This window comes from Rhizobium sp. BR 362 (assembly GCF_036528765.1).
In the GTDB taxonomy this organism is placed as follows: domain Bacteria; phylum Pseudomonadota; class Alphaproteobacteria; order Rhizobiales; family Rhizobiaceae; genus Rhizobium.
The window spans coordinates 1-57671 of record NZ_JARWGH010000020.1 but is presented as its reverse complement, the minus strand read 5'-3'; the positions used below and the strand labels follow the sequence as shown (position 1 = coordinate 57671).

Sequence of the window (57671 nt, the reverse complement as noted above, 5' to 3'; positions counted from 1 at the left end):
CGACGAGACGCTGATCGAATAGTGCTCCTTGGCCTGCTCCAGCTTGATCTTGGCACCGGGGGCGAGCGTGCCTGCAATGATGTCCTGCCGGATCTGCCGGAAGATGACATCGCTGATGGTCTCAGAAGATGCGGCCGTGTTCTTGAGCATCGGTTTCTCTGTCTTGGGCGGCTTTGCCATCGGCTGTTCGGCTATTTCGGCTGTTTTGACGGGGAGAAGAGCAGACCTTTGCCGAGCGCATGCTCCACGCCGCCCTGGATGTGGCGCTGCAGGACCTTCTTGGCCGTCTTGCTGTCGCGCTGCAAGGCTGCTTCCAGAAGCTGCCTGTGCTCCTGTTCGGCCACACCGCCCCGATAGGAAAGCGCCACCATCTGGTAGCGCAGATACTTGTCGAATACGGCCGAATGCGTCTCCATCAGCAGCCGCGAGCCGCAGGCGGCGATCAGCGCTTGATGGAATTCCCAGTCATAACGCTTCCAGTCTTCGGCTTGGCTGGTGTCGCCCGATGCCATGACCTTTTCCATGCGTGCGAGCTTGTAATGGGCAGCGACGAGCTGCGCCTCCCATTCCACGTCGCCCTGTTCGAAGGACTGCTCCAGCGCATGTTCTTCCAAGAGCAGCCGCAGCGCGGCGATCTCGCGCAGATCCGCAACGGAAACCCCGGCGACCTCAAACCCTCGCTGCCCCTCGGCAACAACGAGGCCTTCAGAGGTCAAGCGGTTGAGAATTTCCCTTAGCGTGCTGATGCTGGTCTCGTAGGCGGCCTTTAGATTATCGAGTTTCAACTTCTGGCCCGGAGCAAGCCGGCCAAAGATAATGTCCCCGCGGATCCGCCGGTAACTGCTTTCTGCAATAGTTTCGATCGGAAGTTCGATAGCGCAAGTCCTCAGAGATTTTCGGTTTTGTCATATACATATAATCCGCCCTTTTTCAATCGAACGCATGACGTTTCTGAGGTCTGAATTTTTCCCGAAGGCTTGACGCGTACTTCGCTTCGGATGTTGCCTCCGAGGCTGTGAGGCTCATCTCCTCACGCGATGCGCGGTCCAAACGGAAGGGTGCATCCTGGCCGAGTCAACTTTGAACATGCCGTGTTCGCCGGCATGGACATTTTATAGTCTGACATTGCCGCATCTGTGCTCAACTGACCGGGCCGAATAGTGGAGGCGAGATAGTGACCCCTTTACTTTAGCCGCAGCGCCGCAGCTCCGGCCGCGATAGTCAGAATGAAGTCGTCGAGCTCCCGTTCCAGGTTTTCGATCGGCAGACCGACGAACCGTCCCTCGAGGCTGATGCTGACGACGCCATGAACCGCGCCGAACAGGGTCCTCGCGCGGATGGCACGTGCCGTCTCCGACATTGCCGGCTGCAGTTCGGCCAGCGGCTCGGCAATGACACCCATCAGGAACATGTGCTCTTCAAGGTGCCATTCCGGGCTCGGGCGGTCGTCCGGCGGTCGATGGTCGAAGAGTGCTTTCCACAAATTGCGGTGAGCGACTGCGAAGCGCAGGTAGCCGCGTGCCAGATTGCGCAGGCGGTCCGACGGCGTGTGATCCTTGACCTCAGCCAGCGTCAACGATGCCTCGAGCGCCTTCAGCGTCGTGGAATTGACGTGAATGATGAGGTCATCGAGGTCGGCAAAAACAGTGTAAAGACCTCCAAGGGCGCAGCCCACATCCTGTGTGACGTCGCGCGCCCGCAGGTTGGAAAGTCCGTCGGCCGCTATGCGATCGCGCGCCGCCTCAATCAGGCGCAGCTTCAGATCCTCGCGCTTTTCCAGGGTTTTTCTCGCCATTAACCATACCAATCCAATTTTTTGAACATCGTTCAAAATTTTCTTGAACGATGTTCATGCTTCTGGCATACGTGGTTTTGTGAACGTCGTTCATAAACGGGAGACGATAAATGTTCAATTCAATTCTGACGCTCATCCGTGGTCGTGCCTATGATGCGGAACAAGCGTTCATCGATCGCAATGCGGTGCCTCTCTTGGCGCAGCAGATCCGCGATGCGGCAAGCGCCATTCAGTCGGCGCGGCGGGCGGTGGCGATCGCCGTTGCGCAAAATGAGCAGGAAAAGAGCCAGCACGCAGCGATCGTCGGCCGCATCGCGGATCTGGAAACCCGAGCGACTGCCGCGCTTTTGAAGGGGAGCGATGACCTTGCCCTAGAAGCGACTGAGGCAATCGCCCAGCTCGAAGCAGAGCGCGGTGCTTCCGAGAAGGCGCAGACGCAATTCACCCTGACGATCGGCAAGCTTAAAGCAACCGTGCGCACATCGGAAGCGCGACTGCAGGAGTTGCAGCGCGGCGAGCGACTGGCGCGTGCCACTGAGCAGACACAGAAGCTCGATGCCGCCTGTGACGGCAACTCCGGGCTGGCAACCCTGGACGAGGCTGAGCAAACGCTTGCCCGGCTTCAGGCCTATCAGGATCGCTACGAGATTGCGGCATCGGCCATGAAGGAAATGGACGCCGCGAACCGGCCGGAAATCGTCATTGCAAAACTTGCCAACGCCGGCTTCGGCGCGCCGCTTGGCCTTTCGGCCGACGACGTACTTGCCCGCCTTCGCGACCGCATAAATTCAGCCGCCTGAAACCGAACACACCAACCACACAAGAGAGGATACGATCATGAACGACAGCTTCCAAAAACATTCCCAGGCTTGGGTCAGCTTTTCCTACATCTCCTTCGCCGCCGCGGCTTTCATGCTCCTCGTCGGCCTCTATATGATGCCGATCGATCTTTGGGGCAAAGGCTATCTCGCCATGGGCATCCTGATGCTGGTGCAGACGGCAGTTAACGTCACCAAGACGATCCGCGACAATACCGAAGCCGACAGGCTGATCCGCAAGGTCGAGGACGCCCGCACGGAAAAGCTCCTGGTTAAGTTCAATCGTGACGGTCAGGACTAAGCTTTATTAACGACGCCACAGAGTTGTATCCGCGCTCAACCTTTGCGTAACTACTCTGTGGCGTCTTGTTGGCTGAACGAGGGATACGCCATGCAAAAGCATCTGATGAGATCGAGGAAGTTCGCGCCGCTGTTCTGGACGCAATTCCTCACCGCTTTCAACGATAATTTTCTCAAACAGACACTGGTTTTCGTCATTCTCGCGCAGATGGCCACGGAGGGGGCTGCGCTGGTGACGCTTGCCGGCGGCATCTTCATCGTACCGTTCCTGCTGCTTTCAGCAATTGCCGGAGAACTTGCTGACAAATACGACAAAGCTGAGATGGCCGAGCTTCTGAAGCGATGCGAGCTTGGCGTGGCAGCAATCTCGGTGGTCGGCATCGCTTTCTCGTCCATCTGGATCCTGATGCTAGCCCTCTTCGGCTTCGGCGTCATTTCCTCGCTCTTCGGGCCGATCAAATACGGCATTCTGCCGGATCAGTTGGAAAGCCGCGATCTTCCTAAGGCGAAGAGGGCGGCACCTTCATCGCCATCCTCACCGGCACCATGGTTGCGGCGGTCGCCTTCCGCGAAGGCGAGAATGTCTGGATCTTCGGGCCGATGATGATGGGGCTTTCCATCCTCTGCTGGTTTGCTGCACGCATGATCCCTTCGACGGGTTCCAAGGCGCCGGATCTTGCCATTGATGTCAATGTCGTGCGCTCCAGCTACAGGCTCGTCAACGAGCTTCGTGCTGATAGCCGCATCTGGCGCGCCTCCCTGATGAACTGCTGGTTCTGGTTCGTCGGCGCCTTCATCATGTCGATGCTGCCGGTGATGGTGACCGACATTCTCGGTGGCTCGGAAATCGTCGTTCCCGCCTATCTCGCGATCTTCGCCATCTCCGTTGCCATGGGCTCGGCCATTGCCGGCTGGATGGCAGCCGGACGCATCGTGCTGCTTCCGGCGCCGATCGGCATGCTGATCGTCGCACTCTTCGGTCTCGATCTCGCCTGGAACCTGTGGGGTCTTCAGTCAACCTCGCATGCCGAAACCATTCTCGCCTTCTTTGAGGGACCGAAAACGATCCGCGTTGCTATCGATCTCGCCGGCATGGCGATCGGCGGTGCCTTCCTGGCCGTCCCCACGTTCGCGGCCATGCAGAGCTGGGCGCATGAGGATCGTCGCGCCCGCGTCATCGGCGCCGCCAATGTGCTGTCGGCTTTGTTCATCGCTGTCGGCCTGGCGCTCGTAGCCGTCCTGCAGGCCGTTGGCCTGTCGGTTCCGGTGATTATCCTCAGCATCTCCGTGCTCAACATCGCGATCGCCTGGCTCATGCTGAAAATGCTGCCGACCAATGCCTTCCGCGATCTCATCTCCATCATTTTCCGCGCCTTCATGCGGCTGGAAGTCGAGGGTTTGGAAAACATCCGCAAGGCCGGCTCGGCGCCGATCATCGCTCTTAACCACGTCAGCTTGCTCGACGGTGCGCTGGCGCTGGCTATCACCGAGGAAGAGCCGGTCTTTGCGATCGATTATGCATTTGCCAAAAAATGGTGGGTACGGCCGCTTTTGACGCTGTGCAAGTTCCTGCCGCTCGATCCGACCAAGCCGATGGCGACGCGCTCGCTCATCAAGGTGATCCAGGACGGCAGCCCGGTCGGCATCTTCCCAGAGGGTCGCCTGACCGTGACGGGCACGCTGATGAAGGTCTATGACGGCGCGGCTATGGTTGCCGACAAGACCGGCGCGACGATCGTGCCCGTTCGCATTGACGGACTGGAAAAGAGCTACGCCTCCTATTTGACGTCGAGCCATGTCCGCCGTCGTCTCTTCCCCAAGGTCAAGGTGACGATCCTCGAGCCGGTCACGCTCGATGTTCCGGCCGAGCTCAAGGGCAGAAAGCGCCGCATCGCAGCCGGTGCCGCTCTCTATCAGATCATGTCGACGCTGATGTTCCGCACCGCCGATACCGACAACACGGTGCTTGGCCGTGTCATCGAAAGTGCCCATGAATATGGCGGTAAGAAACTCGCCGTCGAGGACCCTATCGCCGGCAAGCTCTCCTATGCCAAACTCTTGACCGGTGCTGCGGTGCTCGGCGCGAAGTTCAAGAGGATGTTCCCGCAAGAAAAGACGCTCGGCGTCATGCTGCCGAATGCAAACGGCACGGCCGCGACTGTCCTTGGCGTCATGTCGGCGGGCAAGGTTCCGGCCATGCTGAACTTCACGGCCGGTGCTGCCAACATCCTGTCCGCTTGCAAGACGGCCGAGGTCAAACATGTCTTGTCCTCCCGCGCTTTCATCGCGCAGGCCAAGCTCGGCCCGGTGGTCGAAGAGCTGGAAAAGCAGGTGACGTTCGTCTGGCTGGATGAACTGCGTACGCAGGTCACCTTCCTCAACAAGATCGTCGGCCTCATGCGCAAATATCGGCCGCTGGTCAAACGCAGCGCCGACGATCCGGCCGTGATCCTCTTCACCTCCGGTTCCGAGGGAACGCCGAAGGGCGTGGTGCTGACACACCGCAATATCCTGTCGAACGCAGCCCAGGCCGCTTCGCGCATCGACTTCCACCCAGGCGACAAGGTGTTCAACATCCTGCCGATGTTTCACTCTTTCGGCCTGACGGCGGGCACGATCCTGCCGCTGGTCTCGGGCGTGCCGGTGTTCTTCTATCCGTCGCCGCTGCACTACCGCATCGTGCCGGAGCTGATCTATGTCTCGAACGCAACCATCGTCTTCGGCACGGATACGTTCCTGAACGGCTATGCGCGCACCGCCCATCCTTATGACCTGAGATCGATCCGCTACATCTTCTCCGGTGCCGAACCGGTGAAGGCATCGACCCGCGAGGTCTACATGGAAAAATTCGGCCTGCGCATTCTAGAAGGCTACGGCGTCACCGAGGCGGCGCCGGTGATCTCGCTGAATACGCCGATGTATAATCGCACGGGAACGGTCGGCAAAATCATGCCGGGGATGGAATGGAAGCTCGAGCCGGTTCCCGGCATCGACGAGGGCGGCCGTCTTCTTATCCGGGGCGCCAACGTCATGGCCGGCTATCTGCGCGCCGACAATCCCGGCGTCCTCGAGCCGCTGCCGGAAGGCTGGCATGATACTGGCGACATCGTCACCATCGATGAGGATGGTTTCGTTAAGATCCAGGGCCGGGCCAAGCGTTTTGCCAAAATCGGCGGCGAAATGATCTCGCTTGCGGCGGTGGAGATCCTTGCTGCGCAGCTCTGGCCAGGCGCGCTCAGCGTCGTCTCGGCCGTGCCCGACCCGAAGAAGGGCGAGCGCCTGATACTGCTGACCGATGCACCGGATGCGGCGAGGGGCGATTTCCTGGCATTCGCCAAATCGAAGGGCGCCACGGAAATGATGGTTCCTGGCGAAGTCGTCATCGGCAAGGTTCCGGTCCTCGGCTCCGGCAAGATCGATTTCGTGACGGCGCGTACGATGGCAATGGAAGGCCTGTCGCAGGCGCAGGCGGCGTAAATTCCGTACCCGAACTGCAAAGCGGTCGGTGGTTCGAACCATCAACCGCTTTTTTTCTCGAAGCGGGATAAGCCTTTGATGATCAAGCCCGGCGAGGTCTTCCAGACCATGGGCGTCACGTTCCAGCAGACCAATAACGTCTTCACAGCGGCCGCGAAACTGCAATCTCGATGACGGGAGTCCCACATTCCCGACCAAGGGTTGCTCCGGGACTCCCGGCCGTTGCGTGGGGTCCATGCTTCGGCGCGTTGAATAGATCGTCCGCCGCCGGATTAAACCAGGGCAAACCTCTCACGTCAGAAATGCGAGATTAATATCCACGGAGGCGTGTGCCGTTTCAGATCGCGAGACGCAAAACCTCAGTAATCGAGGCATCCGTATCATGAACCAAGCGAATTCTTCGGCATGTAGCGCTCGGGCTTCAGTGATGCGACCGAAGCAGCACCATTGCCGGGGCTGCCAGAGCCGCGGCCGCGATCATCAGTGAAATCCCCACCTTTAGTGCCTTTATCCGGCGCGTCCTGACGCCGCTCCAATCATATGCCAACTTATCCCCCCAGGTGCTCCACAGCGTAACCTCACCTAGCGGCCTCCTGCCGCACGGCAAGGGGTGAAAACAGCCATCCCCCAAAAGGAGCTGCACCGAACGAAGAGGCCCCACCTCGTGGCAGGGAGGCAGGGCCAGGGAACCGGTGATGGCTCATGCTGCGCGAACAATTTGCCGGGTGAGCGTCTGGTTCGCGCGAGGTTTGCTACCATTCCAAGATGAAACCAAACTGAAGACAAGCCACGGCAATGGCTGCTCTTGGCCTGCCGTATTCCTCTGAAGAAAGAAAACATCATGAATCGAGCGAAATCTTCGCCTCGCTGTGCTCAACCTTATCCCCGTTGGATGTTGTGCAGGAACTGCTATCCGGGCATGATTGCTGCCTTCGTGCATTAAGGAAATCTGTCCCGATCGAGCGACGCCCGTCGGAAATGCTCGCGACGATCGTAAATGCCAGTGAGGATTTGAACGTGGAAATGGCTGCTGATTTATTTTGAAAATAGCACCGGGAGGAGGGCCCCAATGACGCTTATTCATCAGACGCTGTATCGCGAACGGCTGCGATCCGCAAAGGAGGCCGTCGCTCTGATCCCCTCGGGTGCGAAGGTCGCGATGCCGATAGCGGCTGGTCAGCCACCCGCCATTCTTGCCGCGTTGGCTGAGCGGGCTCGCGCAGGAAATGTCGACAATGTGCGGCTCCACTATCTCCTTTGTACCGGCGTTGCCGGCACCAGCGTCTTCGATTTCGACCTCTGCCACCGGATCATTCCGATAAGCTATTTTCACGGAGGCGTGGAGCGCGCGCTCGACAAGAGGCGATCGGCGGAGGCATTGCCCGCCGTCGACCTGGTGCCCTGCCATTTCAGCCAGGTGCCGCGCTCTCTGGTCGAGCATGTCGGGGTCGATACGCTGATTGCCACGGTCGCGCCGATGGATGCGGACGGCAATTTCAGCCTGGGTGCCAGTACCGACTATGCGCTGACGGTATCGCGGAAGCCGGGAATTCGGCTGATCCTCGAAGTCAATGCCAAGATGCCTTATGTGCGGGGCGATTGCATGATCCCCGTATCGAGCGTGACGGCGCTGGTCGAAAACGACGTCAGCCTGCCGATCCTGCCCGCCGCGCCGAGCAATGAAGTGGACGATGCCATCGGTGCGATCGTTGCGGGCCTGGTGGAAGACGGCGATTGCCTGCAAATGGGTATCGGCGCCCTGCCGGATGCGGTGTGCTCGCGGCTTTCGCACCACCGCAACCTTGGCATCCATACGGAAATGATGACGGTTGGCCTTGCCAATCTGGTCAAGGTGGGCGTGGTCGACAACAGCCGCAAGCAGACGCATCTCGGGCGGTCGATCTTCACCTTCGCGCTGGGAGATCAATCGCTTTACGACTTCCTGGACAACAATCCGGATATCGAAGCCTATCCCGTCGACTATGTGAACAATCCTTTCGTCATTTCTCAGAACGACCGGGCTGTGTCAGTCAACGCGACGCTGCAGATCGATCTGAACGGGGCGTGTAATTCGGAATTCATGAACGGCAGGCAGTTCAGCGCAACCGGCGGCCAGGTCGATTTCGTGCGTGGCGCCTATGCTTCGCGGGGAGGCCGGTCGATCATCGCCTGTCATTCGACCGCGGCAAAAGGCACGCTCTCGCGCATCGTTCCGGCGCTGACTGGGCCGGTGACGACATCGCGCAACGACACGCACATCGTCGCCACGGAATATGGATGGACGAACCTCAAGGGAAAGTCCGTGGCCGAGCGAGCAAGGGCACTCATTGCGCTCGCTCATCCCGATTTTCGCGAGGAGCTAGACCGGGCAGCCCACGGGGCCAAGCTTTATGCTAGGAGCGACTGATCTCAGCGAGAATCCGCCGTGGAACGCGCTCAATCAACTGCGGTCTGATTGCTCGCACGCATAGCTTGCCATTGCGGACATCATAGCCGGCTGGTCTTGCTTCCAACTTTACGCAAACTTTGGAAGCCCCTTGATCAGCTTGTCGAGCGTGATCGGATAATTGCGGACCCTGACGCCCGTTGCGTTGTAAATGGCATTGGCTATGGCGGCCGATACTCCGCAAATGCCGAGTTCCGCGATTCCTTTCGCTTTCATCGGCGACGACATTGGATCGGTTTCATCCATGAAAATGACCTCCTGGTGTGGAATGTCGGCATGAACCGCCACCTCGTAACCCGCGAGGTCGTGATTGACGAAGAAGCCACGGCGGGTATCCACGGCAAGCTCCTCTGAAAGCGCACTTCCCGCACCCATCGTCATCGCACCGATGACCTGGCTGCGGGCGGTGATCGGATTGAGAATGCGTCCGGCCGCGCAGACCGCCAGCATCCGATGAATCCTACTCTCGCCGGTAGCGACGTCGACTCCGACCTCGACGAAGTGCGCGCCGAAGGTCGATTGCTGATGCGTCGTAGAGAGATCGCCCCACTCGATGGTGTCCTCGCCGACAAGCCCGTCCTGACCTGCAGTCTCGGTCAGCGGAACCGACCTCTTGCCGGAACGAACCTCACCGTTCTCAAAAATGATATTCTCGGAATCGAAACCGAGCTTCTCCGCAATGGCTTCGCGCAACTTGACGCAGGCCGCATAGACACCGGACGTCGAACAGTTGCCGCCGAACTGACCGCCGGAGCCGGACGAAACGGGGAAGCGGGAGTCGCCGAGCCGCACGGCCACCTTATCAAGCGACAATCCGAGCATCTCCGCCGCCGTTTGAGCGATGATGGTATAGCTCCCCGTGCCAATATCCGTCATGTCGGTCTCGACTGTCAGGATGCCTTCTCGATCGAGGCGCACGCGCGCTCCGGACGGTATTAAAAGGTTGTTGCGTAAGGCGGCCGCGACCCCCATGCCGATCAGCCAAGTGCCTTCGCGGCGCGAGCCCGGTTTGCCTCTCCTATTCCACTCGAAACGCTCCGCCCCGAGCCTCAGGCAGCCGACAAGGTCGCGATGGGAAAATGGCCGCTGCGGCTTCTCCGGATCGACTTGCGTGTCGTTGATGACCCTGAACTCGACGGGATCAATGCCGAGCTTCTCGGCCATTTCGTCCACGGCAATTTCCAGCGCCATCAGACCCGGCGCCTCGCCCGGTGCGCGCATGGCATTGCCTTCCGCAAGGTCGAGCGTTGCCAGGCGCATCGCCGTCATCCGGTTGGCGCCTGCGTAGAGTAGCCGCGTTTGGTTTACGGCCGTCTCAAGTTTACCGCCCGGGAGATCACCATTCCAGCTTTCATGCGCGATCGCTACGATCTTGCCATTCCGCTCGGCTCCAATCCGGATGTGCTGGATCGTGGCTGGACGGTGGGTCGTATTGTTCATCATCATCGGCCGAGGCAAAGCTACCTTGACCGGACGCTTGGCTGCGCGTGCGCCGAAGGCGGCGAGGACGGCGTCGGCGCGCAGGAACAACTTTCCGCCGAAACCACCGCCAATGAACGGCGACATCAAATGGACCTTCTCCTTCTCGACGCCGAGCGTCGTGGCAAGATCCGAGCGCCACCAGTCGATCATCTGGCTCGAGGTCCACACGGTCAATTCGTCGCCGTCCCAGGCTGCGATGGAAGCATGCGGCTCCATCATCGCGTGGGATTGGTCGGGTGTTGTGTAGGTCTCGTCGACGGTCACGGGAGCGGCTTTGAAGGCGGCTTCAAAGTTTCCAGCAGCAGAGTCTGGAGGTTGCGACTCCTCTTCGGGCTTGACTGCTCTATCCATCGCCTCCCTGAGATCGAACGTGCCCTTCTCCTCGGCATAGTCGGCCTTGACCAGAGCTGCGGCCGCGCGGGCCTGCTCAAAGGTCTCGGCGACCACCACCGCGATCGCCTGATGGTAGTGCTGAACCTCGTCTCCGCCGAAAAGCTTGGCGGTGTTGAACTTGCCCTTCTTTCGCTCGCCGACATCCAGCGTGGTCACCACGGCAAGCACGCCCGGCGCCTTCTTGGCGGCCGAAATATCGATGGCCGTGATACGGCCTTTGGCGATGGCGGAGGCGACAGGATAGCCATAGGCGTATGGCAAATTCGGATCGTGCCATTCATAAGCATACATCGCCCGGCCGGTTGTCTTGAGTTGGCCGTCGATGCGGTGGACGGGTTGGCCGACGACCTTGAGTTGGTCGATCGGATTGGTCGTTGCTGGCGTATCGAACCGCATGGCTCACCCCCTGGCTTCGGTGATGACTGCGCCGAGCGTGCGTTCGACGAGATCGATCTTGAAACTGTTCTGCTCGGTAGGACGAGCGTCGGCGAGTAAGGCGCCGGCGGCAGCGCGGGCTCCTTTCGCCAGCTCGGCGTCTGCGGCCTCGACGCGCCAAGGCTTGTGGGCGATACCGCCAACGGCAAAGCGTCCGGTACCGTCTGGCTGAATGACGGCGCCGACGGAAACGAGCGCGAAGGCGTAAGAAGCGCGGTCGCGGACTTTGCGGTAGATGTGCCTGCCTCCGACCGGTGGCGGCAGGACGACCGCCGTAATGAACTCGCCATGTTCCAGAACGGTTTCAATATGCGGCGCATCGCCCGGCAGCCGGTGGAAGTCGGCGATCGGAAGTGACCGCCGGCTGCCGTTGGCTGTGACGGTCTCGACCATTGCATCGAGCGCCCGCATCGCAATTGCCATGTCACTCGGGTGGGTCGCGATACAGGACTTGCTGGTTCCGACAACGGCATGCTGACGGCTGAAGCCGCCGATTGCGGAACAGCCGCTGCCCGGCTGGCGCTTGTTGCACGGCTGATTGGTGTCGTAGAAATACGGACAGCGGGTGCGCTGCAGCAGGTTGCCGGCTGTTGTCGCCCTGTTGCGCAACTGGCCGGAGGCTCCCGCAACGAGGGCGCGCGAGAGAAGGCCGTAATCTCGGCGGACGATTTCGTGTGCGGCAAGATCGGTGTTGCGGACCAGAGCGCCGATGCGCAGCCCGCCTTCAGCAGTCGGTTCGATTTTGTCCAGTCCAAGATGGTTTACGTCGATGAGATGCGTCGGTGTTTCGATCTCAAGCTTCATCAGGTCGAGCAGGTTCGTGCCGCCCGCAATGAACTTGGCGTCCGGATTGGAGGCGGCGGCCTTAGCGGCCGCGGCGGCGGACGATGCACGTTCGTAGGTGAAGGCTCTCATGCTTTTATCCCCGCGACTTCCGAGATGGCGTCAAGAATGTTCGAATAGGCGCCGCAACGGCAGATGTTCCCGCTCATCCGCTCGCGGATTTCGGCCGGCGTGATCTTTGCCTGCGCGGCCAAATCGCTGGTGACGTGGCTCGGGATGTTCGCCTTGATCTCCTCGATCACCGCGACCGAGGAACAGATCTGGCCGGACGTGCAATAGCCGCACTGAAAGCCGTCATGCTGGACGAAGGCGGCTTGCATCGGGTGCAGGTTGCCGGGTTGTCCCAGACCTTCGATCGTCGTGATCTCGTCGCCTTCGTGCATCAAGGCAAGCGACAGGCACGAGTTGATGCGGCGGCCGTCGACGATAACGGTGCATGCGCCGCACTGGCCGTGATCGCAGCCTTTCTTGGTTCCGGTGAGATGGAGATGTTCGCGCAGCGCGTCGAGTAGGGTCGTTCTGTTGTCGATATTGAGGGTGCGGCTTTCACCGTTGACCTTGAACGACACTTCGGATCTGGGGGGACTTTCATTTGTCGTTGACTGTGCGGCCGTCCTATCAGCGCTCACGCCGGTGATTGCGATGGTGGCGGCCGATGAAATGAGCAAATCACGACGGGAAATTTCAAATGGAATCGGGCTCTGCATATCCAGCTCCGCTTCGTTGTTCGAGTGTATTGGAGGTGCGCGGCTTGGGATGAAAGCGCTTTACGGGGAGACATAGGGCCAAAGCGGCGCGCGAGTAGATGCGCTGTATCGCATACACTTATCGATCTGATTCATGAATGCGAAGGTGGCCCGCCTGACCTTATTCAGGGAGAATGGCCTTGGCTCTCCACTAGTAGATGGTGGCGGATCGGACGTGATCTGATGTTCGTGGTCTACCGTTTTAGGTTGATCAGATTGGTCTTCGGCGACCTGTCCGAAGAGCGCCTCTCGAAACACGATCCAACAGGATCGCGACCGCCACGATCGACAGTCCGGCTCGAAGGCCAAGACCCATCTCCATTCGGCTCAATCCTCTTGTGACTTCCGCGCCAAGTCCACCGACAAGGCCAGCCAAGACGACCATGGCGAGGCTGAGCAAAATGCGGTTCAAGCCCACGATCAGCGTCGGCATCGCCGAAGGAATTTCGATCTTGAAGTGGATCGACCGTGTCGGCGCACCATTCCACGGCCGCCTGCCGTTATCACAGCGACTGGTTTCGAGTTATTCGAGTTCAAGGGCTATGCTCCTCCTCCAGTTCGAAGAATGACCCGTCCGGCGCCTCAGCGGGTCGGGTCGTTCAGCAACGGTGCCAGCGCCTTCTGAAGCGCCTTGTCCTGTTCTGCCGTCAGTTTCGCGAGAGGCTTGCGCACGTTGCCCGTTCCGTAACCGCGGAGCTGGGCTGCGCGAAGGACCGACGGCGTGTAGTCCGTTCTCCAGATGAAGAGCAGAGAGGGCAGCATCCGCTTCCAAAGCTCCAGGGCTTCAGGGTGATTGCCGGCGGCGACGAGGTCGTAGAGCCGGACCGCCTCGTGAGGCATGTAGTTCGCTCCGCCCCAGATCACGCCCTTGGTTCCCGCCATCAGCGCGTAGACGGTGGTCGTATCGCAGCCGTTCAGAACTGACGCCGAGGTCGTCAGATACTCCTGGTGGACGGTGAGGTCGCCGGCGCTGTCCTTGATCCAGTTGAAATTTTTGAGCGCTGCGAGGCGCTCAAGGAGTTCGACTGAAACCGAGATGCCTGTGCTCTGCGGAATGTTGTATCCGATGATGTCGATGCCGATTGCGGCGTCGATTTCCTCGTAGAAGGCAAACAGCCCGTCGTCATCGGTCGGACCCTCGAAATAGGGCGGAAGGATCATCAGCGCGTCGGCGCCGATCGATTCTGCGTGCCGCGAACGACGGATCACCTCGTCCATGTTCAACGCGGAGGACTGGCAGATGACGTTGCAACGGCTGCCGATGCGTTTGGCGCCGATCTCGTAGAGTTCGTTGCACTCGTCCTCGGTAAGATACGGATGCTGCCCCGTTCCGGCACCGAGTACCAGTCCGTGGACACCCGCGTCGATATATTTGTCGATCAGTTCCTCGAAGACCTTGAAGTTTACCGACCCGTCATCGTTGAACGGGGTTTGCATCGCCAGATTGATGCCCTTTAGATCAGCCATTCTCGTCGTTCCTTTGCTAAACTTCTTTGCCTGCCTGCCGAAAGCGCCATCCGGTAACGAACCGTACGCCTGTCGAGGTGATGAGCTTCGGATAGGCGCGGCTCGGCGCGACGCGCCGTTTCAGAATTTCAATAATGGAGCATGATTGCCCGACCGCGAGTTCCGCGACTGCTTTTCCGAAGGAGGTTCCTCTGGAAACTCCGGTGCCGTTGCAGAAAGCCGCGCCATAGACATTCTCGGCAAGTTCACCGAAAACCATGCCGCCGTTCTGCGCCAGCGTCAGCAGCCCGCCCCAGCTCGCCGCAAATCCCATCGAAGAAAGCTCCGGCCAACGACGATCGAACGCGACCTGCTGCTGCGTCTTTGCGCTTTCGACATCCTTCAACGTGGTTTTGAAGCTGTCCGCATACGAATAGACATTTCTGAGGATGAGGCGGTTGTCGTTGGTGCGCCGCACTGTCCTGCCGAAGCTGTTGGCAGGGATCAACCCATAGGTACCACGATCACCGACCTTAGCCAGTTCCGCGGCAGTCAGCTCTCGGGTCATGCTGGCGAAGGTGTAGAGCGGGATCGCGCTGTTGGGATAAAAGCCGAACTCAGTCAGGTAGCCGGCGGCGCAGATAATGACCTTCTTGGTGTTGATGACGCCCGTCGGCGTTTGGAATGTATGGAACGGCTTGCCATAATCAGCGCCGATGATCGCCGTGTTCTCATGCACCGTCACGTTCTTCGGCAAGACGCATGCCGCGTTCTTCAGATATTTCGCCGGGTGGATCAGGATTGTTCCGGGGTGGTATAGCGCGCGGATGTAGTGCTTGCTTCCGGTCAGTGCCTGGATTTCATCCCTTTCGACGCAGTGGTAGCTCTGCCCCATCTTGTCGAGCGCATGGGAGAAGCTTACAAGGTCGGCCACCCCGTGTTCGGTCGCGGCGCTATGATATTTGCCCTGCGGGTCCCAATCGCAATCCACTCCGAGTTCCTCGACGGCCGAACGCAGGTAGGCGTTGCCGTCCAGATTGACCTCGAGTTCCTCACGATTTCCCCGGATATCCTCGACGAAGTCCTGCTTGCGGGGATTGTGCGCCAGGTCAATCGCAAAGCCCATGCAGCGGCCGGAGGCGTTGTTGCCGATGCGCCCCGCATCGACGAGGACGACCGAAGCGTCGGGGCGAAGCTCGGCGTAGCGGCGGGCGGCGTGCAGGCCCATCCATCCTGCGCCGATGACCAGGCATTCGCATGTGATATCGCCGTTTTGAGGTAGCAGGGGCAGCTCAGGTCCGGACGTCAGGTACCAGCCCGACACCGTCGGCTCGTCATGTGGGCGGGACACAACAATATGCTCCCGCGGCGCGTTTCGATGTGTCGAAGCCACGTTGTTCTCTTTCAGCTCTGGAAAATCTTGCGGGGCCTCCCCAGCATCCCGCCTTTAAGTCGGACATAAGCTAAACACGGAAAAGACCGGCTCTGTAGACGGAAAAGAAGTCACCTGATATGAATCTCATTCATGTCAAAGCTTCTCTGCTCCCGTCTCCGCACTCGCTGTTCGTCTTCGAAGCGGCGGCTCGACATTTGAATTTCGCAACCGCTTCAAGGGAGTTGAACGTCACCCAGCCGAGCGTTTCCCATTCGATAAAGTCTCTGGAGAAGCATTGCGGCGCTGTGCTCTTCGTAAGGGAGAACAGGGGCGTGCAGCTCACGGAGGCCGGACGGGTGCTTTACCATGGAGTGCGGGCAAGCTTTACGAGGATGGAGGACAGCTTCAGGGCGATCTCGCCCGAGGCAACGCAATATCTAACGCTGGCAGCATCGACTTCGGTGGCCGCGCATTGGCTGATGCCAAAGCTCTATCAACTCCAGCATGATCATCCGAACCTCAAGATCAAGGTGGTCACCACCGACCGTGACGTGGAGCCCGACTCCGAAATCGACATGACGATCTGGATTCGGGATCAAACATTTCAGCGGCCGAACACGTGGTTCATTTGCGACGAGGTGGTGTTTCCGGTGTGTTCCCCCGCCTATCTGTCGAACCAAGCACCCGTGAACGGCGTGGCGGACCTCTGCGAGCATTACCTGCTTCACTCCTTCGATCCCCACCGCAAGCGTCTCGGGTGGGGAGAATGGTTCGACCTCGTGGGAGCGGGAGCGGTGCAAGCGCTACCCAATATGGTGTTGAACGACTATCAGCTCGTCATGCAGGGAGCCCTCTCCGGATTGCTCTCGGATGGAATTTTTCAGCTCAGTTGCTGCTTCAAAACAAGCTTCTTGTGAAACCGTTGGACGCTTCGGTGCGGACGGGAGGGGCGTTCTTTCTCGTTGCCAATGAGCATAGGATGGAACGGGAAAAGCTCACCATACTCGTCGAGTGGTTTCTCTCCCAGACCACGGACCTTCGCTGAGAAATAGCCGCCACCAATGACTCGCGTTTGCTTGGCCGTTGGTCGGTTCCGCCTCAAGAGCAATCTTTAGATCGGATCATGAGCGTCGTCATCGTCCATAAGCGAGTCTTCGCATCATGGCGGCGACCTCCTAAATCCCTGAACCGTCGAGCTGCTCGGCGTCGTCGCCTTCCCAGGGTGCGGGCATTGCGGTGCGATTGAGGTTGGCCGAGGGCATCGGCATCCAGCACTTCAATTCCGGCTCTGCATATTCGATGATGTGCCCGGGCGAGGAATCCGAGGCGCGCCAGCCTTCTGCACCGAATTGATCGCCATTCGACCAATAGGCGAGATCAACTTCTGCCGGCCCCTGTTCGGATGCGCGAATCGTGACGAGGATCCGACTGCCGTCTTTGGGAGCGTTTGCCATGTGGCGCCAGCGGTCTGGCTCATCCATTGTTTTTCCTCCTGCCTTGCTGCTGCTCGTAAATGTCGCCTCGCCGTCAAAAACGGTCAACTCAAACTTTGCACAACACATCCCTGCGGCCGGATTTGCCCGCCGGTAAGCTGCTTGCAGCGCGAGGCGGCGCCAGATGCCGGAGGCGAAGAAGGCGGAAACCGCCCGCTCGGCAATCGCGAGGGATGACAAGGACAGCTCGTGCATCATATTTCTAGCTGAACAGCGGCGTCGCGCCGCCAAGCAGCTTTGACACAGATAGGGGAGCTGAGATGCACAAGTTCAACGTTGTCGTGACCTACGAAACCGAAGCTGATACTGCCGAGGAGGCCGCGCTGCTGATGTATCAGGAGCTGACGAACAAGCAGCCGCCTCTTCATTTTTCCGTAGTGGATGAGTCAAACTCTGCCACCAGCATAATTCTTGATCGAGAAAAGGCGGAGGAATTTGCCAGCATCGATCATACGGCGGACCCCGGCAACTGGTGACGTGACCGGCACATATGGCGGGCTGCAGCGATCGTTCATTCCCGCTTCGTCAGAGCTTGCTAAGCTGATCGGCATCACCGACGACATAGCTGAGACCGGATCACGACCTGCGGGGGCATGAAGGATCTTGTCGTTCCGGCCGACCCGATCATCGCCATGGTGGCGGTTTCGGTAGTCTCTTCTGTCGGGCGTTCTCCCGGTCTTTGCGAAAAAGGCTTGGGCTTGCTCGGTCTCTGGCGACGAATTCCATTTTACGGACATGACTAAGCATTTGAAATCGTTGCAGTGGGACTCCGGCAATTGGGGGAAAATGACAACTAATGACTTTTGAATTTTAGAACAAACTGATACTATCGTTGCGCGGATACTACACTACGAGGCTTAACATGCGGCGTGGCCTGATATCTGGTGTCTTTTTGGCATGGGCCGCGATCTGTGTATTGGCGGGCCTTGTTCTTGCCAATGAAGATGACATGACGACAGGTGAACGGCTCGCTGCGTTGTTGCGCGCCAGCCGGACGGTCGTGTCGGGTTATCAAAAGCTCATCAACGATGAATCCCTCGGGAAAAAGGATCTCACGGGTCAACGTGTCGTCAACGAAGCGCTGCAGATCTTTGCCCAGCGCAAGGGCGATTCCGTATCGGATCAGAATTACAGCCCTTTGGATAAACAACTGTTCGATGCGCAGGTCGCCGCGATAAAGGAAGTTGTCGACGAACATCAAAGCATGATCGATATGAAGGGGGTGGGCTTCAAGGGGTTCATTCCCTCGACCTTCGCCCGCTTGGTCAATGAACGTTTCTCGGAAAAGGTCGGCGACAAGGCGAAGATGAAGGTGACCGCGCCGGAGGAGTTGATCCGCAATCGAAAGGCGCGCCCGGACGACTGGGAGCAGCATGTCATAGAGAGCAAATTTCTGTCTCCCGACTGGCCAAAAGGCAAAGCCTTTACCGAGGAGGTGGAGGTGAGCGGCCGCCCATCTTTTCGCATGCTGATCCCCGAATATTACTCGGCATCCTGCCTGACGTGTCACGGCGGACCCAAAGGCGAAGTCGATGTAACAGGCTACCCGAAGGAGGGTAAAGCTGAAGGCGATTTAGCCGGTGCGATCAGCATTACGCTTTTCAAATGAGCGCCTATGTCACCATTCCCACGCGGATCGGCCGCTTGACGGATCGAAAGATACCGCTTCGCCTTATCTGTCTTTCGGCCGTGCTGTTGGGGGCTCTGCTCCTCAGCGTCGCCTTCATGGTCTATGATCTGCGTGAAAATCAGCGTCGTGTGGAGGAGGCGAATGCCCGCTTTCATATGCTGGACGACGCCGCCAAGGCGCATCGCCATTTTGGCGAGGTCCGCTATTGGCTCACCGATCTGTCGGTCAGCCTTTTGACGCTCTCCGAGCGGCGGGCGCAAGACGCCCGCAAAGCGCTGGAACAGGATCTGGTCAGTATCAAGGTCTTCGCGCCTGGGGAAGCGAACACGATCCTTCAGGGCTCGAACGCCTATTACGAAAAAGCAATGCAGGCCGTCGATGCCTACACGAACGACAACAGGGTCATAGGAAACTCGCGCCTGGCGGCTGCCAGAAGCTATAGCGATGAAATCGATTCCGTGCTCATGTCGCTCGAACAGCGCCTCAAGAACGAGGCCGATCTGGCGCGTGACGCAGCCGATGCATCGGCGCGTAGCACCTATATGCGTGCTCTGATCGCAGCCGCGGTAACGACGCTCGCCTGCATTCTGATGACCTGGCTGGTGCTGCGCTCGATCCTGGTGCCGCTCGGCCGGATAGACAAAGCGATGACCCAACTGACGAGAGGGCAGGAGAATGTCGAACTGCCGCCGGAAGGCAGCGATGAATTCGGAAAACTGTCAAAGACGCTGCGGTTGCTGCGTGACAGCCAGGCGGAGCGCCGCGAGCTTGAAGCGGCTGCCGAGCGCCAGCGCAACACAGTGATGACGGCCATCGAAACCATTCCCGATGGGTTCGCATTCTTTGACGCGAACGATCGCCTGGTTTTGGTCAACCAACGCTATCTTCAACTGTTTCCGGACACTGCGGACCTGATGACGCCTGGGAGAGCATTCGAAGATATTGTTCGTGCGCAGGCAGAACGCGGCACGACCGATGTCGGAAGCGGCGGCATTGAGAGTTGGATCGCCGAGGCCATGCAGCGTCACCACGAGCCGCGCGGCATGATCGAGCGGCAATTCGCCAATGGAACATGGCTGCGCATCGCCAAGCGAAAGACGCCGGAGGGCGGCACCGTGGCGGTCTACACGGATATATCGGATCTGAAAAACCGTCAGGCGGAGCTGGAGGAGGCAAAGCGTGGCGCGGAGGTCGCCAGCGAAGAAAAGAGCCGTTTCCTCGCCTCCATGAGCCACGAGCTGCGAACTCCTTTGAATGCAATCATCGGTTATAGCGAAATGCTCATCGAGGATGCCAGTGATCTCGGGCAGACCGAATTCATTGCGGATCTCAATAAAATAATGGGTTCCGGACGCCATCTTCTGGCGCTCATCAATGACGTTCTCGATCTTTCCAAAATCGAGGCCGGCAAGATGGAGCTTTACGTCGAACGCCTCAGTCTAAAACAGCTCCTTGCCGATGTTCAAAATACCGTGGCGCCGCTGATCGCCAAAAAGGGCAATCGTCTGCTGGTGAGTGCCTCCGTGGAGCCGGATCAGATCGAGACCGATAAGACCAAGTTGCGGCAGAATCTATTCAATCTTCTCTCGAACGCCGCCAAATTTACCGAGAATGGAGAGATCAGGCTTTCGGTGCGGCGTTATGAGGACGAAGCGGGCGAATGGCTTGAATTTGCCGCCAGTGACAGCGGAATCGGCATGACGAAGGAGCAGCAGAAGAAGCTATTCCATGCATTCGTACAGGTGGATTCGTCGACGACGCGCAATTATGGCGGGACCGGTCTCGGTCTGACCATCACGCAGCACTTCGTCAAGATGATGGGCGGCGCCATTACCGTCGAAAGTGAATACGGAAAGGGCTCGACCTTCCGTTTCACCATCCCCGCGGTCACCAGAACAGACACTGCCCCGGATAATGCGCCGCAAGGCGATATCCTTGAGGATGGAGGCGCGCGTCCAACAGTCCTGGTAATTGATGATGAGGCGCGGGCTCGCAAATTCATTTCCGACGCCGTTCGCGGCGCAGGCTTTGCCGTGATCGAGGCGACGGGTGGAGAGGAAGGTTTGGCAAAAATCCGCAAATTGCACCCGGATGCAATCGTGCTTGATGTTATCATGCCGGGTCAGGACGGTTGGTCCGTGCTGCGCGAAATCAAGTCGGACAAGGCGGTCTGCGATATTCCCGTGATTCTCGCAACGGTTGTGGCAGATCGCGAGATGGGCCTTGCCTTCGGTGCTGTCGACCATCTGATCAAGCCGATCGATCCCCGGCAACTCGTCGAGACCCTGAACGCAGTTGCCGGCGAAGCACGCCATGATGTGCTTATCGTCGACGATGATCCCGCAACGCGCGATCTCTTCCGCCGGGTGCTCGTTCGCGAGGGTTGGAGGGTTCGGGAGGCGGCTGACGGTCATCATGGCCTTGAGCAACTCGAGGCCGGGCGGCCGACGATCATGGTTCTCGACCTGATGATGCCGAACATGGATGGTTTCACGCTCCTTCAGACGGTCAGGGACAGGCACGACTTGGCAGATATCCCGGTCGTTATCGTCACGTCGAAAGATTTGACGCGAGAGGAGCTGGATTGGTTGGGTGTTCGCGCCAAGGAAGTGGTCAGGAAAGGAACGAAAGGTCGCACCGATCTGATCGCAGCCTTAAAGCGGCATCTTCCGCAAAAGGAAGAGGCTTGAGCAGAGAGGTTGGCATGGTCAAAATTCTTCTCGTCGAGGACAATGAGATGAACCGCGATATGCTCTCCCGCCGCTTGGAGAAGCGCGGTTACGAAGTTGTCAGCGCGAGCGACGGGCTCGCCGGGGTCGAGGCTGCCGTGACTGTGAAACCGGACTTGGTTCTGATGGATATGAGCCTTCCCGTCATCGACGGCTGGGAAGCAACGAAGCGGATCAAAAGAAATCCCGTCACCGCCGGCATACCTGTGATCGCACTCACCGCCCACGCCATGGCCGGCGACCGGGAAAAGGCGATCGAGGCAGGTTGTGACGACTACGACACCAAGCCGATCGAACTGCCGGGTCTGCTCGACAAGATCATGCGTTTGACCGGAGGATGACGATCGTGGCCGCATCTCGCGACATCGGGCATCGCATGTACATCGCCAGAATCGCCCAAAACATCGTCGATCCGGCTCAAGCCATTCTGGGCTATCAGGAGCTGATTACGGAGGAGGTGCGTGAGGCGGGACCCAGCGGTGCTTTGCCGGATCTTGAAAGAATACTGAGCGCCGCGCGAGAGCTGAATACATTGATCAAGCGGCTTCTGGACATCGAAACGCCGGATGGCGGGAATGCCCCCTCGCTCGATAAGCTGTTGCGGCATGATCTCAGAACGCCCATGAATGCCATTCTCGGCTATTCCGAGATGTTGATCGAGGATTTTGCCGATACCTTGCCGGCGCGTCTGCTGGAGGATGTGTCGAAGGTCATTCGGGAAAGCCGCAATTTGCTGGCGCAGATTGACGAAACACTCGATGGATCACTGCCCGATGCGGATCAGGAATTTCAGCTTAAAATCGACGGAACGATCGCCGCCGATCTCGCGAGGACGATGGCCACGCGTTCTTCGGCGGTAACGGAGCGCGCCGGACGTATCCTCATCGTCGACGACACGGCGTCAAATCGCGATCTTCTGTCCAGGCGCCTGCGCCGCGATGGACACACCGTTGTTGCGGCAAGCTCCGGCGATGAGGCGCTTTCCATCTTCGATCGGCAGGAATTCGATCTCGTATTGGCCGATGTGCTGATGCCGGACATGAACGGTATCGAGCTTCTCAGCCAGCTTAAAGCCAACCGACACTTTCGCGAGATCCCGGTCGTGATGATTTCTGGTTTGAAGGATGATGACGCCGTTGCCCGGTGCATCGAGGCAGGGGCGGAGGACTATCTTCGTAAACCGATCAATCCCGTCTTGCTCAAAGCGCGCATTGCCGCCTGCCTCGAGCGTCGTCGTTGGCGAACGCGCGAGAAGCAGTATCTGGCGCAGATAGAATTCGAGAAGGAGCGGGCAAACACTTTGCTTCATGCCGTTCTTCCGAAGCAGGTGGTCAAGCGGCTGGCGGACGGAGAGGAAGTGATCGCCGATCGCATCGATATGGTGACTATTATCTTCGCAGACATCGTCAACTTCACGGAATTTGCCGCGCGAACGCCTGCGCCAGCACTGGTTCGAAGACTGGGAGACCTATTTAGTCGCTTCGACGCACTTGCGGATCAATATGGCATCGAAAAAATCAAGACGATCGGCGATGCCTATATGGCAGCTTCGGGCCTGCCGGACTCCCGTGTGGATCACGCCGTCGCGGGCGTCGCATTCGCCAAGGCACTGCTGGCCGAAATGTCCGGAGGTGTTGCTGACGGATCGGCGCTCACCTTGCGGATCGGCATCCATAGCGGGCCGGTCATCGCTGGCCTGATCGGTCGGAAACGTTTTGTGTATGATGTCTGGGGACACACGGTCAATGTTGCCAGCCGCATGGAGTCCTGCGGCGTACCGGGTCAAATTCAGATATCGCAAACGACCTTCGATGCAATTGGGGAAGGCCGTATGCCGGCCCGCAGGCAAAGCATGAATATTCGCGGCATCGGAAGGTGCACAACCTATCTTTTGGAATAGCAGCGGTCGTTTGGGGGAATACGCCGCTTTTATCCGCGTTTGCTCAGTCTGCAGCGACGGGCATATCACGCTCGACGCGCCCGCGCAGAGGTCGTTCCGGCATGAGGTGGAAGGCAAGGAGCGACAGTGCCATTGCGACGGCACAGCCAAGGAAAATGTAGGCGAAGGGCATTCCGAGCGCGTTTGCGGTGTTCAGCGCCGGCAGGCTCTCTCCAGCAAGCGGCAAACCATTGCCGAGCGCGATGGCGCCGAGGGCCGCAACGCCGAGCGCTCCGCCAAGCGAACGCAGGAAGGTCAACAGGCCCGTCGCGACGCCGAGATGTGCCTGATCGACCGCATTCTGGACAGAAACGGTGGCGACCGGAAATGTCGTGCCGGTGCCGAGGCCCGCGCATACGGTGAGAAGCTCAAGCATAAACAATGAGATGCGTCCGGCCAGAAACGCCAGCGCGGCGAGGCAAATCAGGCTGAACAGTGCGCCGGCAACAGCGATCATCTTATAGCGGGCAATGCGTGGAATTGCGCGCCCGCTCGCCATCGCACCGAGCACCGTGCCCAGGAGCAGGCCGAGCATGGCAACGCCCGAGTTGCTGGCGGAAAGGCCGTGAACTGATTGCATATAGACCGGAAGGTAGACCGACAGGCCGACATTGGCGGACTGCACGGTAAACATGGCCAGCGTTCCGTACCGCACGATGGGATTGCTGAGAACTTCAAGCGAGATCAGGGGCTCCGCAGTGCGTCGCAGGCGTAGGCCAAACATGCTCCACAGGACGACCGAAGAACCCAGCAGTCCGATTATGACAGGTGACAACCACAAATAGCGGCTGCCGCCCCAGTTGAGAGCAAGCAGCAACAGCGCGGTCGCGGCGACGAGTAACGCCGCGCCGATTGCGTCGATGCGGTGCGCGCGGCCAGCCACGGGCAATTTCTTCAAGGGGTTATTGATAATCGCCAGCGCCACCAGCCCGAGTGGGATGTTGATCCAGAAGATCAGGGACCAATGGAGATGCTGGGCGAAAGTGCCGCCAAGAAGCGGTCCGGCGATGCTCGCCACGGCCCATGTGCCAGAAATCCAGGCGGCATAGCGCGCTCGTTCGCGCGGTGGAACGAGGTCGCCGATGACCGTTTGCGAGAGCGCGAACAGGCCGCCGCCACCCAGACCCTGCACGGCGCGGCCAATGATCAGCACCAACATATTTGGCGCCAGCGCACTGATGACCGAACCGAGCAGGAAGATGATGATGGCGGCGAAGATCGTCGGGCGACGTCCATGGACATCCGATATCTTGCCGTAAAGCGGCGCCATGGCGGTCGCGGTCAGGAGATAGCCGGTCACTAGCCAGGGCAGATATTCGGCGTGCCCGATCGCCTTGCCGATCGTCGGCATTGCAGGGGCAACGATCGTCTGATCGAGCGCGGCAAGAAGCATGGAAAGAAGCACGCCCGCGATTATGATGTTCTTCTCCGATTCCGACGGAACCGATGCCGTGGTGGCGCTTTCCTTCGGAGGGCTTGCTTTGTTCATTCTGTCAGCCCCACTTTCCGGCAGCTCAGCAAAATTTTGGTTTCAGCGAAGTCCTACAGCGACCCATGCGATCGCCAATCCCTCGGCGGCCATCATGAACTCTCGAGGTAACGGTAGCAGTGAGAATTATTGCGCAATGACCGTCGTCCCTCTCAACCAGAGAAACAGTCGATCGATCAATGGAGAGGCATTGGACAAGCTTACCGAGGTGACGATAAAGGCTCGGCAGGTCAAGCGGACGCAAGTCGTCGCGCATAATCCCACCAGGTGCTACGCCTTACTCTGCTCCATCGTCAGTTCTGCTTGGAGGCTTTCGAGATCGCGGAAGATCGTGGCGACAGCCAAGACACGCCCGCCGCGCTTGAAGCGCAGGAGGCAGTCTTTTGCCGCAATGTCGCCTTCGACCTCGATTGCATCCCATCCCTCGGCATGGCCGATATAGTTGATCGGAATGTCGTAATGCTGGCTCCAGAAAAACGGCACATCCGTGAATTTCTTCCGGCGCCCGAGCATGTTGAGCGCGGCGGTAGCACCCTGCCTCTCAGCCACCACCCAGTGCTCCACCCTGATGTTCTCGCCGCTGTGGGGATCGGGCCACCGCGCGATATCGCCGGCCGCATATATGCCCGGTACGCTGGTCTCGAGATAGGCATCGACGAGGACGCCCCGATCGGTGGCGATACCCGCCGCTTCGGCGAGATCGACCCGCGGCCGCACGCCGATGCCGACAACGACTATGTCGGCGGCAAGGGTGCTGCCGCTGTTCAGCAGGACCTCGCTCGCGCCGATGCTCGCAGCGCCATCGCGAAGATGGAAGATGACGCCATTTTTCTCATGCAGGGCGCGAATGAAGTCACCCATCTGCGGGCCAAGCACCCGTTCCATCGGCCGTTCCTCGGGCGCCACCACATGCACTTCGACACCACGGGTCCGAAGCGAGGCGGCAACCTCGAGGCCGATGAAGCTGGCGCCGAGCACGACAGCGCGCCCTGCTGCACCGCTCTCCGCGATAATCCTGCGGCTGTCGGCAAGCGAGCGTAGTGTATGGACATGAGGCTGGTCGGCGCCGAGGATGGTCAGACGGACCGGCTCGGCGCCGGTCGCGAGCAGCAATTTGTCAAAGGCGACCTTTTTCCCATCGGCGAGCACGACCTCATTGGCAGAAACATCGATGCCGGTGACCTTGGTTCCGAGACGCAGGTCGATGTCGTTCTTGGCGTAAAAGGCTTCCTTGCGAAGCGGGATCCAGTCTTCGGGAGCCTTGCCTGCGAGATAATCCTTCGAGAGATTGGGCCGGTCGACCGGCAGTGCCTCGTCGTCGCTGACCATGACGATGGCGCCCTGATAGTGTTCGCGCCGCAATCTCTCGGCAGCCGCAAAGCCGGCCGCGCCACCGCCGACAATGACGATCCGTTCCGGAGGCCCACCCGCATTGCTTTGGCGTGGGGCAGGAGACGGCTTCTTGCGCTTCTCGCCAACAAAAATCCTTCCGTCGCGCTGCTCGACCGACCAGCAGGCGAGCGGTGATAGCGCAGGCGCGCGCAGCGCCTCTCCGGTGCGCAGATCGAAGCAGGCATGATGCCAGGGGCAGCGGACGCTGTCATCGACGACGAGGCCGTCGATCAAGGGCCCGCCATAGTGCGAACAGGTTGCGGTGACGGCGAATATCTCTTCTCCGCGCCGTACGAGCAGCACGGGCTCACCGTCGCGATGGCCGACCAGCTTGCCGCCATCGGGAAGATCCGTGAGTGCAATGCCGAGGGCCAGATCGGGTCCTTTCGGCTCTGAATGGGAACCGGCCATTTTTTCCTCCCTTGAAGGCCTGCCGATATTGTCCCTTGCAGCGCTCGGTTGTCCGGCAGGAGGCGTTCCTTCAATTTTCCGCTATTCCAACTCTGAAGCAAATGAATTTGGTGTGCAGTCGAGCAGAAAATTTCTGGTGCAGCCAGTGCCGCCGCTCTCGCAGACCATCTCAACATGCATTCGCCTGCGCCTAAAAGGCTGATCAGGCCATCGCAATTCCAGAGCGTACTGGCGCCGAAGTGCCCAGGTGGGCAGAGTGTCCAGCCCGTCATTGGGCGTCCGCTCGATAGGATCGGCGAGCTTGGAAACAGCTCTGGCGTGAAAAACATTTGGCCTGTTGGAGAGCGAATGCCCACCGTGATCCGACTGACAAGCCGAAAGGTGGGACATAGAGGCCGTGATCAGACCAAGGTCCAATTCTCAATGAATTTTTTTTGGGATATTAACCTCTTGCCCCGTCGCCGACATCATTGCCACCCGTGTCGACGGCACACCCTGTCACCAAAGTCATTTCTGGTGACAGGGCTATTTCTAGCGATCGGTGCGTCCCTATCCTCACTCCCGCCGGCGGATGGCCCACGTGCGGGGAAAGCGAGAAGCGTTAGTTCCGAGCGCTGTTAACAAAGACCTGTCACCTTGTGAGGTGACGAGCAACTTGTCCAGCAGTGCCACTCCGAGAACTAAGCCGAAAAGAGCGACATTCAGTCTAATGACAGTGGCTTAGCGTACTTGATCTGAGGAACGTCACAACGAGTTGCCGGTTCCCGGCAAATTCTTGAAATTGTGATGATGAAAATTGCACGTTTCTATTCGCGAATGCGCGAGAAAAGAGGAAGGAAAGGATGACCAGCAGGTATCTCAGCAAGCGCGATTTTGCTCTCAATTCAGTTGACCTGGACATCTGTCAGCGCGCCTTCGATGTCGTTCTGCTCAAAAGGAATATTGCGCGCAAAAGCAAAGAAGGCGAGGAGGTGGCAGCAATGATCATCGAGCTCTTCAGGGAAGGGGTGCACGACGAACATCAACTCGTCGCCCTCGTCGGAATTAACGACAGGCACGGCCTTTTCAGCGCAAATAAATTCTCGCATTGATGGAACAAATTAAGTGGGACGTCGTTTGCCGAATTGGTCGGGATGTTCCCCCACTTTCCGACTGGCCAAGCGGCCATCTAAGGCAACCCGTCGTTGGCGGCGCCCCTGCCAGCGGCGGGTTCCTGGAGCACTCCAAGCGACCGTTCGAGGCATCCGGATTTGGCGGTTTCTCTTTGCAGGGATAACCCCATAGTGTTCCGCGCGTGCGCAGCATAGGTGACACGCCGCCCAACCATGGCGGAAGCAGATGGGCTTTACCGAGAACACTCCCAATCCGGTAATCGATGCCGACCAAGCCGAATTTATGCCGGTCGGACAAACTTGTTAAGGTGCATCATCGTCGATATCACGTCACCGGTATTTATGCGTCTGCGCACCGGCCTGTCCCCGATTGGCAAAATTCTCTCCGAAATGATGCTGGAATGGCCCTGTGTCGCCTGGTTGCCGCCAACGACGACAACGTGCTGCTCGTCTTCGAAGCGTCTGAAGAAGGCTACGTGACCCAATCCAACATCTTTTCCCGTTGACGGGCTTACGCAAGTGAACACCGCCAGGTCACCCTCCTGGGGTGACTCGACAGCCTCGAAGGCTGGCGGCAGGAACGATTGCGACCAAGCGCTCGAGCTGCCTACCCCGCCATTGCGGCGGATGCAGAAATTGATGAAGGCTGCGCACCATGGAATTGGGTCGTTTAGCGGATGGAGTGCTGCAGCCTCGAGAAATTCGGCAATGAGAGGATTGAGAGGCGCGGGCGGCGGCTGTTGCGAAATGACTGCCGGTTTGTGTTCGAAGTAGCGGTCGATGAAACTCTGCGCAACGTCGATCGGCCGTGGTCCGGTGGGCGTCGAAGCGAGCACCTCACGAGTTTGCTTGATTTCCGTCGGTGTCGGAGCAGAGCGTCGCACACGCCGCTCTGGTGTGGCGATCCGGGGAGGTGGATATTGCAGTTGGACGATAGTCTCGCGACCAGTTTTAGCTCCCAAGGCAATCTCGGACCGTAGAGCCGGAAGGCCCGCAATCATCGCCAAAAGCGCTCGCCGCGTTATCATACGACACCTCACCGCGAAGGTTACCTCTTAGCTGCCAGTAGCTGTAACACGCAGAAGGGAGAACGGTTTCAATGAAGGAGGCTGATGGGGTCGCTCCCTCCGTCAGGGTTGATACTGACAAGTCGGATCGGGGCAGGGCGCGCAGGCAATTGTCAGGAGTCGGACAATTCCTCCCGCTATGTCTTATTTTATATCTTTCTAATGAATAGATCGCTATCGTGCGGCAATTCAATGGGAGGATTTGAATGCAATACGTCGAGCCGAAGAACGTAAGCCACAAAACCGCGACCCGCGTATGGTCAGTTAAAGATTTTTGCAGAGAGCACAGAATATCCGGTGCAGAGGAAGCTCGACTTCGTCAGCTTTTCGGGCAGTTCGCGACGGCTTGCGAATTGCGATACAATACGATGCGCAAGCCGAAATGGCGTTGATTGCAATGGGCGAGGGGAAGTCCAGGGCCATGCCGTTGCACTGACTGGGCGCCCCTCGTTATCACAAAACGGTCTCGAATAGCGGTATCAAGGCCGCACCGATTGCGCCGGGGGCGTCGACCACCTGCGCCACGGCAAGGCTGGGCACGTCACGCAATACGCCATGACGGGGCAGATTATTGAACTCGGTCCGTTCGATGAGCATTCCTGCCAGTGAATGCGGAAGCTCGCCGCCGAGGACGATCAATGCCGGGTCGAAGACGGCACAGATCGCATTGATGGCTTGATTATGCGCGGGCGCGACACGATCGAGCCACTCCGAAACGCCGTCCAGATCCACCAGGGATTCCTTTTTCAGGTCCTTCAGCGTCAAGTCCGAGTGCCCTTTGGCGTGAAGATGTTGAAGCAGAAGACTGAGGGCCGGGCGATCGTCGTAGTCGTGACGGCCGAATAGAACGGAATATTCGCCGGCATTGCCGAAACTGCCGCGAAACGGCATCCCTCCGGACACGAGTCCGCCGCCATATCCGTGGAGATGGGCAATATAGGCGAAATCCGCGACATTCCGGCCAACACCGAAGATCGCTTCCGCCAAGGCAGCGGTTCTGGCGACGTTGTCAGCCCAGACCGGCAGGCCGAGCTGTTCTCCAAGGATAGGCGCCAGGTCGATCAATGACCAATGGGCGAGTGGCAGAGGACAGTTGAACGCCGTTTCCAGCATGCGGTGGCCGGCGACTGCCAGACCGACGCCGAGGACGTCGCGCCGCGCGGCGTTCCGGCGGGCAAGAAGTTCTTCGACCGCCGCTTCGATCCGCCCCATCTCTACCGCGAGCGACGATCCCTCCTGCGGGATTTCCATGTTTTCCAAAGGCTCTCCGAACCCCATGAGACAGAGGCCGATCGAACCGACGTTCACGGAGATGCCGAGCGTCAAACACCAGTCCTTGCAAAGCGTGAGCTCCGGGCTGGGCGGCCCGGGGCGCCGGGTTTCCGACGGGGAAAACACAATCATGCCGCGATCGTGAAGCCGTCCGACGATCCTGTGCAGCGATTGCTGGGTGAGATCGAGCGGCTCGGTCAAATCGGAGCGCTCGATTCCCGGCGTTTTCCAGACGAGGCGCAATAGATCTCGCTCGTTGCGCGATGCTACACGCCGAGGCTGAAAATCCCGCAGAAAATGCTTCGCAACGTGGTCGAGAGGGGCGTACTTCATTTTCGGATCATTTTAATTTACACTATAAGTGTGAAAACTGCTATAAGGCCAAGGATCGATCCTCGATTTGGGACGTCCTTATCTCATCGAGACTGGCCAAGCCAGCGGGCACAAGGGGATGTTCAGAGGCCGGACAGAGAGGGCGATTGGACCGGCGGGTTGTGGAAATGGGAGAGAGCCGAACGGCATGGTATCGTTGACATCTCAGACTCCGGCGCGCGCTCACGAGCCCAATTACGGCTTCGTACCGACGCATGAAGGCAATGACTTTGAGTCGATGGTGCAAGCCTTTACGGCGGGCTATGGCGTTTTCGGCGCGAAGCCGCTGAGCAATAATCGAACCTTTACCTGGGCAGCGGATTTGCGAACGAGCGGAACGCTTACAACGATTCATTCGGCCTATCGGAATTCCTGGGAAATTCGAACGCTCGACGAGACCCCGCAGCATCTTGCGTTCTACATTCCGCACGCGGGGTCCTTTCGGCTGAACCTCGGGAAGAGGACGGTCGAGGGTGGAGCGGGTCGCATTCTCATAGCCAACAACCATGAGGCTGGTAGTCGTCTGATCCAAGGCGAGCCCCACTGCTCGGATGCTCTCTTCCTGGATTGGAAGGTGATGAAGCGAACGCTTTTTTCGCTGCTGGAAACGCCGACCCTCGAATCGCTTGATCTCGATCCGGTAATAGATCTCGCAACACCGTCGGGCCGGCTTATCGGCAACCTGGCGCAAACGATCGTGCAGGGCATGCGCAATGGCGGTCCGCTTCTATCCTCGCCGCTTGCCGTATCGACGATGAGCGAAACGCTCGCAGACCTTGTGATCCGATTCACCCGCCATCGTCTTTCCGGCCATTTCGAAAAAAAGAAGGTATCGACGGTCGCTCCTTGGCATGTCCGGCGCGCCATCGACTATATGCACGCCAATATTGCCGAGCCTTTCACCATGTCGATGGTCGCCGATGAAGTCGGGATTTCAATCCGTGCCCTGCAAACGGGCTTCAAGACCTTCCGGGGAACGTCACCGGGCGCTTACCTACGCACAATCAGGCTAAAAGCCGTTCACGACCAGTTGCGAGATCCCTTCAACCAGCAAAGCCTGCGCGACATCTGCACCCAATGGGGCTTCTTTCATGCGGGTAGATTCTCTGCGACATACCGCAGCGCTTTTGGGGAAAGCCCGAGAGATACGCGCTTGCGAGCCACCTTTAGCCCCGTCGCGACGGCACAAGTCCTAAGCATGTCGCCGTGATGTCCGTTCCGAACACGCGCATCTCAGCGCATACCTGAAAAATGTTTGACCTACCGAGGCTTCCGGGTCTCGGTTGAATCCGGCCGTCGGACGGGAGGCGGCACGCACTGAGGCGACCTTGGGGCCAAGACTTTGACTGCGGTGCCGGATGTTCGTCGCGGTATAAATTCGAACGGAAGAATAGGCTGCGAAACGGCGTGCTCGACCGGCGTCGCGCGCTTCCGCCATGGAGCGGACCAAGGATTCCTCAAGCAACTTTGCAGGCCGTTCCGTATCCCTCGAATCATCGCTGTGCAAGGCTATCCATTTTGCGAATCGCAATCCAAAATGTGCAGCAAACGGCATGTGTCAGAACAAGTAATGCGTTTTATTAAGGTTCCTCCGATCAACTGCAATGTGCTTACTTTTCGTCTTTCCTTGATCGATGAATCTGCCCTGACATCGGAGGAGCCCGCATGAGCGCGACCGAGAGCACCAAACCACTGCTTTCCGCCGAGGCGCTGACCAAGAACTTCGTCGTCGGTAAGACAATCTGGCCGGGTTCGGGCCGTACGCTGCAAGCCGTCGATGAGATCAGCCTCGATGTCTGTGCCGGCGAAACGCTCGGTCTTGTTGGCGAATCCGGCAGCGGCAAATCCACGCTTGGTCGCTGCCTGACGCGGCTTCACGACATCACCGCCGGCCGGCTGACCTTCGATGGCCAGGACATTTCCAAAACGGAGAAACGCGCGCTCACGCCCGTGCGGTGCAGGATGCAGATGATTTTCCAGGATCCTTCGTCCTCGCTCAATCCACGCCGCAAGGTGCGCGATATGCTGGAGGAAGTGCTGAAGGTACACGATATCCGCAGGGGACCGGCCATCGATGAGCGGCTCGCCGAGTTGATGGAAATCGTCGGCCTGCGCCGCGAGTATCTCGACCGTTACCCGCACGAATTCTCCGGCGGTCAGCGCCAGCGTATCGGGATTGCGCGTGCGCTCGCTGTCGAACCGGCGCTGATCGTGGCTGACGAGCCAGTATCGGCGCTTGATGTTTCGGTGCAGGCCCAGATCGTCAACCTATTCGCCGACCTGCGGGAGCGGCTGAACCTCACCTATGTGTTCATCGCCCACGACCTGGCAGTGGTCCGGCAGGTGTCGAGTCGGGTGGCAGTCATGTATCTCGGATCGATCGTCGAGATCGGCGAGACGCATGCACTCTTCGATACACCGCGCCACCCCTATACGCAGGCGCTGCTCTCGGCCGTTCCTCAGCCGCACAACCGCGGCAAGCGGGGCGGATCCTGCTCGACAGCGAAATCCCGAGCCCGCTGAACCCGCCGAACGGCTGCAAATTGTCGACCCGCTGCCCATACGCTAAGCCGCTTTGCCGCGAGGTCAGGCCACCCCTGACTGGCAACATGAGCCACCACAGCGTCGCCTCCCACTTTCCACTTGCGTGACGGCAGCAAGGTACAGGACTGCAGATTGCCCGGAAATATTCGGGATCCGTCACCATCATAATTAGCTGGCGATGACCTCCAGGAGTTTCTCAATCTACAAGCCTGCGCCAGAGAAGATACTTTCGAAGGCGATGTCCGATTGATCTGAGAAGATCCGGCGATCCGGTCTGGCAGAACGGCAAAACGGCGTAGCCATTTCTCTTCTTTCGAATGCGGAGACGGCGCTGACCATTTTACGTCCTGATTGTGTTTCGTAATTTGTAAGACGGATCATGGTGCGGCTTGCCTCAAGCAAAGGCAAACAGTCAAAATAGCGATGTCGGATGTATTTTTATTGATTTCGAATGATGTACTCACTTAAGCCATAGTTGATTCCAATAAATCCAATGTTTGTATAAATATATCGAAAGCTGTACTGGATAAATATACGCATGTTCGGCTATATTGGAAACGTCCGGATAAGAAATTTCGCGAAAATGCCTTGTTCCGGCAATGTTTGGAAATATTTCCAGGCATGATTGCTGTAAATTCCTACCTGGTCCTGAGCTTTCATACGCTCTTGGTCACCCGCATGCCGGCTTCGTCAGACGCCCCCAACATGAATGGCGGAGCCGGTTCTTCCCTTTGAAAGCGAACGATAGTCCTGTGGGTGCCGGGTTCTGGCCCGCCCGGGATTAATCTCTTGAAAGAGCCGCCACGGGATCAAGCCTTGAGGCGTTGCGCGCCGGCAGGTAGCCGAAGGTGAGGCCGATTGCGCAGGAACAGGTAAATGCGAGCGCGATGGTGCTGCCCGAATAGACCATGGCGAAGTTCGACCCAAGGCGATTGAAGGCAAGGCCGAAGCTGAGCGCAAGAGCCACGCCAAGCGTACCGCCGAGTAGACAGACCAGAACGGCCTCGATCAGGAATTGCTGCAATATGTCTTGACGGCGGGCGCCGACGGCCATGCGAACGCCGATCTCGGCGATGCGTTCGGACACAGAGACGAGCATGATGTTCATCACTCCAATGCCCCCGACAAGCAATGAGATGACCGCAATTGCGGAGACGAGCAGGGTCATCGTCCGGGTCGTGCTCGTGATCGTCTGACGAATGTCGTCGGTGTTGAGCGTGAAAAAATCCCGGACGCCATGCCGCCGGTCCAAGAATTGCGTCACCGCGGATTCGGCGAGCGACGTTTCGGTATCGTCATTGATGCGCACGGTGATGCTGCGCAACGACATGTCGCCAAGGAACCGGGCCTGCACACTGGTGTAGGGAAGATAGATCGAAAGATTGTCGCTGGCCCCGAAGCCACCTTGCTGCGAGGCGATGACGCCGATGACACGGATGGGCACTTGGCCGACGAATATCACCTGCCCGGTGGGATCAAGGCTCTTGGCCGAAAAAAGGGTTGCTGCCGTATTCTGATCGATCACGGCATCCTGCACCATCCGTCTCACGCCGTCGGCGTCGAACAGTCGGCCGGCGACAAGCTTCGAACCCTTGACGGAAAAATAGGCGTCACCCACGCCGTTGATCAGCGCGTTGGCCTCCGTCGAGCCGAACCGGACCGTACCGCTGGTCGAAACGGTCGGTGTGACGGCGCCGACATAGGTCAGTTTGGCCAAGGCATCCGCATCGGCGACTACCAGGGTCTTTATGCGTCCCGAACGCGTATCTCCGAAACTCTTGCCAGGAAAAATCTCCAGCGTGTTGGTGCCGAGACTATTGATATTCGCCAGCACCTTGCGCTGCGATCCTTCCCCGAGCGCAACGACGGAAACGACTGAGGCAATGCCGATGATAATGCCGAGCATGGTAAGGAATGTGCGCAGCCGATGGGCTTTCAAGGCAAGGATTGCCATGAAAAACGCCTCGCGCAGCCGGTTACCCAGGCCACGCCAGCCGGTGATGCCAGAATCGATGTTGGGCGCGGAGCGGTGATTGCGGGAATCCCGAGTTTTTTCCTTGGCTGAGCGCCTGTCGGCGACGATGCGGCCGTCTGATAACTCGATGACACGCTGCGCGCGGGCCGCGACCTTCATGTCATGAGTGACGATCACCACGGTATGGCCTTCGGCATGCAGCTCGGAGAGGATGCCAAGCACCTCTTCGCCGCTTTGCTGGTCGAGCGCGCCGGTCGGCTCGTCGGCAAGGATGACATTGCCGTTGTTCATCAAGGCACGCGCGATGGAAACACGCTGCTGCTGGCCGCCGGAAAGCTGCCCCGGCTTGTGTCCAGCCCGATCACCCATGCCCAGGCGATTGAGGAGCGCCACCGCGCGGGCATGCCGCACCCTGTTGGACTGGTCCGCATAGATCGCTGGAACTTCGACATTGCCCAGCGCCGTCAGTTCGGAAAGCAGATGATAACGCTGGAAGATGAAGCCGAAATGCTCTCGCCGCAGCCTTGAAAGCGCATCGCTGTCGAACCGATCCGTCTCGGAACCGCCGATCGCGTAAGTGCCTACAGTCGGACGATCGAGCAGGCCTATGATGTTCATCAGCGTTGATTTGCCGGAACCGGACGGACCGACGATGGCGACCATCTCTCCCTCGGCAATCGATAGATCGACGTCCTTCAGCACCGCAATGATGTCGTCGCCGGACCGGTATTCCCGGGTGACACCCCTCAGTTCGATGAGTGGGGCAGCCATCGCTTAAAATCCCATCGGCGGCGGCGGTCCGCCGCCCATGCTGCTTTTCGCCGTGGTCGCGCTCGCTTCGCCGATAATGACGCGTTCGCCTTCCGAAAGGCCAGAGCGCACCTCGGCGGTGACATTGTTGTTGAGGCCGACGATGATGTTTCTGGAGGCCTGTTTGCCGTCCGCGTCGACCACCTGCACACTATAGGAGCCGTCGGTGTCCTTGGCGCCAAGCGCCGAGGATGGAATGATAAGCGCGTGTTTGGCAGCCCCGAGTACGATGTGGACCTCGGCCGACATATAGGTGCGGAAGCGGTTATCTTTGTTCGATACGGCGAAAATGCCATTGTAGTAGATTGCCGAGGATGACGAGGAGGAGGTCGTGCTACTGCTGGATGAGGTCGTGCTGGAAGATGTGACGCTGCTGTCGCTGGTAATCGATTCCGGAGCCGGCTCGATCGATTGCAGCACGGCATCGTAACGGGTGGCGGGATCGCCGAGGATGGTGAAATAGACCGGCTGGCCCACCTTGACCCTGACGATGTCGGCCTCCGATATCTCGGTGCGAACGATCATCGTGTCGAGCTGGCCGAGAATGACGATCGTCGGAGCGGACTGGGCCGCGTTGACGGTCTGCCCTTGCTGATTGACGATGGCAAGCACGGTCCCGTCCATCGGCGCGGTAATGCGGGTGTAGGATAGATTGGCTAGCGCCGTCTCCACCGCGACCTCCGCAGCCATGATCTGCGCGTCGAGCGCGGCGATCTGAGCGGTGATCTTCTTGACGCTGGCCTCCGCACTGTCGAGATCCGCCTTGGAGCCGGCTTGATTGCGAAACACGGTCTGCTGCCGCGTGAGCGTCAGTTGCGCGTTGGCAAGATCGGCTTCGCTTTCCTCGCGCTGCGCTTTGACATTGGCGAGCGAAGCCTGAGCGGTCCTCAGATCGTTGTTTTGCGTCGTGGAGTCGATCTCGGCAATCAGCATATCCTTCTTGATCTCATCGCCGAGCTTGACATTCAGCGCGGTGATCCGCCCCGAGACCTGCGCACCGACGGCGACCAGCTTGGTGGGTTTAAATGTGCCGGAGGCAAGCACAGCTTCTTCCACATCTCCCCGTGTAACCATGGCAGTGATGGCGGATGAGCTTTCCTCGGCAAAGATGCCGCTGTGAAACAACAGTGCACCCGCGCCGGCGAGGATCAATGCCGGGAAGGCTAGCGCTCGGCGCCACAATCGCTTGTTTGGCGACGTGCGCAATGGCCGCGCGCGGAGCACTGTTTCATCAGCTCGTTTCAGTTTGGTTGATGCCGTCATCGGGTCCGGAAAGTTCAGCATGGAATTATCTGGCCGCGGTCAGGTGCGGACCGGTATTGGTGTCGATTACCGCAGGCTCTGAGGTATCGACCTTTCCCTCCCAACCTCCGCCAAGCGCCTTGTTGAGGGCGACATAATCGCCGGCGATCGACGCCTGGCTCTCGATCAGCGCTTCTTCCGCGCTGTAAAGCGACCGCTCGGCATCGAGCACATCGAGGAAATCGGTCACGCCGGCTTGATTGAGCATGCGGGATAGGTCCGTTGCCCGGCGATAAGAGGCGGCCGAAGAGCTGAGCTTGCTGTGTTTCAGCCTTTCCTGGGTCAGCGATACCACTGCATTTTCGACGTCTTCCATGGCAGAGAGGACGGCGGACTGATAGGCGACATAATATTGATCACGCTCAGCCTTGGCGACATCGACGGCCGCCTTGAGCTGGCCACCCTGAAAGATCGGCACGGTGAGCGACGGACCGAACGACCAGCCGATGGTCGATTTCTTGCCGAGATCCGCAATGCTGGTGGCAGAGGATGCGATATCGCCGGTGAGCGATATCGACGGATAGCGATTGGCTTCGGCCTGGCCGATCTTCGCCGTGTATTGAGCAAGCTGCCGCTCTGCGAGGCGGACATCGGGCCGGGAGTTCAAAATGTCGGCGGGAATGCCGCTCGAAACTGCGACCGTCGGCTTTGGAATGGGACCGCCCTTTTTCAGCCGTTCCTCAAGCGCTGCCGGCGGCTTGCCAAGCAGCACGCTGAGGCGATGGACCGCCGTGGCATAGGAAATCTCATAGGTCGGGATGTCAGCTTCGGTGCTGCTTGCCAGGGCATCGGCCTTGGCGGCATCGACGCCGGTCGCGCTTCCTGCCTTGAGTTCGGCCTGCGTCAAGGCCGCCGTCTTGCGCTGCGAGACGGCGGTGCGCCGTGCAAGATCGCGCAGGGCCTGATATTCGCGGGCCTGAACATAATAGGAAGCGACGTCGCCGACGAGGGTCAGCATCGTATCGCGCAGTTCTTCGTCGGCGGCTTCGACACCATATTTCGCCGCCTCTGCCGCGCGCTTATTGCCGCCGAAAAGGTCGAGCTCCCAGCTCGCATCAAATCCCGGCTGGTATTGCGAATAGATCGTCGCTTCGGAACTTGTACCGGATGCCGCCGTCCTAGTCCGCGCAGCCGATGCCGTTGCCTCGAGAGAGGGCGGCAGCGCACCCTTCTGCTCACGGTAGCTCGCACGCGCTTCGCGGATCTTCGCCTTGGCCGAGGCGACATCGAGGTTGCCCGCAACCGCCTCCTCGACCAACGCATCCAGCGTCGGGTCTTTGAGCTGTCTCCACCACCGTGAGAGCTGCGGAGGTTTGGCGGGCTGGGTCTTGGTGCCCCAATGAGAAGGCATCGTCAGCGCCGGCTTGCGATAGTCGGGCCCGACAACGCATCCAGTGAGTGCCGTGGAAAGCACCATGGCAGCAGCGATAGCCGAAACGCGTTTATGGAAATGAGAACATATCTGCAAAGGCATATCTCTGGTTTGCATGTCAGCCGTGGCGGCAGAGATATCTCAGACGAGGGATATCATCGGAGGGATTGGTCCGGGGACGCCGGGCGGGGCGCTCCCCGGAACTTTCAGCCCTTTCACGGGCCACTCCGTCCAACCGACAAGGATCGCACGAACTGCGTCCGGGGGGCCGATCTTCGTCGGATGAAGAAGGAGATAAAGTGGACTGTGCATGAAGGCGGAAGCCTGTGGCTTCTACCGGAACCGGTCAGGGTGTGGATCGAGCGATCGTTCGGCATCCTCAAGCTTTTGAAGCTGATAAGCCGTCAGAACGGTGCGAAGCGCAGCCGCCTTGTCTTTCAGCACGCGAGCCTTGTCTGCATGCTCCAGCATGCGATCGGCGATCTCTTCTCCGAACAGTTCAGACGGTTTTGCCGCAGATGTATCAGACGACTTCGTTTCGGCCCCGGCAGCGGGTCCCGGCGGAATATGGTCCGGAAAATCGAGAAAGTCCGTCAATGCGGCGGTATAGTCCCTCCAGGCATCAAGCTGCGCGACACGGATACCGATCACGGTTTCCATGGCCGATAGTCTACTTGCGAGCTCCAATGCACGATCCAGCCAAGGAGGGAGACCGGGACCCGTCTCAGGTGGCGGCGGGGGAAAGGGCAAACCGTTCCCGAGTGCCATCCTATGACCCTCCAATCGAGGGTCGCGGAAAAAATCGGGGCATCGTCCGGTTTCCATCCCCTTCCCTTGCGGCAGAGCTTCCATCCGCTCGCCGCCGCCGGAAGGCTGTTCGATCGCCGCGATGGGCGGCTGTTGCGCAAGAGCCGGAACATTCATGCCGCTAATGGCTGTTGACATCAAAGTTGCGATAATACGCATATGTCTCATGATCAGTGCCTTACAATCCGCTTCAATTCACTGACGCAAGGCTAGCCGGAGCATATAAACGACGTGCGTCTTTATGTTTCCGAGTATTTCTCCGCGGGAGATTGTTGCGAACGAAGTTTGCTATGAGGCTTCCGGCAAAAGTTAGTTACAAAATTTTCGTCTTTACCTCGTGCATTTCCTTCGGCAGAGGGAGGCGTATGGCGCCGATGCCTTAACGATAGAACCAGAAGAATTGCTGCAGTCCATTCATGTCCAGAGATTCAAACTTCATCAAAGAATCCCAGCTAAGTTCTTTTAAAATTTTGGAAAAGTGATCGTGGCTTGGCAAGTTCTGATCGGCAATGTCGCTGCCGTCTCGCTCCTCATTTCGGTGTGGATGCATCTCCACTACCGGCTCTATCGCCTCTCCGAGGTCCAGGCCAAAATCGCCTTTGGTTTGATGATGGGCCTGGGAGCGATCGTTTCCATGGTGCTGTCGATTGAAATCGATGGCGGTTACTATGCCGATCTGCGCTCGACCTTGCTCGCCGTATCGGCTGTTTATGGCGGGCCGTTGGCCATCCTGGTGACGGGCACGCTTACGGCCATCTACAGGATCTCAATGGGCGGCGCCGGCCTTCAGCCAGGACTGATCTCCATCGTAGTCGTGTCGCTCCTCGGAACGTCGGTGCATTTCTTATTCCGCCGCCAGCCCCTGAATCTGAAAAGAATTATGGCCACAGCCGCGACCGTGGCTTCGGTCTCCTTGGGAATAAGCTTGGCATATGGAGCTGGCGGCTCTCCGATCACCACCGCCGGCTTCATCGTAACCGGGTTTGCAGCAACCTTGGTCGCAGCCTCCGTGATCACCTACTTCCACGCCTTCACCGCCGAGCGAGACATCCTGCGCGCTGCGCTTACCCAAGCGCCGGACTTTTACTACGTCAAAGATCACAAGAGCCGTTTCCTGGCCGCCAATCTGAATGTCGCACGCGATCACGGCCGTACGAAATCCTCGGAGATGGTGGGACTGACCGATTTCGACCTTTATCCTCGCGACATGGCTCAAGCTTTTTTCGAGCGCGAGCAGGAGATTATGTCGTCCGGGATTCCGATGGTGGATTTCGAGGAGCCCTTCGTGATCCGGGACGGCCGAGAACGCTGGTTCTTGACGTCAAAGGTCCCTTTGCGAGATCGCCACGGCGAGTTGATCGGGCTTGCGGGCGTGACGCGTGACATCACCGAGAAAAAGCGGCTGATACAAGAAGCCGTCGACAGCAAGAATGTGCTTTTGCAAGCGATGGCGGAAATGTCTGATGGCCTTGCCATGTTCAGTCCGGATGGCAAGCTGGTGTTCTGCAACGACCAATACCGTGCTGCATTTCCTCGGTCGGGATATGCCAGACAGCCGGGTGCCCACATTTCGGATATTGTCCGAGCCGTTGTGCGGAATGCGGAAAGGATCGATGTCAGCCCGGACGTCAGCGAGGAGTGGATACAAGCTTCCGCCGCGCAGCTCTTTCTGACGCGAGACACCGAAATTCCTCTGTTTGACGGGCGCTGGCTCAGCCTGCGCACCCGGCTGGCCTCCGACGGTTCTGCTTTGGTGGTGGTTTCGGACATCACGTCGATGAAGCATTCCGAAGAACAATTGAAGCAACTTGCTCAAAAAATGACGGGGCTTGCCTATACCGATGCGCTGACCGGCATCGCCAACCGACGGGTGTTCGACGAAGTGATCGTGACGGAGTTCGCTCGGGCACGCCGCGGCGGCTCCCCTCTCAGCATGCTGCTGATCGATATCGATCATTTCAAGACCTATAACGACAGCTATGGTCATCTTGAGGGCGATAAGTGCCTCAAGGCTATCGGCGATGTGCTCCGTTCGGTGGTCGTACGAACGTCCGACCTTGCGGCCCGTTTCGGCGGCGAAGAATTTGCGATCGTTCTTCCTGGAACAGACGGAGACGGCGCTTTGGCTCTCGCCGAGCTTCTGCGCTCGGCACTGCATCGACTTGCAATACCGCACAGGGCAAGCAGCAAATCGATCGTGACGACCAGCATTGGCGTGGCGACGATGTCCGATGGATCGACATTCGCAAGCGCGGCCGAGTTGGTGGAGGCTGCGGACCAGGCACTTTATGATGCCAAGACGAAGGGCCGTGATTGCATAGCCACGGCTGGTGACCGGGCAACAGCCGCATAGTTCGGTTGGCGTAATAACGATAGTCTTCAAGTCAGCCGCCAGCGAGGCGGTCAAAGGCTGCGGCAGCCGATCGCAAAATCCGAGGTGTTGGCATCGGTTCTGAAATTTTAAATTCGCCGCGTCCCGTTCCCGGGAACAAAGGACGTGACCAAATGTTCGATGCGTGGCGAGCTCCTCCCTTAGCTCTCCAACGCGCCGCTTTCCAGTGCGGCCATCAGAAGACTGTTTACGGAGCGTTTCCGCTGTCAACGCAGCCTTCTACAATGCACGGCAGGGAACACGCCATGCGCCCTTCCCACTGTTCCCTGCCGTGTTCGACATCATCTCTTGAAAATATCATTCTTCGTCAGCACGAAAATCGCGGTCGTTTGTAGTGAGCGGCACTTCATCGCGTGGCCTTCACCGGGCGATTGAGGAGATGGGCCAATAAACGGTGCTGCTCCGGTGATTGCAATATTATTCATCAATAATGTAGCAAAAGAAGATTTTCTTATTCAGAAACCTCTGTGCGAACCTGAAGATGTTCTTAAAGGCATTGGTTACCATAAAGTAAAATTTAACTAAAATCTCATTATAGATCCTCAGTACGATGAACGTTTGGGGGAGATAATGAGAAAAACCTTACTTGCTGCTTTCGCGATGGCGATGTGCGCCTCCACCGCGAGCGCACAAACGATCGGCGTATCGATGTCCGATCTGGATAAATTCCGCACCGCATTGCTGAACGGTGTCCTTTCGCATGGAAAAACCATTTCCGGACTGAAACTTGTCACGCAGAATGCCAAGGGCGACAACGAGCTTCAAAACAAGCAGGTTCAGCAGCTCATAGCCGATAAGGTCGATGCCATCATCGTTGCCGTTTCTGACGGCGACCTCGGACCGCAGATGACCAAGCTTGCCGCCGATGCTCACATCCCGCTTATCTATATCAACAACGTCCCCTCGAACCTCTCCGACCTGCCGGAAAACCAAGTCGTGGTCGCCTCGGACGAAAAGGAATCCGGAACCCTCGAGACGAAGGAAGTCTGCTCTCTGATGAAGGGTAAAGGCCGCGTCGTGGTGCTGATGGGCGAGCCCTTCCACCAAGCCGCTCGCGCCCGCACTGAGGATATCGACAACGTTATTGCCACGCCCGAATGCAAAGGCATGCAGATCGTCGAGCGGCAAGCTGCCTATTGGTCGCGTGACTACGCCGATCAGCAGATGCAGGAATGGCTGTCTGCCGGCGTCAAGTTCGACGCGGTCATCGCCAATAATGACGAAATGGCGCTCGGCGCCATCCGGGCCATGAAGCGGAATGGCATGGCGATGAAAGATGTCATTGTCGGCGGCGTCGATGCAACCGACGACGCGCTTGCGGCGATGCAGGCGGGCGATCTCGATGTGACCATCCTTCAGAGCGCGGTCGGACAGGGCGCGACGGCAGTCGATGCCGCAATCAAGCTCATGAATGGCCAGCAAGTGCCGCGAGTTAACAACGTCCCGTTCGAACTCGTCACGCCCCAGAACATCGCCCAATACCTGCCGAAGACCCAGTGAGCAAAAGAGGATTATGATGTTGCGCTTTTGGAATAAACTCGGCATCCGGGCACAGATCACGGCTGGCTTCCTGCCGCTGATCCTGCTCATGAGCTTGCTGTCGGTCAATGCAATTTCCGGTATGGACGGGCTTTCGTCCATCTTCTCCTCTTACCGCAATACCGCGGGCCAGAGCCTTGCCATTTCCGACCACAGCAACCAGCTCCACGAGATCCAGATGTCGGTGGAAGCTTTCAGATCCAGCCCGACGCAGGATGTCGTGGACCGCTTCCGCGCAGGGGTTAAGGCGTTTGCCGCCGAAGACCAGCGCTTTGCCGGCAACAGCTCTCTGGAGACGGGCATGGCCACCATCCGCCGGGATGTGGACGCCTACGCAAAGGCTTTCGAGCAGATCGTCACCCTTCACGCCCGGCGCGACGCCCTGATCGCCAAGGTCACCGAGTTTGGGCCCTGGACCAGCATTGCGCTGAATGACGTCATGCGCAGTGCCTGGAGGCAGAACGATGTGACGCTGCTGCATATGACGGGGGCGACACTCGAAGCCTTGAACCGCAGCCTTTATTTCTCCGAGCGTTTTATCCATTCCGGTGATCCGGCATCTTACGACACCGCCCACGCGGCTCTGAACGATGCCATGGCGTTGAACGAGGCGGCCGCCAAGGCTGCAAAAGGTGAACTGCAGCACAAACGCATTCTTGGTGCCGGCCAGCTCATGCAGAACTACACCGGTCGCCTTGGCGACGTGAGGGATGTTTTGCTCGCGACCAACAAGATCCGCGACAGCGAACTCAATGTTCTGGCGCCGAAAATCGCCACCGGCTTCAGAGATCTGCAGGCGACCGTCATGGATGCGCAGAAGTCCCTCGACAGTTCGGTCGATACGACGGTTGCGTCTGCGACCCGCTCGACGCTGGTGATGAGCGGGCTTCTGATCGTGATCGGTCTCGTGCTCGCCTATTTTATCGGTCAGCTAATTTCCTCGGCTGTGCGCAAGATGGCACGGACAATGGAGCGCCTCGCGCGCGGTGACGACACGATGACGATCGACGGCACCGAGGATCGTCACGAGCTCGGCGCCATGGCACGTTCGCTGAAGGTCTTTCAAGAAACAGGGCACGCCAAGGTCGTCGCCGAAGCCAATGCCGAACGCGCTCGCCTTGCGGCCGAAGAAGAGCGCTTGCGCCAGGAGGCCGAGCGGCTTTCCGATGCCCAGGTGATGGAACATGCCTTCCAGCAGATTTCTTTCGGACTCGATGCGCTCTCGAAGGGTGACCTAACAGTGCGCGTTGGTGAGGTGGACGGCCGCTACATCCGCATTCGCGATCATTTCAATAGCGCCGTTTCCAGCCTAGAAGAGGCTGTGGACTCTGTGATCCGCGCCGTCGGTACGATCAGGTCGGGCCTGACGGAAATCTCCTCCGCATCCCACGATCTTGCACGTCGTACAGAACAGCAGGCGGCCTCGCTCGAAGAGACGGTCGCAGCGCTGGGCGATGTCACGCGCGGTGTCAATGGCACGGCGGAAGGTGCAAGTGGTGCTCAGAGCGCCGTCGCCACCGCACGGGCCAATGCGGAGAATGGCGGCGCGATCGTCGGCCGCGCGATTGCCGCGATGACGGAGATCCAGAACTCTTCAGCCAAGATCGGCAACATTATCGGTGTCATCGACGAAATCGCCTTCCAGACCAACCTGCTCGCCCTCAATGCGGGCGTGGAGGCGGCGCGCGCAGGCGAAGCGGGCAAGGGTTTTGCGGTCGTCGCCCAAGAGGTGCGCGAACTTGCACAACGCTCCGCAAGTGCAGCCAGGGAGATCAAGGAGTTGATCTCGACCTCTTCCGCCCAGGTCAGGACGGGTGTGCAGCTTGTCGGCGAATCCGGCACATCGCTCGAACAAATCGTCGAGCAGGTCATTGCCATGAGTTCGACCGTCGCCCAGATCGCCGTTGCGGCGCGCGAACAGGCCGCAAGTCTGCGCGAAGTCTCGGCTGCCGGCGATCAAATGGACAAGGTAACCCAACAAAACGCCGCCATGGTGGAAGAGACCACGGCCGCCGCGCAAAGCCTCACTCAGGAGACCGAGAACCTCGCCGACCTGGTGCAACGGTTCAGAACGCGTAGCGCGGCTCAATCCGAGCGTCGCCTTTATGCAATGGCGTCTTGACGCTTTCGCGAATAGTGGACGGCGACATATCAGAGCCCGCCGCGTGTGATGAACGCGGCGGGCTCAAGCTCCGGTGACCCGCGTGAACACCTTGAGCTGCGGCCATGGAGACCGCAGCGGATAAATGAATGTCGCGGAGCTATGTTCCTTACGATCAGCGCCGCGGGGTAGTATTCGCGTCATCCCCACCTGTGGCACGCAAAGCCGCCATAGACTGGACGCGCTTCATGCATCCTTTTGACTCCTGAGGCGTTCTCCTCGGATCCAATTATCGCAGGAGAGACAGGATGTCCTTGAGTCAACGCGCCATCCCGGCAAATGACAGATGCGACTTGGTTCCTTGTCCCGACGGTTACTCGCGGGACTGTGCGGGAACACAAGGACGAGAGCAAAGCCGGGTGAGAGCAATGCTTCTGCCCGCTGTTACACCTCTATATAAGGGAGGCCGCCATGAGCGCTTCTAAGCAGCCGGAGGGCTTTCGAACCGACGCTGAGTTGCAGGCTCATCTCGCCGCGCTTGAGGCGAATGCGCCGGCGGAGGAGGGCTTTCAAAGCCTTGACGACATGGGCGTCGAACGGCGTCGTCTTGATGAGCTTAAGAGTGAGATCGCCCATCTCAGAGACGCGATGGAAAATCTGCGGACGCGCCTAGGTGCCGTTGCGCAGCAGGCGACAACCGTCGTCAGATCGAACCTCGATTGGGCAGATGCAAGCGCGCATGCCCAACTCGGCCGCTATCCATGGGCGAAATTGGCAGGCGCGATGGCGGCTACCTTTGTCAGTGTTCGTTTGTTGAAGCGATTGCCTCTCGGAAAGATCGCAAGAGTGGCGATACCGCTGATGATTGCTTGGCCCGACGAAAAGTCGCGGTAAGAGCTTGATTGAAATCTCGCGCCGTTCCGGCGCGCCTTCGATTTCCGGATAGCGACCGAAGGCTTCAGAAGCGCAGCCTCGAAGCCTCCAACCGCCGTTCCAGGATCGTATCCGCGCAGTTGCCTTCACCAGCGGTGGGATCTGACCGCATAAGCATAGGCGGCAAGCGCCGCGACACCGACGGCCAAAAGGGGTCTTTCCCTTACGCGTTCCCGAAAATTGGCGAGCATAGTTCCGGCCGTTGATTGGGATTGCGAAAATCCCTCACGCTGAGATCCCTCGCGAGACATGAATCCTCCCTGCGCACTGCCCCCCTTGTCACCAACCAGCGGTGCGTCGGCGTTGCTCGATGGATCGGGCTGGCGTTTCACCCGCTGGGCCTCATCGGTATCGGTCCGTCCCGAAGGAATGTCGCTGCGCGTAACCGATACCGGGTCTGACGCCGGAAAGGTATTTTCAAGGCCGACCTCCAGCTCCCCTTTGTTGGCCTTGCGCCGCTGCGCGGCCTGTTCCAGCTTCATGGATTCCACCGCAGGGGACGTCTTTGAATTGTCTGGCATGATTTGCTTCTCCTTAAAGCTTACTCTCCCTAAAGAACAGCCGAAGTTGGCGGTTGTGCCGCAAAGCCCACGACGTAGCCGCGGCTCTTCGCCCTGCTTCCTTTGCAGCGCCTGACCTCAGTGCTTCGTATTGGACTTGTCGACCGGTGGATACGGCGGACCTTGATCGAAATTGCCATTGCTGAACGCATCGTAGGCGTTGAGGCTTCCGCCGCCGTCCCGCGTGCCGAACGCCGTAAGTTGAACCATCATCACCTTGGCCTGATCGATTGCCGCAACATCATCCATCTGCACGCCGCCGCTGTTTATCTGAACGGAAACGACCTCGCCTCCCTCCCCGAAGAATTGAACCTTCAGCATGTTTCCCTCGTGGATGACCTTGGTGTCGGTGAGATGCATTGCCGTGCTCCTTGCGATGGGAACAAAACTCCGCTGGAGGCTCGCGGTTCCCTAGCCTTTTCGAGACGATAGGAGTGGGTCGCAGGCTGGTACAGCGGCCTGTGCAGCCGCACATTTGGAAGCAAATTCTGAGCAGTGAAGTCGGTATCGAGGAAACTTTCGGCTGCTCCTAGGAATAACGCGCGGCAACGGCGCAGGCTTTCATTCGTCGTGTCATAAACTGAGCAAAAAGATATAATTCCTACGGCGTTTCCGCCTTTTGAGCGGAATTGAGCGTCGAATAGATTCTTCAGTCGGTCCTGGAACATAAATTCTCTCAACCGATTAGGTGTGCGGACTTCAATTCAGAAGAACGACAGCGAGGAATCCAATGAGGAAAATTTTACTAATTTCGGCTGCTTTTCTGATGGCCACTTCGGCCGGCTTTGCACAGAGCGAGAAGCCGACGACCACGCAGAAGACGCCCGCGGTCGCCACCCCCGACACAACGAACCCCGGTGCGCCGGTACAGGGTAAGAACAGCTTCACCGAAGGCCAGGCTAAATCGCGAATGGAAGAGGCTGGCTATACCGACATCACCAACCTGCAGCTCGACGATCAAGGTGTGTGGAGAGCGTCCGCGAAGAAAGGCTCGAAGACGGTCCAGGTTGCGCTGGACTACCAGGGCAACATCGTCACGAAGTGAACGATCGTCACCATCAAGAACACGAAGGAAGGAAAATCCCATGGCAACAGTGACTGGACTTTTTGATCAGCGTGGCGATGCCGAACGTGCCGTTGAGCAGTTGGAAGACGCCGGAATCTCGTCTGACAATATCAGCATTGTCAGCAGAACCGGCGAGGGCCGCAAGGTCGAGGAACAGGGCAATAAAGCCGCCGAAGGCGCGGGCGCCGGAGCAGGTGTCGGCGCTGTGGCCGGTGGAGCAGGCGGCCTGCTGGCAGGGCTTGGGATGCTTGCCATTCCGGGTGTCGGCCCGGTGGTCGCCGCAGGTTGGCTTGTCGCCGCTCTGGCCGGCGCGGCCGGCGGTGCCGTCGTCGGCGGCGCAGCGGGTGGCATTGTCGGTGCCTTGATAAAGTCGGGTGTGCCCGAGGAGGATGCGAATGTCTACGCCGAGAGCGTTCGACGCGGCAGCTCGCTTGTCGTAGCGCGTGTCGACGACGATGAGATCGCGACCGCGAATCAGATCCTCGATCGCCTGCCGCGCGTCAATATCCGCGAGCGTCGCGCCCTCTATGCAGGGCAAGGATGGCAGCGGTTCGACGATACGCTCGATCCTTACGACGACGCCGACGTAGATTCTCGGCCCTACACGCCCCCACCGCGTTTTTAATTCATCTCGCCACTGAGCCGGCCCTCGTTGCCGGCTCAGTGCACCGATGCCGTTTTTCAGACTGCACGCAAATCTTCTTTAGGTAAGCATTTTTCCTTGGTTTTTTCCTTTGACGGAACGCAACCTTCAGCGAACAACCAATTCAAGGCGCGGCGGTTCAGTTCGCGTATCAGTCCTTGCCGAAGAATAATGCGCCCTATGTCAAAGTTAATTGGCGAGCCGAATTTTTTGCCTACTGTCCTGAAGGCAGTTTGACCCACGTAGGAGGACGGAATGGCTCGGGCATTTGGCAGTCGGACGCCACCGCTTTATCCGGAAGACGTTGTGATGATGCACACGCTCTTAACCGCTTATTGCGAGGATCGGTGTTGCGAGAAGGCAAGCGCCGAAGCCCAGGAGGCGGCGCGAGAGCTTGTCTATTGGTTTCAGATCGGCGTGACGAAGCAAAGTCAGCTTCGTGAGTTGTTGTATTCGCGGGCATGGAGTTAGCCGGGAGAGACTGTATGACAAATTGTTTGGCCGATGCGGAGAACGATTGTAATCCGCACTTTGAATATTCTCCCCTGTCTCGGCCGTTTATTGCCGACGGGATAAGCGTGATCGTGGAAATTTTCCGACCGTTCGGCGAGGATTGCGGATGGAATCTTCAGGTCGTCGACGAAGGACTCGATATCACGGTGTGGATGGATGTGTTCGACACCGATGTGGAGGCTTTTGAACAATTCCTTCAAACGGTCGAACTCGAAGGCATCGACTCCTTCGCCGCCACACCGATCAAGCCTGTGCACTGACGGCGAGGTTTATCTCGTATCTGCACGTTCCTCAGCTTTCGAGCTTGCTTCCTTTTCGCGCACCTCGTACGAGCAAGTTGGCGACCACGAGCAGGACAATCGACAGCAGCATCATTAGCGTCGCAGCCGCGGTAATCGCCGGGCTCAGCCTCTCGCGCAATCCCGTGAACATTTCAAGCGGCATGGTGCGCTGGCTGGCGCTGGTGAGGAATTGGGCAACGACGACCTCATCGAACGAGGTTACGAAGGCAAAGGCGGCGCCCGATAATATTCCCGGCAGAATGAGAGGCAGCATCACCCTGCGAAACGCGACGGTCGGCCGGGCACCGGAGATCGAGGCAGCCCGCATGAGCGTGCGATCAAATCCCGTCAGACTCGCGCCCACCGTGACCACCACGAAAGGGCTGGCGAGTGCGGTGTGGGCAAGGATGACACCGGCATAGGTGCTTGCAAGGCCGATGCGCGCATAGAAGAGATAAGATCCGACGGCCGTGATAACGACCGGGACAATTAACGGCGAAATGACGAGTGGCATCACGATGCGCCGCGCCGGAAACTTGTCGTTCGCGAGCGCTATCGCCGTCAATGTCCCCAACGTTGTGGCGAGAACGGTCGTGCCGAAGCCGATGATCAGGCTGTTGGCAATCGACATCTGCCACCGTTCGGTGCCCAGCACCACCTCGTACCATCGAAGCGAGAGGCCCTCCAAAGGAAACACGAAGAATGCGCCGCTGTTGAAGGAGAGGGGGATGGGCACAAGGATCGGAACCATCAGGAAAACGATGACGAGCGCGCTCCACAGCCACAATAAAGAGACGCGAATTCTCTCGCCGAGAGTGGGATAGGGGGACAGCAGCATGATCACACCGGTTTCAGACGATCGAGGCCAAGCATGCGGGCAAAGAGCGCATACAGACCGAGAGTGAAAACGAGGAGAATAAAGCTAAGGGCAGCCGCCATCTCCCAATTGAGTTCGACGTTGATATAGTTGGCGATAAAATTGCTGATCAACTGATCACCGGCGCCGCCGACCAGTGCCGGCGTGATATAGTAGCCAAGGCAGAGGATGAACGTCAGCAAGCAGCCTGCCATGATGCCAGGGACGACCTGCGGCAGATAGATGCGCCTGAAGCAGGTGAAGGGTCGGCCACCCAGCGAATAGGCAGCGCGCATCTGTGACGGCGGGATCGTCCGCATGACGCTGTAGATCGGCAACAGCGTAAACGGCAGTTGAATGTGCGTCATGGCTATGATGAGACCGAGACGGCTATACATCAGGTCGAGCCTGACATCCGTTACGCCGATCCAGAGAAGCACGTCATTGATCAGCCCAAACTTCTGCAGCAGCACCGTCCAGGCGGCAGTGCGCACCAGGATCGATGTCCAGAACGGCAACAAAACTGCGACGATAAGCACCGCCCCGATGGTCTTGGGAGCGCTCGATATCAGATAGGCCAGCGGAAAGCCGAGGATCAGCGTTGCCAACGTAACAGCGGCCGCCACAAAAAAGGTACGGATAAAAACGCGAAGGAAAATCGCCTGCTCCGGCGGTACGCGCTCGATGCCGCCATCCACATTCCACTGCAAATCCAAGGCGCTCAGCAGATAAAACGAGGTCAGTACATGTCGGCCATTTTCGATCGTCACCCATGTGCGGTGATCGGTCCAGAAGGGATTGGCCTTCATGACATCGACGTCGACAACGCCTTGCTTGTCGAGCGCGCGGGAGGTTTTCAGTACCTGGCTGCGCGCACCGGGCAGTCTTGCATTGAGGCTCTTGGCGAATTCGGCGATGGTTCCGTTTTGTTGGACCATCTTCAGATCAGCGGCAAGGGCCGCAAAGATCTTGTCGTCAGGCACATCGGTGCCGTTCCACGTTTCCATCGCCGCCCCAGTCTGGGGCAGGGCATTGGCAATCGTCGGGTCGTAGACCGCCCGCGACAGAAGGGCGACGATGGGAATACCGAAGCTCAGCACCAACAACACCAGAAGCGGTGCGGCGAGCGCGAGCGATCTTAATCGCTCGCGGGCCTGCGACTGCCTTATGGCCGATATCAGCAATTTTGCGTCTACCGTCTCACCGCCGTCGCGTTTCTGCATGAAACGATTCTGGCTGATGTCGTTGGGCTGAATCGTAGACATGGCGGTTACTGCGCCAGCCAGGCGTTGAAGCGCTTCACCAGATCTTCGCCGTAATCGCCCCAGAACTCCGTATCCGCGACCAGATAGGACTTCATATGATCGGGCGCATTCGGCAGTTTCGGCAATGCGTCGGCTGCGACAAACTTGGTCGCGTCGTTGCGCACCGGACCATAGGTGATGAAGCTCGCCAGCTTGGCGTTGTTTTCCGGCTTGCTGATGTAAGCGAGATATTTGTGGGCAAGATCCGCGTTCTTTGCGCCCTTCGGAATGCTGATCATGTCATATTCCAGGATCTGATCGTTCCGGTCGCCATGATCGTCAACTGCTCGCCGGCGAGCCCGGTATGGGAGGCCGTCATGTAGGCTGCGGCTGCAAGCAGCGCGAGTTTGGAAATTCTGTTTTTCATCTGTTCCTCTCTTGTTTTGATATTTATTTTAGATCGTCACTGAACTGGAAAAGCGCGGCAATCGAGCGAGGAGCAACCGAGCGCGACCGTCTCGCCCGCTGCCATCATTCTCTCCGGTCCGATCTTCACGCTCAGGAGTTGGCCGTTTCCGAGCCGTGTCAGGAGCCGCAGATGGTCGCCCAGATAGATGCTGCCTTCCACGGTTGCCTGGAAGCTGTTGTCCTTCAGCGTTGCAGGGCCAACGCGAATGCGCTCGGGACGCAGGGCAATCTGGCAAGGTGCTCCCTTTGCAACGGGACCTATTGCTGCTGCTCTGATATGGCCGCCGCCGTTCAGTGTCACTTGGCACTCAGCGCCCGAGACGTCATCGACCACGCCATCAAGCGTGTTATTCTCGCCGATAAAGCTCGCGACGAACGGATTTGCAGGCTGGTTATAGAGATCGTCGGGGGTCCCGATCTGAGCGATGCTGCCATTGTTAAAGACCGCCACGCGGTCGGACATGGTCAGCGCCTCGCTTTGGTCATGCGTGACATAGACGATGGTAACGCCGAGCATCGAATGCAGTTGTTTGATCTCGAGTTGCATATGCTCACGCAACTTTTTGTCGAGCGCACCAAGCGGCTCGTCCATCAAGACAAGCGTGGGCTCGAAGACCAGCGCCCGTGCGAGTGCAACGCGCTGCTGCTGGCCTCCCGAAAGCTGACCGGGCCGGCGATCGGAGAATTTTCGCAACTGGATCATGTCCAACGCCTTTTGGACACGCGCGGCGATATCGGATTTCGGCATTTTCCGCACGGACAATGGAAAGGCGACATTCTCTTCGACGGTCAAATGCGGAAAGAGTGCATAATTTTGAAATACCATGCCGATGTTGCGTTCGTAGGGAGGCGATCGGTCGACCGGCTGACCGTTCAGGATGATAGTGCCATTGGTGGGTCGCTCAAATCCGGCAAGCATGTTGAGCGTCGTCGTCTTGCCCGATCCCGAGGGACCAAGCAGGGTCAGAAACTCGCCCTTCGAGACATGCAGATTCAGCCGGGCAACTGCAAAAGTGCGGCCGTCATAGGATTTCTCGACGTCGATGAAATCGACGAAACGATCCGTTTCGCGTAGAGGCGCTGTTCCGGACGCCATCACAAGGCTCCATTGTTGACGTCGGAATCGAATGGCAGGCGCCAGACATCCGGAATTGACCAAAGACGAACTGCGCTTTGCATGTGAAGTCCTCCTGCATAGATGCAGCAGCTTATATGGTCACACAAATTTCATTGTCTGGATATTGAACCATAGAAATTCGATGTCAAGCGTTAATTGTATGGCGTTTTATCTACGCATAACTGAATTGTTTGGCATATTATCTGATTTGTATGCGTTGTCTGGTCGTTTTTCATGTGGTACAAGCCGACATAGATTTGTCGGAACCACCATTCAATGATGCAAGACCTTCAACTCCTAAGCGGCGACGGTCCCGTCTATCGGCGACTGGCCGATGCCATTGCTGATCGTATCGCCAGCGGGGAATTGGCTAAGGGAGAACGACTGCCCTCCCAGCGCGAGATCGCGCAAAATCTCGGGATTAACGTCACGACAGTGACGCGCGCTTTCTCGGCGCTTCAAGAGCGCGGCTTGATCGACGCGCGGCCGGGACGCGGCATGCTTGTGGCGGAGCAGAAATCGGAAAAAGGGGCGGAATTCGTTTCCGCTCCGAGTGAAGATACTGGTCTTGTCGATTTATCGGTCAATCGTCCGGCGACGAACGCTTTTCTCGACGTCACCGCAGCGCTGTTGCCGCGTCTTTCCAAAAATCCGCTTTATGCGGCGACGCAGGACTACCATCCGGCCGAAGGACCTGCCTGGGCGCGAGCGACAGTGGCGAAGTGGATGAAGGACGTTGCCGGCGACAATGATCCAGGGCGCGTCGTTCTGACGATCGGCGCGCAACATGCTCTCGATTGCGTGCTGAGCGCCGTCGCGCAGAAGGGCGATGTGATCCTTGCAGACGAGGTGACCTACCAAGGCATCAACGCCCTCTGCCGCTCGCATGATATCGAACTTCGCGGCCTTGCCATGGATCGGGGAGGGATGCGGCTCGATGCACTTGAGACCGCATGTGCACAATTGCGGCCGCGGGCGATCTTCCTGGTGCCCAGCCTCCACAATCCCACGACGATCACGCTGTCGGAGGAGCGCCGGAGGGGCATCGTCGAGATCGCGCGGCGTCATAACGTGTTGATCATCGAGGATGATGTCTATCGCCCCTTGCTCGACAATCCGCCTCCGTCCTTTGCGACCCTCGAACCTGAGTTGACGGTCTACATAGGCGGGTTCTCCAAATGCGTTGCGCCAGGCCTGCGGTTTGGCTTTGTCATCGGTCCCCGATCCATGATGAACCAGATCGCGGCGGCACTTCGTATCAACTGCTGGAGCGCCAATCCCATGGCGGCTTTGATTGCGACCGTTCTTCTGGAAGAGGGTTCGGCTGCGAAAATCATCGCGGCCCAAAAGGACGAACTCTCAAAAAGACAGGCGATCCTGTCTGAACTACTGGGCGATTTCGACCTGCAGAGCTATCCGACTTCCACGCATGCCTGGCTGCGGCTGCCTGATCCATGGAGAGGCGCGGGATTTGCCCGGACTTGCCTGCAGCGCGGCGTGAGCGTTCTGCCCGGCGATGCCTTCGCGGTGGGGCGCGAACCGGTGCAGCATGGCGTTCGCATCAATCTTAGCGCCGCGCGGTCACAAGAGGACCTGCGTCGTGCCCTGAAGACCATGCGCGAGTTGCTCGACGCCGGCCATCTGCAAATTCCTGGGTTCGTTTAGAGATCATGAGCAAACGCGAAAGCACCGATATCGCAATCATAGGCGCGGGCGTCATCGGGCTCGCCGTTGCGCTCAGACTCGCCTCTGAGGGCCGCGAGGTCACGCTCCTCGATCCCAATACGCCCGGCTCCGGTGCGTCCTATGGGAATGCAGGCACATTTGCCGACTATGCCTGCGTGCCGGTCGGCAATCCGGATGTGCTCAAAAGCTTACCGCATCTTCTGTTTGGCAAGGACAGCCCGTTTTCGCTGCGCTGGGCAGCCTTGTTCCAACTGGCGCCATGGATTTCCAAATTTGCCTATCAATCGCTCCCTGCTCCGGCGCGCGCCAATGCAATTGCTCTTGCCCGTCTGTTGAAGGACGCCTTGCCGGCATGGGAGGAGATGGCTGTGGACGCTGGAGCGCAATCCCTGCTGCGGAAGAATGGATGTCTCTATCTGCAACCGCAGGCAAACGCCGGCTCCAAGCCTTCATGGGCTCATGCGATCCGTACGGAACTCGGCGTTCATCAGGAAATCTTGAGTTCTCAACAGGTGGCGGCAATGGAGCCGACGCTTCCTTCTTTCGAAGGAAAGGGCATTTTTTTTCCCGATTCCATGAATGTGACGGATCCGGCCGAGTTGATGCACCGTCTGTTGAGCGCGGGAGAAACCAAGGGCGTAAGGGTCTGCCGGGCGCGCGTAGAGCATTTGTCTTCCGCCGGCAACAGGACGCGTCTCAGCGGGTCCGACGTCGACCTCGATGTGGGCACGGTCATCATCGCGGCCGGCGCATTCTCCAAGGGGCTTGCATTGCAGGCGGGCGACAACATCCCTCTTGAAACTGAACGGGGCTATCATCTCGAATATAAAACAGAAACTCCGCTTCTTCAGCGTTCGGTATGCCCGACGCATCTTGGTTTCTATATGACGCCGCTCGCCGGCAGGCTGCGCGTCGCGGGCACCGTCGAACTCGGCGGAACGGACGCCGCAGCCAACATGCGCCGTTTTGATTTCCTGGATCGTGGCGTGCGCCAGTATTTTCCCGATATCGGCCAGCCTCACACAAAATGGCTGGGCTTCAGGCCATCTCTTCCAAACTCGCTGCCGGTGATCGGCCGCAGCCGTAGCAGTGCCAAGATTCTCTACGCATTCGGGCACGGTCATCTCGGCCTGACACTGGCCGCCGTCACCAGCCGTCTGATCGCAAATCTCGTCAAGGAAATATGAGCCACGGCCCCCGGGATCAAAGCGCAAGAACAACGGTTTCTTTGATATAGGCACTGCAGCTATGCGTTCGGCGCGCTTGCCTTGTAGAGCACCACTCGGTTTCGACCGGATTGCTTGGCAAGGTAAAGCGCCTCATCGGCTCGCTTCTGCAGTTGCTCGGGCGAGACGGTGTCTAGGTCCGCCGCGTGGACTAGCCCGATGCTGAGGGTGACGCACGGCGATATCTCGGACGCAGGATTTGGCAGAGAAGCAGTTTCTACACCCTCTCGAATCCGCTCGGCGACGGCAATGGCTTCTTCCTCGCTCACGCTTGGAAGCACAATCAGAAACTCTTCGCCACCGTAACGCGAGACGCGGTCACGGTTTCCTCTCATGCTGCTCTGAATAATGCCGGCGACCTTTACAAGGCAGCGGTCCCCCTCGCCGTGGCCGAGACTATCATTCAGCATCTTGAAGTAGTCGATATCACACATCAGCATGGCAATCCCCTCTGCGCGTTGACGATCCCCACTCCAGAGACGATTGAGCATTTCCATCATCCATCTTCGGTTGGCGATGCCGGTGAGGGGATCCGTTCTCGCAAGAAGTTCGAGCCGGGCGTTCGCATCAGCCAGTTCCGCCACCCGGCTCTTGTCCCGCAGTTCAAGCAGGAAGGTCTTCTGGGCCAAGATCGTAATGGTACGCCGGGCCACCACCGTTGCGACGATGCCGCTGGCGAAGAACAGGGTGGCAGCTTCCAAGCTTCCCAATTCGACGATCGGATTATGCATTTGGAAAAACAGATAAAGACCGAGCGCCATGACTGCGATCATCGTCGTCCATGCCAGTGGTATGGCAAAGATGATGATCGCTGTGATGGCCACGAACAGCATGATGTTCAAATGCCGTTCGTAGAACTCGCCTCCCGCATTCACGCCCACCAGTGCGACCGATAGGAGGATAAAGAACATGCCCACAATCAAGACAATCCTTTGAAGCTGGAAAGCGCGCGGTATTTTCCAGACAAAGGCAGTGGCCAAGGCAGCCGGAGGAAGGATACAGGCGGGCGGAAGCATCGACAGCGCGATCGCCTTTGGAAGCAGGATTGCGTTGAGGCCCAATGTCAGCGCATCTATCAGGGCAACCCAAATCATCCAGGAACGAATGATCTTGGCCGTTCGAAACCAGGAACGCTCCTGAAACAGGCGATAAAGTTCGCCTTTTAAGCGAATGTCCCGGGTACGTCCCTTCAGAAGACGTTCCACCTCAGCCATGACAATAGGGTTTTGCGCCTGGAGTGGCATCTGTGCGGGCGCGTCCACAGAGTTCGCTGAGATCTTGTTCTCCTGTACGTCCATTGTAAGCCACATAGCGGGGCATCTCTTGCCGGCAAGAATGAGGGGTCAGACCAACGATAGGTCCATAATTTTGCCATTCGACTTATAATTCTTCGGTTTTGCGCTGTATGCCTGCTGCGTCGGGTAGGACTTGCATTGGGGCGATATCGCTACTCACAAAAAGGGAGTTCCGGCTTCATTGTAGGACCGGGCAGTATTCCTCGGAAAAGCCGGATCGCTCTGGTAGCCCCTGAGGTTGCGAACACGGATAAACCCAATTGCGGAAAGCTTGCAGCCGCCCCATAATCAGAGCAAGGAGATGGCATGAATGGTCGGTGAGCGGCAGATGCGCCCGATGCTGTTAAAGGTGTTGGGAGAGGCGGATAGGTTTCAGGCTGGATCGAAATTTAGGGCATTGGACCCTGTTAAGGAGATTAGCCTTCGCCTGCTACCGAACGACCATCTTGAGGCCCGGTTCTGGCCGGTGACCTCGTATA

The 57671-nt window shown here is 58.5% G+C and carries 46 protein-coding genes and 3 pseudogenes (1 of these 49 running past the window's edge); 23 read left to right on the top strand and 26 right to left on the bottom strand.

Annotated features, from left to right (window positions below; genetic code table 11):
* The 3 genes from QDY28_RS21325 to QDY28_RS21315 all read right to left on the bottom strand — a co-directional run.
* Positions 1 to 150: the 5' portion of a GntR family transcriptional regulator gene (locus tag QDY28_RS21325; RefSeq protein ID WP_331383620.1), read on the bottom strand. It extends 531 nt beyond the left edge of the window; the window shows 150 of its 681 coding nt (coding positions 1–150); it begins with the start codon at positions 148 to 150; its stop codon lies off the left edge, out of view.
* Between the two features lie 41 nt (positions 151 to 191).
* Positions 192 to 875 (bottom strand): GntR family transcriptional regulator, encoded by a 684-nt coding sequence (locus tag QDY28_RS21320; RefSeq protein WP_331383659.1) that lies wholly within the window; start codon positions 873 to 875, stop codon positions 192 to 194.
* A 308-nt stretch (positions 876 to 1183) separates the two neighbouring features.
* A complete protein-coding gene (locus QDY28_RS21315) occupies positions 1184 to 1795 on the bottom strand; it encodes a TetR/AcrR family transcriptional regulator (RefSeq protein WP_331383619.1) in 612 nt (203 codons plus the stop codon).
* Positions 1796 to 1905: 110 nt separating this feature from the next.
* Between QDY28_RS21315 and QDY28_RS21310 the strand changes: the two genes are divergently transcribed.
* The 5 genes and pseudogenes from QDY28_RS21310 to QDY28_RS21290 all read left to right on the top strand — a co-directional run bounded on the left by QDY28_RS21310 (position 1906) and on the right by QDY28_RS21290 (position 8797).
* Positions 1906 to 2595 carry a PspA/IM30 family protein gene (locus QDY28_RS21310; protein ID WP_331383618.1) on the top strand — a complete coding sequence of 230 codons (690 nt, stop codon included), beginning with the start codon at positions 1906 to 1908 and terminating at the stop codon, positions 2593 to 2595.
* A gap of 37 nt (positions 2596 to 2632) precedes the next feature.
* Positions 2633 to 2914 (top strand): YiaA/YiaB family inner membrane protein, encoded by a 282-nt coding sequence (locus QDY28_RS21305; RefSeq protein ID WP_331383617.1) that lies wholly within the window; start codon positions 2633 to 2635, stop codon positions 2912 to 2914.
* A 90-nt stretch (positions 2915 to 3004) separates the two neighbouring features.
* A pseudogene (locus tag QDY28_RS21300) lies at positions 3005 to 6390 on the top strand (acyl-[ACP]--phospholipid O-acyltransferase).
* Positions 6391 to 7185: 795 nt separating this feature from the next.
* Positions 7186 to 7434 carry a hypothetical protein gene (locus QDY28_RS21295; RefSeq protein WP_331383616.1) on the top strand — a complete coding sequence of 83 codons (249 nt, stop codon included), beginning with the start codon at positions 7186 to 7188 and terminating at the stop codon, positions 7432 to 7434.
* A gap of 25 nt (positions 7435 to 7459) precedes the next feature.
* Positions 7460 to 8797, top strand: coding sequence for an acetyl-CoA hydrolase/transferase family protein (locus QDY28_RS21290; RefSeq protein ID WP_331383615.1), 1338 nt, complete (start codon positions 7460 to 7462; stop codon positions 8795 to 8797).
* 108 nt (positions 8798 to 8905) lie between these two features.
* Here the strand turns inward: QDY28_RS21290 and paoC are convergent, their stop codons facing one another.
* The 6 genes and pseudogenes from paoC to QDY28_RS21260 form a co-directional block, all read right to left on the bottom strand.
* Entirely contained in the window at positions 8906 to 11107 is a 2202-nt protein-coding gene (paoC, locus tag QDY28_RS21285; RefSeq protein ID WP_331383614.1) for an aldehyde oxidoreductase molybdenum-binding subunit PaoC, read from the bottom strand.
* Between the two features lie 3 nt (positions 11108 to 11110).
* Positions 11111 to 12061, bottom strand: a complete 951-nt coding sequence (locus tag QDY28_RS21280; RefSeq protein ID WP_331383613.1) for an FAD binding domain-containing protein — start codon at positions 12059 to 12061, stop codon at positions 11111 to 11113.
* Positions 12058 to 12696: an aldehyde dehydrogenase iron-sulfur subunit PaoA gene (gene paoA / locus QDY28_RS21275; protein WP_331383612.1), complete on the bottom strand. Its 639-nt coding sequence runs from the start codon at positions 12694 to 12696 to the stop codon at positions 12058 to 12060. The genes QDY28_RS21280 and paoA overlap by 4 nt, the downstream gene beginning before the upstream one ends.
* A gap of 250 nt (positions 12697 to 12946) precedes the next feature.
* Positions 12947 to 13216, bottom strand: a pseudogene (locus QDY28_RS21270) (ABC transporter permease); the annotation flags it as partial.
* A 101-nt stretch (positions 13217 to 13317) separates the two neighbouring features.
* Positions 13318 to 14202 carry a dihydrodipicolinate synthase family protein gene (locus QDY28_RS21265; RefSeq protein ID WP_331383611.1) on the bottom strand — a complete coding sequence of 295 codons (885 nt, stop codon included), beginning with the start codon at positions 14200 to 14202 and terminating at the stop codon, positions 13318 to 13320.
* Between the two features lie 16 nt (positions 14203 to 14218).
* Entirely contained in the window at positions 14219 to 15532 is a 1314-nt protein-coding gene (locus QDY28_RS21260; protein ID WP_331383610.1) for an NAD(P)/FAD-dependent oxidoreductase, read from the bottom strand.
* Between the two features lie 161 nt (positions 15533 to 15693).
* Between QDY28_RS21260 and QDY28_RS21255 the strand changes: the two genes are divergently transcribed.
* The gene (locus QDY28_RS21255) at positions 15694 to 16473 is read left to right on the top strand and encodes a LysR family transcriptional regulator (protein WP_331383609.1); all 780 of its coding nucleotides are present in this window, start codon (positions 15694 to 15696) and stop codon (positions 16471 to 16473) included.
* Positions 16474 to 16731: 258 nt separating this feature from the next.
* Here the strand turns inward: QDY28_RS21255 and QDY28_RS21250 are convergent, their stop codons facing one another.
* The gene (locus tag QDY28_RS21250; RefSeq protein WP_331383608.1) at positions 16732 to 17037 is read right to left on the bottom strand and encodes a hypothetical protein; all 306 of its coding nucleotides are present in this window, start codon (positions 17035 to 17037) and stop codon (positions 16732 to 16734) included.
* A 272-nt stretch (positions 17038 to 17309) separates the two neighbouring features.
* Between QDY28_RS21250 and QDY28_RS21245 the strand changes: the two genes are divergently transcribed.
* The 5 genes from QDY28_RS21245 to QDY28_RS21225 all read left to right on the top strand — a co-directional run bounded on the left by QDY28_RS21245 (position 17310) and on the right by QDY28_RS21225 (position 23308).
* A complete protein-coding gene (locus tag QDY28_RS21245) occupies positions 17310 to 17525 on the top strand; it encodes a hypothetical protein (protein ID WP_331383607.1) in 216 nt (71 codons plus the stop codon).
* Between the two features lie 386 nt (positions 17526 to 17911).
* Positions 17912 to 18658: a Tll0287-like domain-containing protein gene (locus QDY28_RS21240; RefSeq protein ID WP_331383606.1), complete on the top strand. Its 747-nt coding sequence runs from the start codon at positions 17912 to 17914 to the stop codon at positions 18656 to 18658.
* Positions 18655 to 21369, top strand: coding sequence for a response regulator (locus QDY28_RS21235; RefSeq protein WP_331383605.1), 2715 nt, complete (start codon positions 18655 to 18657; stop codon positions 21367 to 21369). The genes QDY28_RS21240 and QDY28_RS21235 overlap by 4 nt, the downstream gene beginning before the upstream one ends.
* A gap of 14 nt (positions 21370 to 21383) precedes the next feature.
* On the top strand, positions 21384 to 21749 hold the full coding sequence (locus QDY28_RS21230; RefSeq protein ID WP_331383604.1) for a response regulator: 366 nt from the start codon (positions 21384 to 21386) through the stop codon (positions 21747 to 21749).
* Positions 21750 to 21754: 5 nt separating this feature from the next.
* On the top strand, positions 21755 to 23308 hold the full coding sequence (locus QDY28_RS21225) for an adenylate/guanylate cyclase domain-containing protein (RefSeq protein WP_331383603.1): 1554 nt from the start codon (positions 21755 to 21757) through the stop codon (positions 23306 to 23308).
* A 43-nt stretch (positions 23309 to 23351) separates the two neighbouring features.
* Here the strand turns inward: QDY28_RS21225 and QDY28_RS21220 are convergent, their stop codons facing one another.
* Complete coding sequence (locus tag QDY28_RS21220) at positions 23352 to 24836, bottom strand: MDR family MFS transporter (RefSeq protein ID WP_331383602.1); 1485 nt, start codon at positions 24834 to 24836, stop codon at positions 23352 to 23354.
* Between the two features lie 270 nt (positions 24837 to 25106).
* Positions 25107 to 26639: an FAD-dependent oxidoreductase gene (locus tag QDY28_RS21215; RefSeq protein WP_331383601.1), complete on the bottom strand. Its 1533-nt coding sequence runs from the start codon at positions 26637 to 26639 to the stop codon at positions 25107 to 25109.
* An 842-nt stretch (positions 26640 to 27481) separates the two neighbouring features.
* Between QDY28_RS21215 and QDY28_RS21210 the strand changes: the two genes are divergently transcribed.
* Positions 27482 to 27730, top strand: a complete 249-nt coding sequence (locus QDY28_RS21210) for a hypothetical protein (protein ID WP_331383600.1) — start codon at positions 27482 to 27484, stop codon at positions 27728 to 27730.
* 302 nt (positions 27731 to 28032) lie between these two features.
* On the opposite strand, the gene QDY28_RS21205 is transcribed toward QDY28_RS21210, so the two are convergent.
* Both QDY28_RS21205 and QDY28_RS21195 read right to left on the bottom strand, forming a co-directional pair.
* Positions 28033 to 28752 (bottom strand): CHAP domain-containing protein, encoded by a 720-nt coding sequence (locus QDY28_RS21205; RefSeq protein ID WP_331383658.1) that lies wholly within the window; start codon positions 28750 to 28752, stop codon positions 28033 to 28035.
* Between the two features lie 519 nt (positions 28753 to 29271).
* Positions 29272 to 30423, bottom strand: coding sequence for an ROK family transcriptional regulator (locus QDY28_RS21195; protein WP_331383598.1), 1152 nt, complete (start codon positions 30421 to 30423; stop codon positions 29272 to 29274).
* A 187-nt stretch (positions 30424 to 30610) separates the two neighbouring features.
* On the opposite strand from QDY28_RS21195, the gene QDY28_RS21190 reads away from it, so the two are divergent.
* Both QDY28_RS21190 and QDY28_RS21185 read left to right on the top strand, forming a co-directional pair.
* Positions 30611 to 31672 carry an AraC family transcriptional regulator gene (locus tag QDY28_RS21190; protein ID WP_331383597.1) on the top strand — a complete coding sequence of 354 codons (1062 nt, stop codon included), beginning with the start codon at positions 30611 to 30613 and terminating at the stop codon, positions 31670 to 31672.
* Between the two features lie 455 nt (positions 31673 to 32127).
* Positions 32128 to 33113 (top strand): annotated as a pseudogene (locus tag QDY28_RS21185) (ABC transporter ATP-binding protein).
* A 674-nt stretch (positions 33114 to 33787) separates the two neighbouring features.
* On the opposite strand, the gene QDY28_RS21175 reads toward QDY28_RS21185, so the two are convergent.
* The 4 genes from QDY28_RS21175 to QDY28_RS21160 form a co-directional block, all read right to left on the bottom strand.
* Positions 33788 to 35752 (bottom strand): MacB family efflux pump subunit, encoded by a 1965-nt coding sequence (locus tag QDY28_RS21175; protein ID WP_331383595.1) that lies wholly within the window; start codon positions 35750 to 35752, stop codon positions 33788 to 33790.
* Between the two features lie 3 nt (positions 35753 to 35755).
* Positions 35756 to 37075: an efflux RND transporter periplasmic adaptor subunit gene (locus QDY28_RS21170; RefSeq protein ID WP_331383594.1), complete on the bottom strand. Its 1320-nt coding sequence runs from the start codon at positions 37073 to 37075 to the stop codon at positions 35756 to 35758.
* Positions 37076 to 37079: 4 nt separating this feature from the next.
* Complete coding sequence (locus QDY28_RS21165) at positions 37080 to 38510, bottom strand: efflux transporter outer membrane subunit (RefSeq protein ID WP_442967568.1); 1431 nt, start codon at positions 38508 to 38510, stop codon at positions 37080 to 37082.
* A gap of 288 nt (positions 38511 to 38798) precedes the next feature.
* The gene (locus QDY28_RS21160) at positions 38799 to 39125 is read right to left on the bottom strand and encodes a hypothetical protein (RefSeq protein WP_331383592.1); all 327 of its coding nucleotides are present in this window, start codon (positions 39123 to 39125) and stop codon (positions 38799 to 38801) included.
* Positions 39126 to 39756: 631 nt separating this feature from the next.
* Between QDY28_RS21160 and QDY28_RS21155 the strand changes: the two genes are divergently transcribed.
* The 4 genes from QDY28_RS21155 (at position 39757) to QDY28_RS21140 (ending at position 46198) form a co-directional block, all read left to right on the top strand.
* The gene (locus QDY28_RS21155) at positions 39757 to 41625 is read left to right on the top strand and encodes a diguanylate cyclase (RefSeq protein WP_331383591.1); all 1869 of its coding nucleotides are present in this window, start codon (positions 39757 to 39759) and stop codon (positions 41623 to 41625) included.
* A gap of 609 nt (positions 41626 to 42234) precedes the next feature.
* Positions 42235 to 43164 (top strand): substrate-binding domain-containing protein, encoded by a 930-nt coding sequence (locus QDY28_RS21150; RefSeq protein WP_331383590.1) that lies wholly within the window; start codon positions 42235 to 42237, stop codon positions 43162 to 43164.
* Between the two features lie 16 nt (positions 43165 to 43180).
* Positions 43181 to 45325, top strand: coding sequence for a methyl-accepting chemotaxis protein (locus QDY28_RS21145; RefSeq protein ID WP_331383589.1), 2145 nt, complete (start codon positions 43181 to 43183; stop codon positions 45323 to 45325).
* Positions 45326 to 45775: 450 nt separating this feature from the next.
* Positions 45776 to 46198 (top strand): hypothetical protein, encoded by a 423-nt coding sequence (locus tag QDY28_RS21140; RefSeq protein WP_331383588.1) that lies wholly within the window; start codon positions 45776 to 45778, stop codon positions 46196 to 46198.
* A gap of 125 nt (positions 46199 to 46323) precedes the next feature.
* On the opposite strand, the gene QDY28_RS21135 is transcribed toward QDY28_RS21140, so the two are convergent.
* The gene (locus QDY28_RS21135; protein WP_331383587.1) at positions 46324 to 46719 is read right to left on the bottom strand and encodes a hypothetical protein; all 396 of its coding nucleotides are present in this window, start codon (positions 46717 to 46719) and stop codon (positions 46324 to 46326) included.
* Positions 46720 to 46875: 156 nt separating this feature from the next.
* Positions 46876 to 47157 carry a hypothetical protein gene (locus QDY28_RS21130; RefSeq protein WP_331383586.1) on the bottom strand — a complete coding sequence of 94 codons (282 nt, stop codon included), beginning with the start codon at positions 47155 to 47157 and terminating at the stop codon, positions 46876 to 46878.
* 370 nt (positions 47158 to 47527) lie between these two features.
* Here QDY28_RS21130 and QDY28_RS21125 point away from each other — a divergent pair, with 370 nt between their 5' ends.
* From QDY28_RS21125 to QDY28_RS21115, 3 genes are all read left to right on the top strand, one after another.
* Positions 47528 to 47842: a PepSY domain-containing protein gene (locus QDY28_RS21125; RefSeq protein ID WP_331383585.1), complete on the top strand. Its 315-nt coding sequence runs from the start codon at positions 47528 to 47530 to the stop codon at positions 47840 to 47842.
* Between the two features lie 40 nt (positions 47843 to 47882).
* Positions 47883 to 48488 (top strand): hypothetical protein, encoded by a 606-nt coding sequence (locus QDY28_RS21120; RefSeq protein ID WP_028754257.1) that lies wholly within the window; start codon positions 47883 to 47885, stop codon positions 48486 to 48488.
* Between the two features lie 503 nt (positions 48489 to 48991).
* The gene (locus tag QDY28_RS21115) at positions 48992 to 49279 is read left to right on the top strand and encodes a hypothetical protein (protein WP_331383584.1); all 288 of its coding nucleotides are present in this window, start codon (positions 48992 to 48994) and stop codon (positions 49277 to 49279) included.
* Positions 49280 to 49310: 31 nt separating this feature from the next.
* Here the strand turns inward: QDY28_RS21115 and QDY28_RS21110 are convergent, their stop codons facing one another.
* From QDY28_RS21110 to QDY28_RS21090, 5 genes are read right to left on the bottom strand one after another with little or no spacing between them, the layout of a single operon-like run.
* A complete protein-coding gene (locus QDY28_RS21110) occupies positions 49311 to 50138 on the bottom strand; it encodes an ABC transporter permease (RefSeq protein WP_331383583.1) in 828 nt (275 codons plus the stop codon).
* Between the two features lie 2 nt (positions 50139 to 50140).
* Positions 50141 to 51421 (bottom strand): ABC transporter permease, encoded by a 1281-nt coding sequence (locus tag QDY28_RS21105; RefSeq protein WP_331383582.1) that lies wholly within the window; start codon positions 51419 to 51421, stop codon positions 50141 to 50143.
* 5 nt (positions 51422 to 51426) lie between these two features.
* On the bottom strand, positions 51427 to 51699 hold the full coding sequence (locus QDY28_RS21100) for an extracellular solute-binding protein (protein WP_331383581.1): 273 nt from the start codon (positions 51697 to 51699) through the stop codon (positions 51427 to 51429).
* Positions 51696 to 51827: a hypothetical protein gene (locus tag QDY28_RS21095; RefSeq protein WP_331383580.1), complete on the bottom strand. Its 132-nt coding sequence runs from the start codon at positions 51825 to 51827 to the stop codon at positions 51696 to 51698. Before QDY28_RS21095 ends, QDY28_RS21100 begins: the two co-directional genes overlap by 4 nt.
* Positions 51828 to 51863: 36 nt before the next feature.
* Positions 51864 to 52964 carry an ABC transporter ATP-binding protein gene (locus tag QDY28_RS21090; RefSeq protein ID WP_331383579.1) on the bottom strand — a complete coding sequence of 367 codons (1101 nt, stop codon included), beginning with the start codon at positions 52962 to 52964 and terminating at the stop codon, positions 51864 to 51866.
* A gap of 297 nt (positions 52965 to 53261) precedes the next feature.
* Here QDY28_RS21090 and QDY28_RS21085 point away from each other — a divergent pair, with 297 nt between their 5' ends.
* Together QDY28_RS21085 and QDY28_RS21080 are read left to right on the top strand one after the other, a co-directional pair.
* The gene (locus QDY28_RS21085) at positions 53262 to 54650 is read left to right on the top strand and encodes an aminotransferase-like domain-containing protein (protein ID WP_331383578.1); all 1389 of its coding nucleotides are present in this window, start codon (positions 53262 to 53264) and stop codon (positions 54648 to 54650) included.
* Between the two features lie 5 nt (positions 54651 to 54655).
* The gene (locus tag QDY28_RS21080; RefSeq protein WP_331383577.1) at positions 54656 to 55858 is read left to right on the top strand and encodes an NAD(P)/FAD-dependent oxidoreductase; all 1203 of its coding nucleotides are present in this window, start codon (positions 54656 to 54658) and stop codon (positions 55856 to 55858) included.
* Positions 55859 to 55917: 59 nt separating this feature from the next.
* On the opposite strand, the gene QDY28_RS21075 is transcribed toward QDY28_RS21080, so the two are convergent.
* Positions 55918 to 57141: a GGDEF domain-containing protein gene (locus QDY28_RS21075; protein WP_331383656.1), complete on the bottom strand. Its 1224-nt coding sequence runs from the start codon at positions 57139 to 57141 to the stop codon at positions 55918 to 55920.
* Positions 57142 to 57671 lie beyond the last annotated feature (530 nt).

Coding starts and splice junctions, on each gene's coding strand:
- QDY28_RS21310 (WP_331383618.1), top strand. CDS start 1,906: ATGTTCAATTCAATTCTGACGCTCATCCGTGGTCGTGCCTATGATGCG.
- QDY28_RS21175 (WP_331383595.1), bottom strand. CDS start 35,752: ATGGCTGCCCCACTCATCGAACTGAGGGGTGTCACCCGGGAATACCGG.
- QDY28_RS21110 (WP_331383583.1), bottom strand. CDS start 50,138: ATGCTGCTGTCCCCCTATCCCACTCTCGGCGAGAGAATTCGCGTCTCT.
- QDY28_RS21230 (WP_331383604.1), top strand. CDS start 21,384: ATGGTCAAAATTCTTCTCGTCGAGGACAATGAGATGAACCGCGATATG.
- QDY28_RS21100 (WP_331383581.1), bottom strand. CDS start 51,699: ATGATCAGCATTCCGAAGGGCGCAAAGAACGCGGATCTTGCCCACAAA.
- QDY28_RS21295 (WP_331383616.1), top strand. CDS start 7,186: ATGGCTGCTCTTGGCCTGCCGTATTCCTCTGAAGAAAGAAAACATCAT.
- QDY28_RS21255 (WP_331383609.1), top strand. CDS start 15,694: ATGAATCTCATTCATGTCAAAGCTTCTCTGCTCCCGTCTCCGCACTCG.
- QDY28_RS21150 (WP_331383590.1), top strand. CDS start 42,235: ATGAGAAAAACCTTACTTGCTGCTTTCGCGATGGCGATGTGCGCCTCC.
- QDY28_RS21235 (WP_331383605.1), top strand. CDS start 18,655: ATGAGCGCCTATGTCACCATTCCCACGCGGATCGGCCGCTTGACGGAT.
- QDY28_RS21305 (WP_331383617.1), top strand. CDS start 2,633: ATGAACGACAGCTTCCAAAAACATTCCCAGGCTTGGGTCAGCTTTTCC.
- QDY28_RS21245 (WP_331383607.1), top strand. CDS start 17,310: ATGCACAAGTTCAACGTTGTCGTGACCTACGAAACCGAAGCTGATACT.
- QDY28_RS21165 (WP_442967568.1), bottom strand. CDS start 38,510: ATGGTGCTTTCCACGGCACTCACTGGATGCGTTGTCGGGCCCGACTAT.
- paoA (WP_331383612.1), bottom strand. CDS start 12,696: ATGCAGAGCCCGATTCCATTTGAAATTTCCCGTCGTGATTTGCTCATT.
- QDY28_RS21105 (WP_331383582.1), bottom strand. CDS start 51,421: ATGTCTACGATTCAGCCCAACGACATCAGCCAGAATCGTTTCATGCAG.
- QDY28_RS21250 (WP_331383608.1), bottom strand. CDS start 17,037: ATGGATGAGCCAGACCGCTGGCGCCACATGGCAAACGCTCCCAAAGAC.
- QDY28_RS21125 (WP_331383585.1), top strand. CDS start 47,528: ATGAGGAAAATTTTACTAATTTCGGCTGCTTTTCTGATGGCCACTTCG.
- QDY28_RS21215 (WP_331383601.1), bottom strand. CDS start 26,639: ATGGCCGGTTCCCATTCAGAGCCGAAAGGACCCGATCTGGCCCTCGGC.
- QDY28_RS21220 (WP_331383602.1), bottom strand. CDS start 24,836: ATGAACAAAGCAAGCCCTCCGAAGGAAAGCGCCACCACGGCATCGGTT.
- QDY28_RS21280 (WP_331383613.1), bottom strand. CDS start 12,061: ATGAGAGCCTTCACCTACGAACGTGCATCGTCCGCCGCCGCGGCCGCT.
- QDY28_RS21160 (WP_331383592.1), bottom strand. CDS start 39,125: ATGGAAACCGTGATCGGTATCCGTGTCGCGCAGCTTGATGCCTGGAGG.
- QDY28_RS21135 (WP_331383587.1), bottom strand. CDS start 46,719: ATGAAGCTGGAACAGGCCGCGCAGCGGCGCAAGGCCAACAAAGGGGAG.
- QDY28_RS21075 (WP_331383656.1), bottom strand. CDS start 57,141: ATGCCACTCCAGGCGCAAAACCCTATTGTCATGGCTGAGGTGGAACGT.
- QDY28_RS21140 (WP_331383588.1), top strand. CDS start 45,776: ATGAGCGCTTCTAAGCAGCCGGAGGGCTTTCGAACCGACGCTGAGTTG.
- QDY28_RS21315 (WP_331383619.1), bottom strand. CDS start 1,795: ATGGCGAGAAAAACCCTGGAAAAGCGCGAGGATCTGAAGCTGCGCCTG.
- QDY28_RS21205 (WP_331383658.1), bottom strand. CDS start 28,752: ATGATTGCGGGCCTTCCGGCTCTACGGTCCGAGATTGCCTTGGGAGCT.
- QDY28_RS21115 (WP_331383584.1), top strand. CDS start 48,992: ATGACAAATTGTTTGGCCGATGCGGAGAACGATTGTAATCCGCACTTT.
- QDY28_RS21290 (WP_331383615.1), top strand. CDS start 7,460: ATGACGCTTATTCATCAGACGCTGTATCGCGAACGGCTGCGATCCGCA.
- QDY28_RS21080 (WP_331383577.1), top strand. CDS start 54,656: ATGAGCAAACGCGAAAGCACCGATATCGCAATCATAGGCGCGGGCGTC.
- QDY28_RS21170 (WP_331383594.1), bottom strand. CDS start 37,075: ATGCTGAACTTTCCGGACCCGATGACGGCATCAACCAAACTGAAACGA.
- QDY28_RS21240 (WP_331383606.1), top strand. CDS start 17,912: ATGCGGCGTGGCCTGATATCTGGTGTCTTTTTGGCATGGGCCGCGATC.
- QDY28_RS21195 (WP_331383598.1), bottom strand. CDS start 30,423: ATGAAGTACGCCCCTCTCGACCACGTTGCGAAGCATTTTCTGCGGGAT.
- QDY28_RS21130 (WP_331383586.1), bottom strand. CDS start 47,157: ATGCATCTCACCGACACCAAGGTCATCCACGAGGGAAACATGCTGAAG.
- QDY28_RS21145 (WP_331383589.1), top strand. CDS start 43,181: ATGTTGCGCTTTTGGAATAAACTCGGCATCCGGGCACAGATCACGGCT.
- paoC (WP_331383614.1), bottom strand. CDS start 11,107: ATGCGGTTCGATACGCCAGCAACGACCAATCCGATCGACCAACTCAAG.
- QDY28_RS21265 (WP_331383611.1), bottom strand. CDS start 14,202: ATGGCTGATCTAAAGGGCATCAATCTGGCGATGCAAACCCCGTTCAAC.
- QDY28_RS21090 (WP_331383579.1), bottom strand. CDS start 52,964: ATGGCGTCCGGAACAGCGCCTCTACGCGAAACGGATCGTTTCGTCGAT.
- QDY28_RS21190 (WP_331383597.1), top strand. CDS start 30,611: ATGGTATCGTTGACATCTCAGACTCCGGCGCGCGCTCACGAGCCCAAT.
- QDY28_RS21095 (WP_331383580.1), bottom strand. CDS start 51,827: ATGAAAAACAGAATTTCCAAACTCGCGCTGCTTGCAGCCGCAGCCTAC.
- QDY28_RS21120 (WP_028754257.1), top strand. CDS start 47,883: ATGGCAACAGTGACTGGACTTTTTGATCAGCGTGGCGATGCCGAACGT.
- QDY28_RS21085 (WP_331383578.1), top strand. CDS start 53,262: ATGATGCAAGACCTTCAACTCCTAAGCGGCGACGGTCCCGTCTATCGG.
- QDY28_RS21210 (WP_331383600.1), top strand. CDS start 27,482: ATGACCAGCAGGTATCTCAGCAAGCGCGATTTTGCTCTCAATTCAGTT.